The sequence below is a fragment of the Nocardioides sp. CPCC 206348 genome (genome assembly GCF_048654705.1).
Classification (GTDB): Bacteria; Actinomycetota; Actinomycetes; order Propionibacteriales; family Nocardioidaceae; genus Nocardioides.
The window spans coordinates 8,228-52,136 of record NZ_JBMCZA010000193.1; the positions used below are offsets into that span (position 1 = coordinate 8,228).

Annotated in this window: 42 protein-coding genes and 1 tRNA gene; 13 read left to right on the plus strand and 30 right to left on the minus strand. The window is 69.5% G+C overall.

Translation table 11 applies throughout. The annotated features are described in order from the left end of the window. From prcA to dop, 4 genes are all read right to left on the minus strand, one after another. Positions 1-723: proteasome subunit alpha (gene prcA, locus ACOADB_RS16870; RefSeq protein WP_378600909.1), on the minus strand; the 723-nt coding region annotated here is incomplete at its 3' end. 1 nt (position 724) lies between these two features. Continuing rightward, positions 725-1,594, minus strand: coding sequence for a proteasome subunit beta (gene prcB / locus ACOADB_RS16875; protein WP_378600912.1), 870 nt, complete (start codon positions 1,592-1,594; stop codon positions 725-727). Positions 1,595-1,601: 7 nt separating this feature from the next. Next, complete coding sequence (locus tag ACOADB_RS16880; protein ID WP_378600915.1) at positions 1,602-1,799, minus strand: ubiquitin-like protein Pup; 198 nt, start codon at positions 1,797-1,799, stop codon at positions 1,602-1,604. Positions 1,800-1,816: 17 nt separating this feature from the next. Continuing rightward, positions 1,817-3,325 carry a depupylase/deamidase Dop gene (gene dop, locus ACOADB_RS16885; RefSeq protein ID WP_378600918.1) on the minus strand — a complete coding sequence of 503 codons (1,509 nt, stop codon included), beginning with the start codon at positions 3,323-3,325 and terminating at the stop codon, positions 1,817-1,819. Between the two features lie 91 nt (positions 3,326-3,416). Here dop and ACOADB_RS16890 point away from each other — a divergent pair, with 91 nt between their 5' ends. Next, positions 3,417-4,241 (plus strand): DUF1206 domain-containing protein, encoded by an 825-nt coding sequence (locus ACOADB_RS16890; protein WP_378600920.1) that lies wholly within the window; start codon positions 3,417-3,419, stop codon positions 4,239-4,241. A 9-nt stretch (positions 4,242-4,250) separates the two neighbouring features. Here the strand turns inward: ACOADB_RS16890 and arc are convergent, their stop codons facing one another. The 4 genes from arc to ACOADB_RS16910 form a co-directional block, all read right to left on the minus strand. Further along, on the minus strand, positions 4,251-6,014 hold the full coding sequence (gene arc, locus ACOADB_RS16895) for a proteasome ATPase (RefSeq protein WP_378600923.1): 1,764 nt from the start codon (positions 6,012-6,014) through the stop codon (positions 4,251-4,253). Positions 6,015-6,115: 101 nt separating this feature from the next. Next, a complete protein-coding gene (locus tag ACOADB_RS16900; protein ID WP_378600926.1) occupies positions 6,116-7,069 on the minus strand; it encodes a tRNA (adenine-N1)-methyltransferase in 954 nt (317 codons plus the stop codon). 9 nt (positions 7,070-7,078) lie between these two features. Continuing rightward, positions 7,079-8,203: a site-2 protease family protein gene (locus tag ACOADB_RS16905; protein ID WP_378600929.1), complete on the minus strand. Its 1,125-nt coding sequence runs from the start codon at positions 8,201-8,203 to the stop codon at positions 7,079-7,081. 50 nt (positions 8,204-8,253) lie between these two features. After that, positions 8,254-8,997, minus strand: a complete 744-nt coding sequence (locus ACOADB_RS16910; protein ID WP_378600932.1) for a GTPase domain-containing protein — start codon at positions 8,995-8,997, stop codon at positions 8,254-8,256. Positions 8,998-9,039: 42 nt separating this feature from the next. Here ACOADB_RS16910 and ACOADB_RS16915 point away from each other — a divergent pair, with 42 nt between their 5' ends. After that, a complete protein-coding gene (locus ACOADB_RS16915; protein WP_378600935.1) occupies positions 9,040-9,909 on the plus strand; it encodes a RecB family exonuclease in 870 nt (289 codons plus the stop codon). 35 nt (positions 9,910-9,944) lie between these two features. On the opposite strand, the gene ACOADB_RS16920 is transcribed toward ACOADB_RS16915, so the two are convergent. The 3 genes from ACOADB_RS16920 to metH all read right to left on the minus strand — a co-directional run bounded on the left by ACOADB_RS16920 (position 9,945) and on the right by metH (position 17,929). Then, positions 9,945-13,160, minus strand: a complete 3,216-nt coding sequence (locus ACOADB_RS16920; protein ID WP_378600938.1) for a hypothetical protein — start codon at positions 13,158-13,160, stop codon at positions 9,945-9,947. 390 nt (positions 13,161-13,550) lie between these two features. Beyond that, a complete protein-coding gene (locus ACOADB_RS16925) occupies positions 13,551-14,222 on the minus strand; it encodes an HAD family hydrolase (protein ID WP_378600941.1) in 672 nt (223 codons plus the stop codon). Between the two features lie 2 nt (positions 14,223-14,224). Continuing rightward, the gene (metH, locus tag ACOADB_RS16930; RefSeq protein ID WP_420281005.1) at positions 14,225-17,929 is read right to left on the minus strand and encodes a methionine synthase; all 3,705 of its coding nucleotides are present in this window, start codon (positions 17,927-17,929) and stop codon (positions 14,225-14,227) included. A gap of 158 nt (positions 17,930-18,087) precedes the next feature. On the opposite strand from metH, the gene ACOADB_RS16935 reads away from it, so the two are divergent. Continuing rightward, positions 18,088-18,930: a PAC2 family protein gene (locus ACOADB_RS16935; protein WP_378600944.1), complete on the plus strand. Its 843-nt coding sequence runs from the start codon at positions 18,088-18,090 to the stop codon at positions 18,928-18,930. A gap of 75 nt (positions 18,931-19,005) precedes the next feature. Here the strand turns inward: ACOADB_RS16935 and mshC are convergent, their stop codons facing one another. The 4 genes from mshC to ACOADB_RS16955 are packed head-to-tail and all read right to left on the minus strand — an operon-like array spanning position 19,006 to position 22,328. Beyond that, the gene (mshC, locus tag ACOADB_RS16940) at positions 19,006-20,241 is read right to left on the minus strand and encodes a cysteine--1-D-myo-inosityl 2-amino-2-deoxy-alpha-D-glucopyranoside ligase (RefSeq protein WP_378600947.1); all 1,236 of its coding nucleotides are present in this window, start codon (positions 20,239-20,241) and stop codon (positions 19,006-19,008) included. A gap of 42 nt (positions 20,242-20,283) precedes the next feature. Next, positions 20,284-21,027, minus strand: a complete 744-nt coding sequence (locus ACOADB_RS16945) for an SCO1664 family protein (protein WP_378600950.1) — start codon at positions 21,025-21,027, stop codon at positions 20,284-20,286. 9 nt (positions 21,028-21,036) lie between these two features. Then, the gene (locus ACOADB_RS16950) at positions 21,037-21,591 is read right to left on the minus strand and encodes a DUF3090 domain-containing protein (RefSeq protein WP_378600953.1); all 555 of its coding nucleotides are present in this window, start codon (positions 21,589-21,591) and stop codon (positions 21,037-21,039) included. 23 nt (positions 21,592-21,614) lie between these two features. Further along, positions 21,615-22,328: an MSMEG_4193 family putative phosphomutase gene (locus tag ACOADB_RS16955; RefSeq protein WP_378600956.1), complete on the minus strand. Its 714-nt coding sequence runs from the start codon at positions 22,326-22,328 to the stop codon at positions 21,615-21,617. Between the two features lie 30 nt (positions 22,329-22,358). Between ACOADB_RS16955 and corA the strand changes: the two genes are divergently transcribed. Next, complete coding sequence (gene corA, locus ACOADB_RS16960; RefSeq protein WP_378600959.1) at positions 22,359-23,339, plus strand: magnesium/cobalt transporter CorA; 981 nt, start codon at positions 22,359-22,361, stop codon at positions 23,337-23,339. A 37-nt stretch (positions 23,340-23,376) separates the two neighbouring features. Here corA and ACOADB_RS16965 read toward each other — a convergent pair whose 3' ends face one another. Continuing rightward, on the minus strand, positions 23,377-24,219 hold the full coding sequence (locus ACOADB_RS16965) for an undecaprenyl-diphosphate phosphatase (RefSeq protein ID WP_378600962.1): 843 nt from the start codon (positions 24,217-24,219) through the stop codon (positions 23,377-23,379). A 72-nt stretch (positions 24,220-24,291) separates the two neighbouring features. Between ACOADB_RS16965 and ACOADB_RS16970 the strand changes: the two genes are divergently transcribed. Continuing rightward, on the plus strand, positions 24,292-25,245 hold the full coding sequence (locus ACOADB_RS16970; RefSeq protein ID WP_378600965.1) for an aldo/keto reductase: 954 nt from the start codon (positions 24,292-24,294) through the stop codon (positions 25,243-25,245). Further along, on the plus strand, positions 25,242-25,475 hold the full coding sequence (locus ACOADB_RS16975) for a DUF5703 family protein (RefSeq protein WP_378600968.1): 234 nt from the start codon (positions 25,242-25,244) through the stop codon (positions 25,473-25,475). Before ACOADB_RS16970 ends, ACOADB_RS16975 begins: the two co-directional genes overlap by 4 nt. Here ACOADB_RS16975 and ACOADB_RS16980 read toward each other — a convergent pair. Next, positions 25,472-26,797 (minus strand): M20/M25/M40 family metallo-hydrolase, encoded by a 1,326-nt coding sequence (locus ACOADB_RS16980; protein WP_378600971.1) that lies wholly within the window; start codon positions 26,795-26,797, stop codon positions 25,472-25,474. The two genes, ACOADB_RS16975 and ACOADB_RS16980, sit on opposite strands and share 4 nt — an antisense overlap. A gap of 41 nt (positions 26,798-26,838) precedes the next feature. Between ACOADB_RS16980 and ACOADB_RS16985 the strand changes: the two genes are divergently transcribed. Then, on the plus strand, positions 26,839-27,516 hold the full coding sequence (locus ACOADB_RS16985) for a hypothetical protein (RefSeq protein ID WP_378600974.1): 678 nt from the start codon (positions 26,839-26,841) through the stop codon (positions 27,514-27,516). Between the two features lies 1 nt (position 27,517). On the opposite strand, the gene ACOADB_RS16990 is transcribed toward ACOADB_RS16985, so the two are convergent. The 3 genes from ACOADB_RS16990 to ACOADB_RS17000 form a co-directional block, all read right to left on the minus strand. Continuing rightward, complete coding sequence (locus tag ACOADB_RS16990; RefSeq protein WP_378600976.1) at positions 27,518-28,849, minus strand: amidase; 1,332 nt, start codon at positions 28,847-28,849, stop codon at positions 27,518-27,520. A 59-nt stretch (positions 28,850-28,908) separates the two neighbouring features. Further along, complete coding sequence (locus tag ACOADB_RS16995) at positions 28,909-29,286, minus strand: DUF6281 family protein (RefSeq protein ID WP_378600979.1); 378 nt, start codon at positions 29,284-29,286, stop codon at positions 28,909-28,911. 358 nt (positions 29,287-29,644) lie between these two features. Continuing rightward, positions 29,645-29,733, minus strand: a tRNA-Leu gene (locus tag ACOADB_RS17000). Positions 29,734-29,869: 136 nt separating this feature from the next. Here ACOADB_RS17000 and ACOADB_RS17005 point away from each other — a divergent pair. Together ACOADB_RS17005 and ACOADB_RS17010 are read left to right on the plus strand one after the other, a co-directional pair. Further along, positions 29,870-30,145, plus strand: a complete 276-nt coding sequence (locus tag ACOADB_RS17005; RefSeq protein ID WP_378600982.1) for a Fe-S cluster assembly protein HesB — start codon at positions 29,870-29,872, stop codon at positions 30,143-30,145. A gap of 37 nt (positions 30,146-30,182) precedes the next feature. Beyond that, a complete protein-coding gene (locus ACOADB_RS17010; RefSeq protein WP_378600985.1) occupies positions 30,183-30,776 on the plus strand; it encodes a LysR substrate-binding domain-containing protein in 594 nt (197 codons plus the stop codon). Here the strand turns inward: ACOADB_RS17010 and ACOADB_RS17015 are convergent, their stop codons facing one another. Further along, a complete protein-coding gene (locus ACOADB_RS17015) occupies positions 30,777-31,325 on the minus strand; it encodes a nucleosidase (protein ID WP_378600988.1) in 549 nt (182 codons plus the stop codon). A gap of 41 nt (positions 31,326-31,366) precedes the next feature. Here ACOADB_RS17015 and galK point away from each other — a divergent pair, with 41 nt between their 5' ends. Then, on the plus strand, positions 31,367-32,518 hold the full coding sequence (galK, locus tag ACOADB_RS17020; RefSeq protein WP_378600991.1) for a galactokinase: 1,152 nt from the start codon (positions 31,367-31,369) through the stop codon (positions 32,516-32,518). Here galK and ACOADB_RS17025 read toward each other — a convergent pair. From ACOADB_RS17025 to ACOADB_RS17055, 7 genes are all read right to left on the minus strand, one after another. After that, positions 32,490-33,038 (minus strand): carboxymuconolactone decarboxylase family protein, encoded by a 549-nt coding sequence (locus ACOADB_RS17025; protein ID WP_378600994.1) that lies wholly within the window; start codon positions 33,036-33,038, stop codon positions 32,490-32,492. The two genes, galK and ACOADB_RS17025, sit on opposite strands and share 29 nt — an antisense overlap. Beyond that, on the minus strand, positions 33,026-33,466 hold the full coding sequence (locus ACOADB_RS17030; protein WP_378600997.1) for a hypothetical protein: 441 nt from the start codon (positions 33,464-33,466) through the stop codon (positions 33,026-33,028). Before ACOADB_RS17030 ends, ACOADB_RS17025 begins: the two co-directional genes overlap by 13 nt. Continuing rightward, positions 33,463-34,077 (minus strand): hypothetical protein, encoded by a 615-nt coding sequence (locus tag ACOADB_RS17035; protein ID WP_378601000.1) that lies wholly within the window; start codon positions 34,075-34,077, stop codon positions 33,463-33,465. The genes ACOADB_RS17030 and ACOADB_RS17035 overlap by 4 nt, the downstream gene beginning before the upstream one ends. Then, on the minus strand, positions 34,070-34,582 hold the full coding sequence (locus ACOADB_RS17040; RefSeq protein WP_378601002.1) for an RNA polymerase sigma factor: 513 nt from the start codon (positions 34,580-34,582) through the stop codon (positions 34,070-34,072). The genes ACOADB_RS17035 and ACOADB_RS17040 overlap by 8 nt, the downstream gene beginning before the upstream one ends. 120 nt (positions 34,583-34,702) lie before the next feature. Then, entirely contained in the window at positions 34,703-35,917 is a 1,215-nt protein-coding gene (locus tag ACOADB_RS17045; RefSeq protein ID WP_378601004.1) for an acyl-CoA dehydrogenase family protein, read from the minus strand. Then, complete coding sequence (locus tag ACOADB_RS17050; RefSeq protein ID WP_378601008.1) at positions 35,917-37,281, minus strand: acyl-CoA dehydrogenase family protein; 1,365 nt, start codon at positions 37,279-37,281, stop codon at positions 35,917-35,919. The genes ACOADB_RS17045 and ACOADB_RS17050 overlap by 1 nt, the downstream gene beginning before the upstream one ends. Positions 37,282-37,349: 68 nt before the next feature. Then, on the minus strand, positions 37,350-38,900 hold the full coding sequence (locus ACOADB_RS17055) for a hypothetical protein (RefSeq protein WP_378601013.1): 1,551 nt from the start codon (positions 38,898-38,900) through the stop codon (positions 37,350-37,352). Between the two features lie 262 nt (positions 38,901-39,162). On the opposite strand from ACOADB_RS17055, the gene ACOADB_RS17060 reads away from it, so the two are divergent. From ACOADB_RS17060 to ACOADB_RS17070, 3 genes are read left to right on the plus strand one after another with little or no spacing between them, the layout of a single operon-like run. Beyond that, positions 39,163-40,605 carry a hypothetical protein gene (locus ACOADB_RS17060; protein ID WP_378601018.1) on the plus strand — a complete coding sequence of 481 codons (1,443 nt, stop codon included), beginning with the start codon at positions 39,163-39,165 and terminating at the stop codon, positions 40,603-40,605. Between the two features lie 33 nt (positions 40,606-40,638). Then, positions 40,639-41,259 (plus strand): peptide deformylase, encoded by a 621-nt coding sequence (def, locus tag ACOADB_RS17065; RefSeq protein WP_378601021.1) that lies wholly within the window; start codon positions 40,639-40,641, stop codon positions 41,257-41,259. 37 nt (positions 41,260-41,296) lie between these two features. Beyond that, positions 41,297-42,211, plus strand: a complete 915-nt coding sequence (locus ACOADB_RS17070; RefSeq protein ID WP_378601024.1) for an alpha/beta hydrolase — start codon at positions 41,297-41,299, stop codon at positions 42,209-42,211. Between the two features lie 16 nt (positions 42,212-42,227). On the opposite strand, the gene ACOADB_RS17075 is transcribed toward ACOADB_RS17070, so the two are convergent. Both ACOADB_RS17075 and ACOADB_RS17080 read right to left on the minus strand, forming a co-directional pair. Then, positions 42,228-42,737: a carboxymuconolactone decarboxylase family protein gene (locus tag ACOADB_RS17075; RefSeq protein ID WP_378601027.1), complete on the minus strand. Its 510-nt coding sequence runs from the start codon at positions 42,735-42,737 to the stop codon at positions 42,228-42,230. Continuing rightward, on the minus strand, positions 42,721-43,830 hold the full coding sequence (locus ACOADB_RS17080; protein WP_378601030.1) for a dihydrodipicolinate reductase: 1,110 nt from the start codon (positions 43,828-43,830) through the stop codon (positions 42,721-42,723). The genes ACOADB_RS17075 and ACOADB_RS17080 overlap by 17 nt, the downstream gene beginning before the upstream one ends. Between the last annotated feature and the right edge of the window lie 79 nt (positions 43,831-43,909).

The following is a 43,909-nucleotide window of genomic DNA, read 5'->3' on the forward strand; positions in this document are numbered from 1 at the left end:
CTCGGACGGACCGCGGTCGCCCAGCAGCTCGGCGAGCTTCGCCGGAAGGATCCGGCGGAACTTGCGCGGCTGCGAGCGGGTGCGGTCCAGAACGGCGACCTCGAGGTCCTCGACCGGGATCACCCGGTCCTGCACCTCGCCGCGTTCGTCGCTGGAGTGCCCCAGGGCTGCCACGGCGACCGCGAGCGCTGCATCGAGGCTCGCGCCGTCGGTGTAATGCTCCTTGAGGTACGCCGCCACGGTGTCGGCGTCGCCGCCCATCACGGCGTAGCCGTGCTCGTCGGCGACACGACCCTCGTAGGTCAGGCGGTAGATCTGGTCGTCGTCCGCCGTCTTGCCGACCTCGGCCACGAAGATCTCGACCTCGTAGGGCTTCTCGCCGCCCGAGGAGAAGATCGTGCCCAGGGTCTGCGCGTAGGCGTTGGCCAGTCCGCGCCCGGTGACGTCGCGGCGGTCGTAGGCGAAGCCGCGCATGTCGGCGAGCCGGACGCCGGCGATGCGCAGGTTCTCGAACTCGTTGTAGCGGCCCACGGCGGCGAAGGCGAGGCGGTCGTACAGCTCGGAGACCTTGTGCAGCGCCTTGGACGGGTTCTCGGTGACGAGCAGGACGCCGTCGGCGAACTGGACGGCGGCCAGCGAGCGGCCGCGCGCGATGCCCTTGCGGGCGAAGTCGGCGCGGTCCTTCATCAACTGCTCGGGCGAGACGTAGAACGGGGTGCTCATCTCAGGCCTCCTGTCCCTGGTCGCCAGCACTGTCGCCACCGGGCAGCGGGGCGAGCGGGCCGTCGGGGCGGGTGAACCGGGCCGCGACGACCTCGTCCGCCAACGCTCCGATGTCGTCCTGCGTCAGCTCCACGCCGCCCTCGGCGGTCACGACCCACACGATCGGGAAGATCCGGCGGGCCATGTCGGGCCCGCCCGTGGCGGAGTCGTCGTCCGCGGCGTCGTACAAGGCCTGGAGGCAGACCCGGACGGTGTCGTCCTGGCTGAGGTCCTCGCGGTAGAGCTTCTTCAGCGCCCCGCGGGCGAAGAGCGATCCGGAGCCGACGGTGAAGAACGCGGCCTCTTCGTGACGGCCGCCGGTGACGTCGTACCCGAAGATCCGGCCGACCCCGCTGTCGAGGTCGAAGCCGGCGAACATGGGGACGACGGCCAGCCCCTGCATGGCCATGCCGAGGTTGGCGCGGATCAGCGCCGAGAGCCGGTTGGCCTTGCCGTCGAGGGAGAGGACGGTGCCCTCGATCTTCTCGTAGTGCTCGAGCTCGACCTGGAACAGCCGGACCATCTCGACGGCCAGGCCCGCCGTGCCGGCGATGCCGACCACGGAGTACTCGTCGGCCGGGAAGACCTTCTGGATGTCGCGCTGGGCGATGACGTTGCCCATCGTCGCGCGCCGGTCACCGGCCATGACGACGCCGCCGGGGAAGGTCGCGGCGACGATCGTCGTGCCGTGCGGGGCGAGGTCGGCCGCGGTGCCGGCCGGCAGCGAGCGGCGGGCAGGCAGCAGGTCGGGCGCGTTGACGCCGATGAAGTCGCTGAAGGAGGACGTGCCGGGGCGCAGGAACGCAGCCGGGATCCGTGCGTCACCAGTCATGTGCGGGTTACTCCCCGCCCTTCTGGATGAACGACTTCACGAAGTCCTCGGCGTTGGACTCGAGGACCTCGTCGATCTCGTCGAGGATCGCGTCGACGTCGTCGTCCATCGCGTCCTTGCGCTCGGCGACGTCGGACTCCGGAGCGACCTCAGTGGTCTCTTCGGCGTCTTCCGACTTGCGCGGTTGCTTCTGCTCCTGGGCCATGCCTCAACCCTAGCCACTCAACGGCTGAGTGCGCGGACCAATGCCTCCGCGGTTTCACAGTTGTCGATCAGTTCTCCGACGTGGGCCTTGCTGCCGCGGAGCGGATCGATGGTCGGGACCCGCTGGAGCGACTCGCGGCCGGGCAGGTCGAAGATGACCGAGTCCCACGACGCGGCTGCGATGTCGGGCGCGTACTTCTCCAGGCAGCGGCCGCGGAAGTAGGCCCTGGTCTCCTCGGGCGGGTTGGTCATCGCCGCGTCCACCTCGGCGTCGGTGAGCAGTCGCTGGATCCGACCGGCCTTCACGAGGCGGTGGTACAGCCCCTTGTCGGGACGGATGTCGGAGTACTGGAGGTCGATCAGCTGGAGCTTCGCGTCGTCCCAGTCGAGTCCGTCGCGCGACCGGTACTGCTCGATCAGCTTCAGCTTGGCGACCCAGTCGAGCTGGTCGGCCAGGGACATCGGATCCGTCTCGAGGCGGTTGAGCACGTCCTCCCAGCGGGCGAGGACGTCGACGGTCTGCGGATCGGCGTCGGATCCGTAGCGGTCCTCGACGTACTTCCTGGCCAGGTCGAGGTACTCCAGCTGGAGCTGGATGCCGGTCAGGGTGCGGCCGTCGGTCAGCGTGACCTGGTGCGCGAGCCCCGGGTCGTGGGAGACGGCACGCAGGGCAGTGACTGGTGTGCGGACAGTGAGGTCACGGGTGATGAAACGGTCCTCGATCATCGCCAGGACCAGCGAGGTCGTGCCGACCTTGAGGTACGTCGCGATCTCGGAGAGGTTCGCGTCGCCGATGATCACGTGGAGGCGGCGGTACTTCTCCGGGTCGGCGTGCGGCTCGTCGCGGGTGTTGATGATCGGCCGCTTCAGGGTGGTCTCGAGCCCGACCTCGACCTCGAAGAAGTCGGCGCGCTGGCTGATCTGGAACCCGCTGCCGCGACCGTCCTGGCCGATGCCCACGCGGCCGGCGCCACAGAACACCTGACGGCTCACGAAGAACGGTGTGAGGTGCCGGACGATGTCGGCGAACGGCGTCGAGCGCCGCATCAGGTAGTTCTCGTGGGCGCCGTACGACGCCCCCTTGTTGTCGGTGTTGTTCTTGTAGAGCGCGATGGTCGGGCTGCCGGGCAGCTGGTGGGCCAGGCGCGCCGCGTCCAGCATCACCTGCTCCCCCGCCTTGTCCCACCGGACGATGTCGAGCGGGGTGATCACCTCGGGCGTGGAGTACTCGGGGTGGGCGTGGTCGACGTACAACCGTGCACCGTTGGTCAGGATGACGTTGGCGAGCCCGAGGTCCTCGTCGGTGAGCTGCGAGGGGTCGGCGATCTGGCGTGCCATGTCGAACCCGCGGGCGTCCCGCAGCGGGGACTCCTCCTCGAAGTCCCACCGGGCGCGCCGGGCACGGACCGTCGCCGACGCATAGGCGTTGACGACCTGGGACGAGGCGACCATGGGGTTGGCCGTCGGTTGTCCCTGTACCGAGATGCCGTACTCGATCTCGGTGCCCATCACCCGGCGCACGCTCATGCTGCCAGCGTACGGCGTGACATCGCCGTACGGGTGGCGTTGCCGTCGCATGGAGCGGTCGGGTTCGGGTATCGATCGCCCAGGAGGCGACATGAGTGCGCAGCAGGATTCGGCAGAGGCTGCTGCACGCAGCGCCCGGGACCATCCCGCACTGAAGTGGCCGGCGCGGGCCGGAATGTTCGCCTACGGCGTCGTCTACGTGATCGTCGCCTGGCTCGGCGGGCAGCTGGCGCTGGGTCATCGCGCCGGATCCGCGTCGGGTTCGGGCGCGCTGCGGGAGATCGCACGCCAACCGCTCGGCGCGGTCTCGCTGTGGCTCGCGGCAGCCGGTTTCGCTGCGCTCACCGTCTGGCAGGCGTGCCAGGCGGTCGGCGGGCACCGGAGCTCAGAGGGAGCGAAGCGCTGGGCGGGTCGACTGGGGTCCGCTGTGCGGACGGTCGTCTTCGGCGTCCTCGCAGTCCTCGCCGTGCGCACCGCAACCGGCACCAGCGGCGGTGGAAGCGGTACCGGAGGTGTCACGGCGGACCTGATGGGGCGTCCCTTCGGCCCGGCCCTGGTCATGGGCGTGGGTGGCGTGGTGGCCGTGCTCGGCATCGTGTCGATCCGCACGGCGGTCACCGATCGCTGGCGCAAGGGGCTCGACGGCGGCGGACGCCGCGGCACGGCCGCCGGCGCGGTGACCGTGCTCGCCCGGGCCGGCTACCTGAGCCGTGGTGGGGCCTTCCTGCTGATCGCCGGTCTTTTCGTGTGGGCAGGCATCACCCACGACCCGGGCAAGTCCGGAGGGCTCGACCAGGCCATCGTGCGCCTGCGAGACGGATGGCTGGGACCTTGGATGATGCTTGCGATCTCCGCAGGGCTCGCTTGTTACGGCGCGTTCCACATGGTGCGCGCCTTCTACCTCCGTGGGTCCTAGGGACCTCGCCTACAGGTACTGCCCGGTGTCGTTGACGGTGTCGATGGACCGGCCGGGCTCGGTGCCGTGCTTGCCGGTGATGAGCGTGCGGATGAAGACGATCCGCTCGCCCTTCTTGCCGGAGATCCGTGCCCAGTCGTCGGGGTTGGTGGTGTTGGGCAGGTCCTCGTTCTCCTTGAACTCGTCGACGCACGCCTGGAGCAGGTGCGAGACCCGCAGGCCCTTCTGGCTGTGGTCGATGAAGTCCTTGATCGCCATCTTCTTCGCCCGGTCGACGATGTTCTGGATCATGGCGCCGGAGTTGAAGTCCTTGAAGTACAGGACCTCCTTGTCACCGTTGGCGTAGGTCACCTCGAGGAAGCGGTTCTCCTCGGTCTCGGTGTACATCCGTTCGACGGTGGCCCGGATCATGCCGCCGATGGTGGCCTGGCGGTCACCGCCGAACTCGGCGACGTCCTCGGCGTGCAGCGGCAACGTGGTGGTGAGGTACTTGCTGAAGATGTCCCGGGCCGACTCGGCGTCGGGACGCTCGATCTTGATCTTCACGTCGAGGCGACCGGGCCGCAGGATCGCCGGGTCGATCATGTCCTCGCGGTTGGAGGCACCGATGACCAGGACGTTCTCCAGCAGCTCCACCCCGTCGATCTCGCTCAGCAGCTGCGGGACGATGGTGTTCTCGACGTCGGAGGAGACGCCGGAGCCGCGGGTGCGGAACAGGGAGTCCATCTCGTCGAAGAACACGATGACCGGCGTGCCGGTGCTCGCCTTCTCCCGCGCCCGCTGGAAGACCAGACGGATGTGCCGCTCGGTCTCGCCGACGTACTTGTTGAGGAGCTCGGGGCCCTTGATGTTGAGGAAGTACGACTTCCCTTCCTGGCCCGTCTTCGCCGCGACCTTCTTGGCCAGCGAGTTCGCGACCGCCTTGGCGATCAGCGTCTTGCCACAGCCCGGAGGACCGTAGAGCAGGATGCCCTTCGGCGGCTTCAGCTCGTGCTCGGCGAAGAGCTCGGGGTAGAGGTACGGCAGCTCGACGGCGTCCTGGATCATCTCGATCTGGTTGCCGAGGCCACCGATGGACTCGTAGGAGATGTCCGGGACCTCCTCGAGGACGAGCTCCTCGACCTCGGACTTCGGGACCTTCTCGTAGACGTAGCCGGCACGGGAGTCGAGCAACAGCGAGTCGCCGGCGCGCAGGGTCTCGTTGAACAACGGGTCGGCCAGCCGTACGACGCGTTCCTCGTCGGCGTTCGCGATCACCAGGACCCGCTCGCCGTCGGCGAGCAGCTCCTTGAACATGACGACCTCGCCGACGGTTTCGTAGTCGAACGCGGCGACGACATTGAGCGCCTCGTTGAGCATCACTTCCTGGCCGCGGCGCAGCGTGTCGATCTCGACGTTCGGGCTCACGCTCACCCGTAGCTTGCGCCCACCGGTGAACACGTCGACCGAGTCGTCCTCGTTGCGCTGGAGGAAGGTGCCGAAGCCCGCCGGAGGTTGGGCGAGCCGGTCGACTTCCTCCTTGAGCTTGAGGATCTGGTCACGCGCATCACGCAGGGTGCTGGCGAGACGCTCGTTCTGCGCGGTCACCGCAGCCAGCGATCGCTGGGTGTCAGCGAGGCGCATGTCCACGGAGCGAGCTCCGCTTCCGGGCGTGTCGATCAGTCGTCGGCGCAGTTCGTTGATCTCGTCCTCGAGGAAACGGACCTGGTCTTCGAGTTGCTGGCGGCTCGGGGAGCTGTGGCTCCCCGAGGTGCCTTCTCCCATGTTCGTCATGGCACACCTCCTGAATCCGACCCTACTCGGACAGGTCCAGCGAGGAAGTGGTTCACGACACGTGGCACGCGACGTTTCTGTAACGGCTCACGTGGAGCGGCTCAGTCGTCGGTCGGAAGCTCGGGTACGCCGGGAGGGCGCGGGCCGTCGTAGTCGGGACCGTAGGCACCCGGTGCCGGGCGGCGCTTCTTGAGCGGGGCCCGCTCCCCCGGCGCCATCCGGCGCGCGGTGACCAGGAAGGCCGTGTGGCCGATCATCTTGTGGCCGGGACGGACCGCGAGACCCTCCACGTGCCAGTCGCGGACCAGCGACTCCCACGGGGACGGCTCGGTGAAGCCACCGTGCATCCGCACGGCCTCCACGAACTTCGACAGCTGGGTGGTCGTGGCGACGTACGCACACACGATCCCGCCGGGCAGCAGGGCGTCGGCCGCCGCGTCCAGGCACTCCCAGGGGGCGAGCATGTCGAGGATGATCCGGTCGCAGCGCTCTCCCGACGCCGGCAACGCCTCGGCGAGGTCGCCGAGGGTGAGGTACCAGGCGGGGTGCGTCTCGCCGTCGGGGGCCCCGAAGAACTGGGTGACGTTGCGGCGGGCGACCTCGGCGAACTCCTCGCGGCGCTCGAAGGACGACACGCGGCCGTAGGGGCCGACCGCACGCAGCAGCGAACAGGTGAGTGCGCCGGACCCGACGCCGGCCTCGACCACGTGGGCGCCCGGGAAGATGTCGGCCATCGCGATGATCTGGGCCGAGTCCTTCGGGTAGACCACGGCCGCGCCGCGGGGCATCGAGACGACGTACTCGGAGAGCAGGGGGCGGAAGACGAGGTACTCGCCGCCGACCGACGAGCCGACGGTGAAGCCTTCTTCCCGGCCGATCAGCTCGTCGTGCTCCAGGTGGCCCTTGTTGGAGAAGAACCGCTTGCCGGCCTCGAGCGCGAAGTTGTGGCGCCGGCCCTTGCCGTCCACCAGGCGTACCCATTCACCCTCGCGAAGGGGGCCGCGATGGACACCGGACCAGGCCTCCGGGGGCACGTCGGAAGTTGCGTCACTCACCGGCGCAATCTATCGCTGCACCTCGCGCGCGACGTCGGCGGCCGACAGAACGCCGTACACGCTGCCGTCCTCGGCCATCAGGACGTACTCCGACGCAGGACTGTTGCGCAGCGCAGCGATCAGCTCGGCACCGCTGACCGACGCCGGCAGGGCGCGGCCGCCGGCCAGGCTGCGGGCCACCGTCGAGACGGCAACCCAGGGCTTGCGGTCGTCCGGCATCGCGCTGACGGCCTGTTCGTCGACCACGCCGATCGGTCGCCCGTCCGACGTGACGGTCACGATGCTGCCCGCTCCGGCCTCCTCGGCGCGCCGCACGGCCTCGGCCAGCGGGAGGTCGTCAGGAACGGAGAGGGTACGACGCGCGAGATCGCGCGGCACGATCTCACCCAGGCGCCGGACCAGGCGTGCGGCCATCAGTGACTGGCTGGCGCCGGTCCACAGGAAGATGGCGACGATGGCGAGGATGACCGGGTTGATGACGCTGCCGTTCAGGGCGCTGAACACTGCCCAGGCCAGCACCAGGACGGCCGTCACGCGGCCACCCCAGGCGGCCGCGATGGTGCCCGTGTGGACGCGGCCGGTGGCGGCCCAGACGCCGGCCTTGAGGACCCGGCCGCCGTCGAGGGGCAGGCCGGGCACCAGGTTCAGCACGCCGATCATCAGGTTCGCTCCGGCGAGGCCCTCGATGACGAGACGGCCCACGCCGGGCGGTGTGACGAACCAGAGGCCGAGTGCAACGACTCCGACGAGGAGGGAGGTGATCGGCCCGACCACCGCGATCCAGAACTCCTGGCGCGGGCGGCGGGCTTCGCCGACGATGGCGGTCGCTCCCCCGAGGAAGTGGAGGGTGATGGACTCCACGCGGAACCCGAACCTCTTGGCCACCACGGCGTGGGACGCCTCGTGGAGCAGGATCGCGAGGTAGAGCGCGATCGCGAAGGCCAGCCCGACGACGTACTTCCAGCCGCCGAGGCCGGACTGCACCTCGTCGACGCGCGGGCCCATGATGTAGGCGATCAGGGCGGCGACCAGGAACCAGGAGTTCGCGACGAGGACGTCACTGCCGGCGATCCGGCCGATCCTGACCATCCCCCGAGGCGCGGCTGCCCGTTGCGGGACGTCAGGTTCAGACATGCCCCGAGGCTACCCGTGGCAGGTCTGCCCGGGGTGCGGCGAGGTGCCCGTCAGGCGTGCCCGCTCAGCTGTGCGAGACGGGTGGCCAGGGCGTCGACCAGCTGGGCGCTCCGCTTGGCAGGCATCGCCGACTTGCGGTCGCCGCCCTGGCTGCTGACCGCGAGGACGTCGATCGAGAGCTTGGCACCCCCGGCCAGGGCGCGGAGCTCGTCGACCTTGTTCCCGAACGGCGAGCCGCTGCCGGGCGAGTAGTAGCGGACGACCTCTTCGATCTCGTCGGCGAACAGGTCGGCCTTCGTGACGACGATGACCAGCCAGATGGGCCGGTCGCGGCGCACGGCCATCGACGCGATCCGGTGCGACGTGATCGCCCAGTCCTCGAGCTCCTGGACCAGCTGCTCCTCGCGGCTGGCGTCCGCGGTGCCGGACGTCCCCGCAGCGCGACGAGGGGTGGCGTAGCCGTTGGCGACCACGTGGAGGACGCCGTCGACGGGCTCGTCGTGGAACACCTCGTCGAGCGCGCCCAGCCGGGTCGCGGCGTTGTCGCCCGGCACCACGCGGAACCGGAAGCCGCGCAGCCCCGACGAGCGGCGCGTGCGGCGTTCCATGACGGCGGATCCCACATCGGCGGCCACGTCGTCCGTGCTTCCCGTCAGGCGGTCCGTCAGCTGGGTCTTGCCCACCCCGGTCATCCCGGTGACGGCAACGATCGGGAAGCGCCGACGGACGACGTGTCCGATCCGTTCCGGTGTGTTCGCCAGGCGCCGCCGGAGGCTTTCGGAGGATCGACTCATGCCCCCGACCCTATGTCGGAGGCCTGACCTAGGGTCGGACACATGACCACACAGCCAGCACCGACCGGTCTCGAGCCGGCCGACCCGTCCGAACGCGGGGGCACCCGCGTCGATGGCGTGGACGTGCTCGGTGCCCTGTCGCCGTCGCGGGTGGGTGACTTCCTGTCGTGTCCGCTGCTCTACCGGTTCCGCACGATCGATCGCCTGCCCGAGCCGCCGTCGCCGGCCGCCGTGCGCGGGACGGTGATCCACACGGTGCTGGAGCGCCTGTTCGACCTGCCGGCGGCTGACCGCACGCCTGCCGCCGCCGAGGCGATGCTCACGCCGGCCTGGGCCGACCTGCAGGAGGCCGAGCCGGCGGTCACGTCGATGTTCCCGGTCGACGGGCCCGAGATCGCCGAGTGGCTGGTGTCGTGCCGGGAGACCCTGGTGAAGTACTTCGACCTCGAGGACCCGACCGTTCTCGAGCCGGCCGAGCGGGAGCTGTACGTCGAGACGCTCACCGACACGAAGCTGCTGCTGCGCGGCGTGGTCGACCGGGTCGACATCGCTCCCGACGGGGCGATCAGGGTGGTGGACTACAAGACGGGCCCATCGCCCAACGAGATGTTCGAGGGCAAGGCCCTCTTCCAGCTCAAGTTCTACGGCCTGGTCCTCTGGCGGATGCGTGGCGTCATCCCGAAGATGCTCCAGCTGGTCTACCTCGGCAACAGCGAGGTGCTGCGCTACGAGCCGGACGAGCGGGACCTGCTCGCCACCGAGCGCAAGGTCCAGGCGGTGTGGCAGGCCATCCAGCTGGCCACCGAGAAGCGCGAGTTCGAGTCGCGACCCGGTTACGGCTGCCGCTGGTGTGCACACCAGACCCTGTGCCCGTCGTACGACGGCACGCCCCCGCCGTTCCCCAGCGCCTGAGGCAGCCTCGGACGCAGGTCTGTTGGCACCTGCGGCTACTTCGTCGCTGCGGCCTTCTTCGGCGGGAAGGCCGCAGCGAAGGACGCGGCGCGCACCTTCGCCCAGTAACCGGCGTGCTTGGCCTTGGCGCTGTCGGCGGCGATGGGATCGAGCCAGTTCGCGGCAGCCTGCACCAGCTTCACCTCTTCGCGCCGGAACTTGATGACATCGTCCAGGGCTGCGTTGGCCGCGGCGAGCGCAGCGCGCTTGTCGGTCGGCGTGGTCGCGGCGAGCCATCTGTCGCGGTGTTCGTCGACCAGGGCGACTCCAGTCTTGGCGCGGAACGAGGCAGAGTCGGCGTCGCGGATGTTTTCGAGGGCGTGCGAGGTATGCATCCTTTCAGAGGCCTCGTCGATGTCGTCGGCGACGACGACGTGGCCGCTCTTGAGCACTGCACCCAGTGCGCGCAGCCCCTCCTGGGACTCGGCGCTCAGCGCGGCGGCCGCGCGGCTCTTGTCCGCCATCTCCTGCTCCAGCTTGGCGGTGGCGGGGTCCTTGTTCGTCGACCGTGCCGTGACGGCGTCGCCGCCGTGCAGTGCGCTGACCGTCTGCGCCTCGCGCCGCACCCGTGACAGGTTCTCGATGTGCCGAGCGATCACGGCGAGCTGTTGCTTGCGCAGCCGTCCGGGTAGGTCGGTGTACTTGTTCGGGTCACCCACCTCCTTCTGGCGCTTGGCGAGCGCTGCGAGTTCCGTGTCGAGCTGGGCGGCCATCGTCGTCGCCGCGGCCGGCTCGCGCTTCAGCTTCACGAGCGCTTCCTTGGCGAGGGCATCGAGGCGCCGCCGGCCGGCCTCGCCGGGGAAGTTCGGGTCGCCCTTGAGCTCGAGGCTCCACCGCTCGCTGGACATGCCGACCTGGGCGCCGAGCATCGTGGCGCCGTTCTCCTTGACCAGCCGCGCGTAGATCCGCATCTTCTCGTCGAGGTTGGCGGCGCGACCCATCTCTCGGTGGACGGCCTCGAGCCTCTTGACTGCCTCGCGTGGCACCTCGGCGCTCAGCGTCCAGCTGCCGGAGGCCCGCGCCTTCCCTGTCATACCGGAGGTGCCGAAGATCTTCGCGAACTCCTCCCGGTTGTTCGCGCCGGAGTCGCCGGAGAGCGTGAACACCGCCTTGGCGCCGGCGTCCTTGTCGTTGGCCTGCGAGCGAACCATCTCGGCCTTCGAGTGCATCGTGTCCTCGCCGAAGATGTTCTTGAGCACCCATCCCGGGTCCTGGTCGTGCGACTGGTGGCCGCTGTAGTCCTCGCGCTTCCCGGTCTCGTCGGTCGTCACCCTTTCCGACGTCCCGCCCTTCCAGGATGCTTTGCCGCCGAGGAAGCCGACATCGTCGTGGTCCTGTGCCGAGGTCAGCTTGACCGTGCGCTTCGGCGGCCGTCCGGGAGGGGCGCCCGACTGACAGAGCGCCTCAAAGGCGCGTATGTCGACCTTCTGCCCGAGGTCGAACGTGTACGTGACCTCGAACATCTGCGAGCGTGAGCTGCCCTTTTCGTTGCTCAGCCCGAGCCCGCTGATGCCCCAGTCGCCGACGTCGCTGGAAGACACCGCGCGGGTGACCTCGACCGTCTTGTCGCCGGTACGACGTACCGAGATCTCCTGGGAGGACGACGTGCTCTCCGTCCGGCCGGCGGAAGCGCCGAGCGAGACCGAAGCGTTGACGCTCCTGCCGCTCGACGATGCGACGCCGCGTGCCTCGCCGATCGGGATGGAAAGCGCCCCGGCGACGGTCGTGGGCGACTTCTCCATCAGTGCGGCGAGGCCGTCGACGTGCTTGGCCACATTCTTCTGGAACGCCTTGGCAGAGGCCTCGGAAGTGAACTGACGCGAACCGGTGCGGGCTGTGCCCGAGCTCCTGCTGGCCCCGGCACCCGCGCCGATCATCCCCGGGCCCTTGGCCGAGACATTCACGCCCGCAGAGCGGGTGTCCTGGACGGTGTAGCGCACCTCCCAAACGCCCGACGCGACCTGCTCCGGAGCCTCCGCGGAGACCCTGTGCTGGGTCCCGCCGCTCACCGAGGCGCTGTGTCCACCCTTGCTCTCGATACCCTTCGTGATGTTCGCCGACGAGTTGCCGTCCAGGTCGAGCTTGCCGCCCCCCGATGTGCTCGACTTCGTGCCAGTGGCACGGGTGTTCGTGCGGGTCAGGCTTCCGCCGGCACCGTCCGCGCCGAGCTCCCCGGCCGCACCCGTCGTCGTGCCCGTCTTCACCTGGCGGACAGGGTTGCGCAGTGAACCAGAGTCGTCGGTGCCCTCGACACGTTCCTTGCCCCAGGTCTGCCCGACCGTCAGCTTCGGATCGACTATCGCGACGTTGGCAGAACCGTGCGACGACTTGGTCGACGAGGTCTCGGCGTCGGGGCTGACCGATTCGCTCTTGCCCCACGCCACTCCGGGCTTGCCGCCCTTGCCGATGGCCGTGTAGCGCTCCTTCTTGCGAGTGACGCCGCCAGAGGATTCCTCTTCGGTGACGGTGGCCGTCCCGAGTTCGCGCTTGCGCGTGGTCACCTTGGTCTGCCCGGTGGCGCTTTCGGTGACGGCGGTTGTGCTGTTGCGAACCGTGCCGCCCGTGTGGTGGGTGGTCCCTGGCAGCGCGACGACCTTGGTCGGGTCGACCCGTGGGACGCTGTGGTCGGGCAGCGGGGTTGCGGAGCCCACCCAGTTCGGCGCGACGTAGAAGCGGCTGCCGATGCGGTAGGAGCGCGGTACGTTCTTTCCCACGCCCTGGTCCTGCCTCCAGATGAACTGGTGGAAGGCGAGGGTGTTGCTCCGGACGACCGTGGACGGGTCCTTCTTGTAGGCCGCCTCGACCTCGCTCCGCCGCGCAGGGAACGCGGTTGCCCAGGAATCGGGGCGCTTCCACGCTCGCGGCTGGCCTGCCTTCTTGCCGGCCGGCTCCGGTGCGGAGGAGACCATCGTGCCGTTCGGACCAGGGGTGACGTCGCGCGGCGGCGCGACCTTGGCCGGCGCACTTTCGACAGCTGCTGGCTGGGCGGCGACGATGATCGGTTTCGTGTCCTTGGTCCAGTCCGGCATTTCCGATGCCATGCCCTGGTAGGTCGGATGGACCAGGATGAGGTTTCCGATCCGGTACGCAGTCGGTACCGGGCCGGCGCCCTTGTCCAGGCTGTACATCTGGGCGTGCCAATCGTCCTGCCAGCTGCGGCGGACACGCCCCGGGTCCTGGGCGTAGACCTCGCGAACCTCGGCATCGCTCACGGCAACCGCTGTCCTCGTCGATCCGCGCGGCTGCGCCGTCGCACCCGGCAGCGTGTGGGCGTGAGCGGCGGGGATGTTGAGCACGGGCGGCGCGCCTGGAGGTGTGCGCTGCAGTGTGGCCGCGACCAGCGACACGACAGCCTTGTTGCCTGCGGTGTGCTGGAGGGTGTGGAGGGCCGCATGGTCGGGCCGCTCGCTACGGTCGTCGTGCGGAACCCATTTGCGCACCGCCCCGCGCGGGCGCGGTCGGGCGGCGACCGCTCGCCCCAAAGCGGGCGCGAACTCCTTGTCGGACCTTCCTCTCATTGCAATTCAGAGTCCCAGCCGCGGTAGGTGCCGTCAATGAGGCGACGAAACTGCCGCGAAACGCTGCCGGCCCGACGATCCCGATCAGAGCAGTGAGCCCAACGCCTCCGGAGTGAGCCCCTCGAGCGATTCCTGGAACGTCCGACCGGGACCCTCGGGCACCGGCACGTGGTTCGGGACGACCAGGACGCGACAGCCGGCGGCCTCCGCCGAACGCGCTCCGGTCGGTGAGTCCTCGATGGCGATGCAGTCCGCGGGGTCGACGCCGAGCGCGGCCGCAGCCGTGAGGTAGGCCTCCGGGTGGGGCTTGCCCTGGCTGACCATGTCACCGGTGACGATCACCCGGAACGTCTCCGGTGGCAGGTGTTCGAGGATCGGCGCCACGAACCGCTGGTAGGACATCGTCACCAGCCCGCACGGGACGCCGGCGTCGCGTAGCGCCAGCAACAGCTCGCGGGCACCCGGGCACCACGGCACGGCGTGGCGGACCTGCTCGACGACGCCGTCGAGCAGCATCTCCACCACCTCCTCGGCCGTCTGCGCCAGACCGAGCTTCGCCTTGATGTACTCCCCCGACACGAGCAGGTCGTTGCCGACCAGGTGCATCGCGTCCTCGTGGGTCCACGTCCCGCCGTGGGTCTCCGCGATCTCCGACTCCGTGGCCATCCAGTACGGCTCGGTGTCGACGAGGGTGCCGTCCATGTCCCACAGGACTGCCTTGGGTTTCGAGGCTCGCTGCGCTCGCACCTCAACCACCGCTAGTCCTCGGGGTTGTAGCCGAGGTTGGGACCGAGCCAGCGCTCGGCCTCCTTCAGCGTCCAGCCCTTGCGGGTGGCGTAGTCCGCGACCTGGTCCTGGGCCAGGCGGCCCACGACGAAGTACTGCGACTGCGGGTGCGAGAAGTACCAGCCGCTGACGGCAGCACCGGGCCACATCGCCATCGACTCGGTGAGCTCGATGCCGGTGTTGGTCGTGACGTCGAGCAGCTCCCAGAGGGTCTGCTTCTCGGTGTGCTCCGGGCAGGCCGGGTAGCCGGGCGCAGGGCGGATGCCGACGTACTTCTCGCCGATGAGGGCCTCGTTGGTGAGCTCCTCGTCGGGCTGGTAGCCCCAGAACTCCTTGCGGACCCGCTCGTGCATCCGCTCCGCGAAGGCTTCCGCGAGGCGGTCGGCGAGGGACTCCAGCAGGATGGCGCTGTAGTCGTCGAGGGCTTCCTTGAACTCCATGATCTTGGCCTGGCTGCCCAGCCCGGCCGTGACCGCGAACGCGCCGACGTAGTCCGCGGCGCCGGTGGCCTTCGGTGCCACGAAGTCGCCGAGGGACCGGTTGGGGATGCCTTCGCGGTGCTCGCCCTGCTGGCGCAGGTTGCGCAGCACCTGGACGACCTCGGTGCGCTCCTCGTCGGCGTACACCTCGATGTCGTCCCCGACGGCGTTGGCCGGGAAGAAGCCGATGACGCCGTTGGCGGTCAGCCACTTCTCCTTGATCAGCCGGTCGAGCATGTCCTGGCCGTCGTCGTACAACCGGCGAGCCGCTTCGCCCGACGCCGGGTTGTTGAGGATGTCGGGGAACTTCCCCTTCATCTCCCAGGCGTTGAAGAACGGCTGCCAGTCGATGTACTCGCGCAGCTCGGAGATGTCGTAGTCGTTGAAGACCCGCACACCCTGCTGCTGCGGGACGGGCGGGACGTAGCCCTCCCAGTCGATCGGCGTCCGGTTCACCCGGGCCTTCTCCAGGGTGACGGTCGGGCGCTCGTGCTTCTGGGCGTGCCGCTCACGCAGGCTTGCGTAGTCGGCCTCGGTCGCCTCGAGCAGCGCCGGGCGCTGCTTGTCGTCGAGCAGTGCGGCGGCGACGGGGACCGAACGCGAGGCGTCCTTGACCCAGACCACCGGTCCGGTACGACGCGGCGAGACCTTGACCGCGGTGTGCGCGCGCGACGTGGTCGCGCCACCGATCAGCAGCGGGATCTCCAGGCCCTGGCGCTCCATCTCGACGGCGAAGTTGACCATCTCGTCGAGCGAGGGGGTGATCAGGCCGGAGAGGCCGATGATGTCGGCGTTGTGCTCCTTGGCGGCGTCCAGGATCTTCTGGGCAGGCACCATCACACCGAGGTCGATCACGGTGTAGTTGTTGCACTGCAGCACGACGCCGACGATGTTCTTGCCGATGTCGTGGACGTCGCCCTTCACGGTCGCCATCACGATCGTGCCGTTGGTGGTCTCGGCGTCGCCGGGCTGCTTCTCCGCCTCGATGAACGGCAGCAGGTAGGCGACGGCCTTCTTCATGACCCGGGCCGACTTCACGACCTGGGGCAGGAACATCTTGCCGGCACCGAACAGGTCACCGACGACGTTCATGCCGTCCATCAACGGGCCCTCGATGACCTCGATGGGGCGACCGCCCGCCGCGGAGATCTCCGCGCGGAGCTCCTCGGTGTCGGCCTCGACGTCGGCGTCGATGCCCTTCACCAGGGCGTGCGTGATCCGCTCGCGGACCGGCAGGCTGCGCCACTCCGCAGCCGCCGCTTCCTCCTTGGGGTCGCCGGCGTTGTTGAAGCGCTCGGCGATCTCCAGCAAGCGCTCGGCGGCGTCCTCGCGGCGGTTCAGGACGACGTCCTCGATGCGGTCCCGGAGCTCGGGGTCGATCGAGTCGTACGGCACCAGGGCGCCGGCGTTCACGATGCCCATGTCCAGGCCCGCCTTGATGGCGTGGAACAGGAACACCGCGTGGATCGCCTCGCGGACCGGGTTGTTGCCCCGGAACGAGAAGGAGACGTTCGAGATGCCGCCGGAGATGTGGACGCCGGGCAGGTTCTCCTTGATCCAGGCACACGCCTCGATGAAGTCGATCCCGTACGTCGCGTGCTCCTCGATGCCCGTCGCGAGCGCGAAGCAGTTCGGGTCGAAGATGATGTCCTCGGCCGGGAAGCCGACCTCCTCGGTCAGGATCCGGTACGCCCGGCCACAGATCTCCTTGCGGCGCTCCAGGTTGTCCGCCTGGCCCTGCTCGTCGAAGGCCATAACGACCACCGCGGCGCCGTACTTGCGGCACAACCGGGCCTCGCGGATGAACTTCTCCTCGCCCTCCTTCATGGAGATCGAGTTGACGATCGGCTTGCCCTGGACGTTCTTCAGGCCGGCCTCGATGACCTCCCACTTGGAGGAGTCGATCATCACGGGCACGCGACTGATGTCGGGCTCGGCCGCGATCAGCTTCGTGAAACGGTCCATCGCGGCGACGCCGTCGATCATGCCTTCGTCCATGTTGATGTCGATGACCTGCGCACCGACCTCGACCTGCTGCAACGCGACCGACAGGGCCGTGTCGTAGTCCTCGGCCTTGATCAGGTTGCGGAACCGGGCGGACCCGGTGATGTTGGTGCGCTCCCCGATGTTCACGAAGAGCGAGTCCTCGGTGATGTTCAGCGGTTCGAGACCGGACAGCCGGGTCGCCACGTCGATCGTCGGCAGGACGCGCGGGCTCTTGCCCTCGACGGCCTTGGCGATCTCGGCGATGTGCGCGGGCGTCGTGCCGCAGCAGCCGCCCACCAGGTTCACCAGGCCCGCGGAGGCGAACTCCTCGATGTACCCGGCCTGGCGCTCCGGCGACTCGTCGTACTCGCCGAAGGCGTTCGGCAGACCAGCGTTCGGGTAGCTCGAGACGAACGTGTCCGCGATGCGGGAGATCTCGGCCATGTAGGGCCTCATCTCCGGGGCACCCAGGGCACAGTTCAGGCCGATGGCCAGGGGCTTCGCGTGCCGCATGGCGTTCCAGAAGGCCTCGGTGACCTGCCCCGAGAGGGTGCGGCCCGAGGCATCGGTGATGGTGCCCGAGATGACGACCGGCCAGCGGCGGCCGCGCTCCTCGAACAGCGTCTCGACGGCGAAGATCGCGGCCTTGGCGTTGAGCGAGTCGAAGATCGTCTCGATGAAGATCAGGTCCGATCCACCGTCGACCAGTCCGTTGGCGGCCTCCAGGTAGGCCGCGACCAGCTGGTCGTAGGAGACGTTGCGGGCACCGGGGTCGTTGACGTCCGGGGAGATCGACGCCGTACGCGTGGTCGGGCCGAGGGCACCGGCGACGTAGCGCGGCTTCTCGGGCGTGCTCACCTTGTCGCACTCCGCCCGGGCCAGCGCGGCACCGGCGTAGTTGAGCTCGTAGGAGAGGTCGGCCATGTCGTAGTCGGCGAGCGAGACCGCGTTGGCGTTGAACGTGTTGGTCTCGAGGATGTCCGCGCCGGCCTCGAGGTATTCGCGGTGGATGCCCGCGATGATCTGCGGCTGCGTGATCGTCAGGAGGTCGTTGTTGCCCTGGACGTCGCTGGGCCAGTCCTTGAACCGTTCGCCGCGGTAGCCGGCCTCGTCGGGCCGGTCGCGCTGGATGGCCGTGCCCATGGCGCCGTCGATGACCAGGATCCGCTCGCCGAGCGCGCGCGTGAGCTCGTCGGTGCAATCGGGGCGGATGTTCGGCTCCCAGGCGTTCACGTACATTCCTTCCGTAACGGAAGGCGTCCTTGCTCTGGCCGAGCGTGGCGGACCAGACCTCGTGATCTGCATCCGTTGCAACGCCTCTCGACTTCTGCAGATGGTACCGGGAACCGGGGACTAGGCTCGGCATTGTGATGGAGATCGAGACGGTCCCCGAGCTCGTGCGTCCGGTGGTCATCGCTGCGTTCGAGGGTTGGAATGACGCCGCAGAGTCCGCAACAGCCGTGGTCGACCACCTCATGAAGGTGTGGGACGCGCGGGTGGTGGCCGTGATCGACCCGGACGAGTACTACGACTTCCAGGTCAATCGGCCGGTCGTCGGGATCGACGAGAACGGCTTCCGCAAGCTCAACTGGCCCAGTACGCACGTCGCCGTCGCCTCACCGCCGGACCTGGACCGCGACGTCATCCTGATCCGTGGCATCGAGCCGAACATGCGCTGGCGGCAGTTCACGGCCGAGCTGCTCTCGACGATCGACGACCTCGGCGGCGAGCTGCTGATCACCCTGGGTGCGCTGCTCTCCGACAGCCCGCACACCCGGCCCATCCCCGTGTCGGGGTCCTCGACCGAGCCCGACCTGATGGACCAGCTCTCCCTGGAGCAGTCCACCTACGAGGGGCCGACCGGCATCGTCGGCGTGCTGCAGGACGCCTGCGCCCGGATCGATCTCCCCGCCGTGTCGTTCTGGGCAGCCGTCCCCCACTACGTCGCGCAGCCTCCCTGCCCGAAGGCGACCCTGGCGCTGCTGGTGCGCCTGGAGGACCTGTTCGAGACACCGATCCCGCTCGGCGACCTGCCCGAGGAGGCCCGGGCGTGGGAACGCGGCGTCGACGAGCTCGCCGAGGAGGACGAGGACATCGCCGACTACGTCCGCGAGCTCGAGGAGTCGCGCGACACCGTCGACCTCCCCGAAGCCTCGGGCGAGGCGATCGCGCGGGAGTTCGAGCGCTACTTGAAGCGCCGGGACGACGACTGAGTCAACTGGCCGAGCGCGTCTCCGACGCAGGGACGGGCAGCAAGCTGCCGCCGACGCCTCCCGCCGCGCTGCCGGCTAGAGGCTGAGGCCGAGCGCTGCGTCGAGGACGGGCAGCAGGGTCATCGACGCCTCGGTGTCGCTGTTGTCCGCGAGTCCGTCGGTGCCGAGGGTCGCCTTGACCCATGCGTCGACCGCGGCGGTGGCCCGCGGGGCGTCCAGGTCGTCGGCCAGCGCGGCCAGGATCTCCTGGACGACGGGCGCCGCCGGAGCGCCGTCGCCCAGCGCGAGCGCGCGGCGCAGGTCGGCGATGTCGTCGACGGCCGTCCAGAGCTGGTCGTCGGTCCACTCCCAGTCGGTGCGGTAGTGGTGGCGCAGCAACGCGAGGCGGATCGCCATCGGGTCGATGTCGCTGTTGCGCAACGCTGACACGAAGACGAGGTTGCCCAGCGACTTCGACATCTTCTGGCCGTCGTACGCGACCATGCCGGCGTGGCTGTAGGCCTTGGCGAAGCGCTCGCCCGTGGCCACCTGGACGTGGCCGGCACACATCTCGTGGTGCGGGAAGACCAGGTCGCTGCCGCCGCCCTGGACGTCGAACCCGGACCCGAGGTGCTGGAGCGCGATGGCGGCGCACTCGATGTGCCAGCCGGGCCGGCCCTTGCCGAACGGGCTGTCCCACGACGGCTCGTCCTCGCGTTCGCCGCGCCAGACCACGCAGTCGAGCGGGTCCTTCTTGCCCGGGCGGTCCGGGTCGCCGCCACGCTCGGCGAAGAAGCGGAGCATCGTCTCGCGGTCGTAGCGGGACTCCTCGCCGAAGGCGGGGTCGGCTGCCACCGAGAAGTAGAGGTCGGACTCGACGCGGTACAGCGAGCCGCCCGCGTCCAGGCGCTGGAGCAGCTCGATCACGAGCGGGATGGACTCCACCGCGCCGACGTACTCGACCGGAGGAAGCACCCGCAGGGCCTCCATGTCGTGGCGGAAGAGCTCCGTCTCGCGCTCGGCGAGCTCGACCCAGTCGACGCCGACCTTGGTGGCCCGCTCGAGCAGCGGGTCGTCGACGTCGGTGACGTTCTGGACGTATCGGACGTCATGCCCGGCGGTGCGCCAGGCGCGGTTGAGCAGGTCGAACGCGATGTAGGTGTTGGCGTGACCGATGTGCGTGGCGTCGTACGGCGTGATGCCGCAGACGTAGAGGCGCGCGGGACCGTCGGGGCTCGTCTCCACCTTGGTGCCGGTGGAGGTGTCGTGGAGGACGACCGGAGGGCCGGTGACCGGTAGGACCGGGATGCCCGGTGCGTTCCATGCGCGCATGGGGCTGATGCTAGTTGCTGGATCCAGCGCCAACCGCACTGGTCAGAACGGCGGCCAGGGAATGGCCGGCCCGTGACGGGACGGTCCGGGCAGCTCACCGGCCGCGAGGAGCCGCTGGGTTCGTCGTTCGAGCGCCTCGATCTCGTGCTCCGCGAGGTGGAACCCCAGCTGTTCGCCGAGGTCACCGCGGATGTCGGCCAGCAAGGCGCGTACGACGGCCGCCTCGTCATCGGCCAGCGCCGAGCCCGCCCACCCCCACAGGACCGTGCGGAGTTTCGGATCATGGTGGAAGGCGACTCCGTGGTCGACACCGAGGCGGCGGCCGTCGCTCATCGCCAGCACGTGGCCGCCCTTGCGGTCGGCGTTGTTGACGATGACGTCGTAGACCGCCATCCGGCGCAACGCAGCGGTGTTCTCGTGCACGAGGGAGATCGGCCGGTCGCGGTCGTCGAGCCCGTCCATGACGGCGATCCAGCCGTCCGGGGTCTCCCCCGCGGCGACGAGGGTCACCGCGTCCTGTTCGGGGTCGACCTCCTGCCACTCCTGGAACATGCCGGGACCGTGCGGTCCCTCGTCCCACCAGGTGCGGGGAACGATGTCCCAGCCGCTGGCGGCGGAGACGAGGTGGGCGGCGATCTCGCGGTGGGCGAGCGAGCCGTCGGGGAAGTCCCAGAGCGGGCGCTCCCCCGCGACCGGCTTGTAGACGACCTCGCGGCCGTCGAGGTCCCCGAGGAACGTCGCGTTCGAGGCCGGCATGATCCGGCCCTTGATCGTCAGGTCACCCACGGTGCCGGATCAGGGGTCGCGTCGCTTGAACCCGTTGGCCCGCACACACAGGTGGCCGTCGGGGTCGATGGGGTGGCCGCAGAACGGGCACGACGGACGGCCGGCGCCGATGATCGACTCGGCTCGCTGCACGAAGGCCCGAGCCTGGCCGGGCTCGAGGCGGACCAGGAGCATCTCCGCGGGGTCATCGCCGTCGGACAGCTCCGCCGGCTCCTCCCCGATCGGGAACACCTCGATCACCACGCGCTCGTCCTCGGGGTCCCAGGAGAGGGTCATGGTCCCGGCGCGGAACTCCTCCTCGATCGGCAGGGCCATCGGCGCATCGTCGATCAGAGCCAGTGGCGCCACCGCCGGTACGACGACGCGGGCGGTGCCCTCCGCGATCACCTCGTCGAGCAGCTCGTCGACGCGCTGTGCCAGCGCTTCGACCTGCTGCTTCTCCAGTGCGACCGAGACGATCCGCTTCCCGTCGACCGCCTGGATGAAGAAGGTGCGACTGCCGGGCTCGCCCACCGTGCCGGCGACGAAGCGCTCGGGCGGGTCGAAGGAGTGAACGATCGGCATGGAAGAACCCTAGCGAGGCCTGGTCACGACGGTCCCGCGCCGCCTCCGACGACCGCTCCGGACGCGCCGCCTGCATCCTTCGCGGGGGGTGCTGCCAGCCACGAGAGGTCACCTTCGTGGGTGTTGGTCGCCAGTACGTGCGGCCGGTCGGGGCCGTAGCGGATGACGGAGATCGACGCCGGGTCGACGTTGATCCGCTGGAACAGGTCCAGGTGCATGCCGAGGGCGTCGGCGAGCAGCGACTTGATGATGTCGCCATGGCTGACCGCCACCCAGACCGCGTGTGCACCGTGCTGTTCGGTCACTTCGGCGTCCAGCCGTCGTACGGCGGAAACGGCCCGGTGCTGCATCGCGACCATCGACTCGCCGCCGGGGAAGGTCACGGCGGACGGTTGGTGCTGGACGGTGCGCCACAGCGGTTCCTTGAGGAGGACCTTGATCGCCTGGCCCTGCCAGTCGCCGTAGTCGCACTCGGCCAGCGCGCGCTCGGTCCGGGCGCGGGTCGTCGGGTGTCCGGCCGCCTTCTGGGCTGCTCCCACCGCCGCGGCGGTCTGGCGGCAGCGTTCCTGGGGGCTGGTGACCAGCCGGACGACGGGCACCGACGCGATGCGTTCTCCTGCCGCACCGACCTGCTCGATGCCCCGGTCGTCCAGGACGACCCCGGGCGTGCGCCCGGCCAGGACGCCGGACGCGTTGGCGGTGGTGCGCCCGTGGCGGACGAGCAGCAGGGTGGCCATGTCGGGGAGCCTAGCCACTACCGTTGCCTCGTGATCGTCGACAGCGCCGTCTACCGCCACGGTCAGCGGGTGCCGGTCGAGTGCACCCCGCACGACTACCAGGCGCTCCGCGAGGCCGCGCAGAACGAGCACGACTTCGTCTGGGTGGGCCTGTACGAACCCAGCCACATCGAGCTGGCGGAGATCGCCGACGCGTTCGGACTGCACCCGCTCGCCGTCGAGGACGCGGTCGTGGCCCACCAGCGGCCCAAGCTGGAGCAGTACGAGTCCAGCCTCTTCCTGGTCCTCAAGACGCTCTGGTACGTCGACGAGGACGACGCCGTCGAGACCGGCGAGATCAACATGTTCATCGGCCCCGACTTCGTGATCACGGTCCGGCACGGTCGTGGTTCCTCGCTCAGTGATGCGCGGCGAGCCCTCGAACAGAAGCAGGCCGTGCTCGACCACGGCCCGTCCGCCGTCGTGTACGCCGTCTGCGACGCCGTGGTGGACGGCTACACCGGTGTTGTCGCCGAGCTGCAGACCGACGTCGACGAGGTGGAGACCTCCGTCTTCTCCAACAACCGCACCAGCGACGCCAACCGCATCTACATCCTCAAGCGCGAGCTCTCCGAGGTACGACGGGCGGTGCTCCCGCTGCGTGAGCCGATGCGGCGCTTCACCGCCGGCGCGGTGGCGTTGATCGAGCCCGAGTCAGCGCCCTTCTTCCGCGACGTCAGCGACCACCTGCAGCAGGCCGCGGACGAGATCGACACCCTCGACGGGCTGCTGTCGACCGCCTTCGACGCGCACCTGGCCCGGGTCGCGGTCCAGCAGAACGACGACATGCGCAAGATCTCCGCGGGGATCGGGCTGGCAGCCGTGCCGACGCTGATCGCCGGCGTCTACGGCATGAACTTCGACCACATGCCGGAGCTGCACTGGTTGATGGGCTACCCGTTCGCGCTGGCGCTCATGTTCGGCGTGTCGTTCGCGCTGTTCCTGTTCTTCAAGCGCTCCGGCTGGCTCTAGGTAGACCCGGCCATCACGCCTGCCCCCAGGCCCGCTCTCAGGCGTTGACCACGCCCGCGCCGAGCAGCACGAGCACCGCGGTGCCCAGCAGCACGCGGTAGACCACGAACGGCGTGTAGGAGTTCTTGCTGACGTAGCGCAACAGCCAGGCGATGGCGGCGTACCCCACGACGAAGGACACGACCAGTGCGGTGATCGTCGGGCCCCAGCCGTAGTCGGCCTCGCCCGGGTGGGCCTTGCCCACGTCCGAGATCTCCTTGAGCTCGAACAGCCCGGCACCGACCACGGCCGGGATGGCGAGCAGGAAGGCGAACCGCGTGGCCGCCTCGCGGTCGTAGCCGAGCAGGCGACCCATCGAGAGCGTGGCGCCGGAGCGGGAGACGCCCGGGATCAGGGCCAGCGCCTGCGCGCCGCCCATCAGGCCGGCGTCGCGCAGCGTCATCTGCTTGATCTGGCGATCGGTCTTGCCGATCCGGTCCGCGAACCCGAGCACCAGGCCCATCACGATCAGCGCGCAGCCGATGATCCAGAGGTTGCGGAAGTCCTTCTCGATGATGTCCTTGAGCACGATGCCGAGAACCACGATCGGCATCGAACCGACGATGATGTACCAGCCCATCCGGGCGTCGAGCGCGCCGCGGTACTCCGGCTTGAACAGCGACAGCGTCCACGCCTTGGCGATCCGCCAGATGTCCTTGCGGAAGTAGAGCAGGACGGCCAGCTCGGTACCGATCTGGATCACGGCGGTGAAGGCTGCGCCGGGGTCGCCCCAACCGAAGAGCTCTGGGAAGAAGCGCAGGTGCGCGCTGCTCGAGATGGGCAGGAATTCGGTCAGGCCCTGGAGAACACCGAGGAACACCGCTTGCAGGAAGTCCGCCACAACGCAGCATCCTAGGTATCTCTCGGCGTGCCCGAGCACGCGACCCTCGGCTGGCCGGATACCTTGTCCGTCATGCAGCAGCGGTACGTCGGCGCCAGCGGACTCCAGGTGTCGCGGCTCGCCCTGGGCTCGATGACGTGGGGCAAGGACACGGACGAGCACGAAGCGCGGGACCAGCTGGCCGCGTACGTCGAGGCCGGTGGCACCACGATCGACACAGCGGCCGGATACACCGACGGTCGCTCCGAGGAGCTGATCGGCTCCCTGCTCGGTGACGTCGTCCGGCGCGACGAGGTCGTGCTGGCGACCAAGGCCGGCATCTCGAGGCGCGGCAACGAACGGATCACCGACACGTCGCGCGGCGCGCTGCTGCGGGCCCTCGACACGTCGCTGAAGCGCCTGCGCACCGACCACGTCGACCTGTGGCAGGTCCACATCTGGACCGACGTCGTCCCGCTCGAGGAGACCTTGGGTGCGCTCGACCACGCGGTCAGCAGCGGGCGGGCGTCGTACGTCGGGATCTCGAACTACAACGGCTGGCAGACCGCCCGGGCGGTGACGCTGCAGGAAGCTGTCCCGGGTCGTGCCCGGATCGCGTCGACCCAGGTCGAGTACTCCCTGGTGAACCGCCGCATCGAGCGCGAGGTCCTCCCCGCCGTCGAAGCCCTCGGACTCGGGGTCTTCCCGTGGTCCCCCCTCGGTCGCGGTGTGTTGACCGGCAAGTACCGCACCGGCACCCCGTCGGACTCGCGCGCTGCCTCCCCCGTGTTCGCCGGTTTCGTCGAGGCCTACCTGGACGACCGGAGCCGCGGCATCGTGGAAGCCGTGGTCCGCGCGGCCGACGGTCTCGGGTGGTCCCCTCTCGAGGTGGCCCTCGTCTGGGTTCGCGACTCCCCCGGCGTGACCGCGCCGATCGTCGGTGCCCGCACCGCGGCGCAGCTCAAGGTCGCGCTGGACGCCGAGGCGAAGACGTTGCCGCCGGAGATCCGCGCGGCCCTCGACGACGTCTCCGGATCGGCCGCATGAGCCACGCCCTGCTCCGGCCCGGCTTGATGCGCGGGCTGGGACGTGGGGTGGAGTGGGAGTTCGACCGGGTCGTCTTCGACCGGGACTTCTCCCGCAACGTGGTCGCCAAGCTGCTCGTCGAGCGCGCCGAGCACGGTGGCTGGGAGCTGGACCGTGTCCAGATCGGGCCGGACGGCAAGCGCCGGATCGTGCTGCGCCGCAAGATCATCCGGGCCGTGCGAACCGCCTAGGCTTCCGAGAGGAACCGGTCCATCACGCGCGCCCCGAACTCGAGCGCGTCGACGGGGACCCGCTCGTCCACGCCGTGGAACAGCGCGGTGAAGTCGAGGTCCTCGGGCAACCGCAGCGGCGCGAACCCGTAGGAACGCATGCCGAGCTTCGTGAAGTGCTTGGCGTCGGTGCCGCCGCTCATCAGGTACGGCGCCACGATCGCGCCCGGGTCCTCCGCGAGCAGGCTCCTGGTCATCGCGTCGACCAGCGGGCCGTCGTACGGCATCTCCCAGGGGGGCTGCTTCGAGAGGTAGTCGATCTCGATGCCCTCACCGGTCAGCTCGGCGAGGGTCGCGAAGAACTCGTCCTCGAACCCGGGCAGGAAACGCCCGTCGACATGGGCGCTGGCCTCGGTCGGGATGACGTTGACCTTGTAGCCCGCATCCAGCATGGTCGGGTTCGTCGAGTTCCGCAGGACGGCACCCAGCATCCGGGCCGCACCGCCGAACTCCTCGACCAGGGCCTGCGCGTTCTCGGGCGTGGCCTCCGTGCCGGCGATGTCGGCGACGGTGGCGAGCAAGGTCTTCATCGTCGGCGTCAGGCGCACCGGCCAGTCATGGGCGCCGATCCGCGCGACCGCGGCAGCCAGGCGGGTGACGGCGTTGTCGTGGTTGATCATCGATCCGTGGCCTGCCCGGCCGCGGGCGGTCAACCGCATCCAGGCCATGCCCTTCTCGGCGGCCTCGATCAGGTAGAGCCGCTGCCCGCGGACGGTGGTGCTGAAGCCGCCGACCTCGCCGACGGCCTCGGTGCACCCCTCGAACCACTCGCGGTGGTCACGGATCAGGAGTTCCGCGCCCTGGTGGCCGCCCGCTTCCTCGTCAGCGGTGAAGCAGAGCACCACGGGGCGGTCCGGGACTCGCCCTGACCGCTGGCGGGCGCGGACCACCGAGAGCAGCATCGCGTCGAAGTCCTTCATGTCGACGGCCCCGCGTCCCCAGACGTACCCATCGTGCACCTCGCCGCTGAACGGGTGGACCTGCCAGTCCTCGGCGGCCGCGGGTACGACGTCGAGGTGGCCGTGCAGCAGGAGGGCGTCGCTGCGGTCGCTGGTCCCGCCCCACCGCGCCACGACGTTGGCGCGGCCCGGCGCGGTCTCGATGATCTCCGCCGCGATCCCGACCTCGTCGAGCAACCCGGCGACGTACTCCGCCGCCTTGCGCTCCCCCGGACCTTCGGCAGAGCCGTAGTTCGAGGTGTCGATCCGGATCAGCTCACGACAGAGATCGACGACTTCACCAGCGACATCCAGGGCGCCATCGGCGCGGTGAAGACCGTCCATGGCCTCATCGTTGCACGGCGCCGGAGCGATACCGTGGGAGCGTGACTCCTCCCGACGAGTGGAAGACCTACAACCCGGACCCGTCCCCGGAGGGAGAGCCCGCCGGGAAGATCGAGCCGTACCGGCCGCCTGCTCCGCCGACTCCCCCGACGAAGCCGCGCACGATCAAGCAGCGCACCGTCCTGCGGCGGAGTCCGGCTCTGCCCCTGCTCCTGGTCGGCGCCGCTGTGCTCGGGGCGGTCGGGTGGGGCGTCGTCTCGATCGCCAGGTCCGCCTTCGACGGCGGCGAACCGCAGACGGTCGAGGGCTTCGCCAGCATGCTCGAGGACCTCGAGGAGGAGACCGGCTCCACGGAGGTCTTCGAGGCCGTGGTCTATCCCGAGTACGCCGTCGTCGACGTGCCCGTCGCACCCAACGACGAGCGGGAGATCAGCTACCGCTGGGGCGGCAGCCTGAGCGAGTCGACGAAGGGCACCAGCGACGACGAGGTCTTCGACCTGGCCGACATCGACGCCACGCACTTCGCAGACATGTGCGACGAGGTGGCGACGCTGATCGACGACCCGGGTGACTGCTACCTGATCATCCGCAAGCCCGACGACACGTTCCCCGACCGTGCCAACGTCTGGATCTCGGCCTACGTCTCCAACGAATTCAGCCAGAACGCGTCCATCAACTACGACCTGGAGGGCAACGAGGTCGACCGGAGCGAGGACTGACCTACGGTTCCTTGCGCCACGGTCGGATCGCTTCCAGCTGGGCAGCAAGGCCGAGCAGGAGACCCTCGCCACCGGGCCTGGCCACGACCTGGACCGCGAGCGGCGTACTCCCCGTCCCCGTGCCCGCCGGTACGACGATCGCGGGCCACCCGGCAAGGTTCCACGGCGCAGCGAACGGCGCGTGGCGTGCGTCCGAGATCACGTTGGCGAGCCATCCTCGCTCCGACCACGCGGCCGACGACTTCGGATAGCGCGCGAGCGCCGGGGTCAACAGGACGTCGTGGTCGGCGAAGAGCCGCTCGGCGCGAGCGATCCAGGCCGCTCGTCCCTTCTCCTTGGGGAGACCGGCCTTGAGGACCATCCGCCCCACTGCGGCATGGCGCCGCGTGCGCTTCGCCATCTGGCCACGATCCACGAGCCACTGCGCATCCAGCTCCGTACCGGCGGTCCAGCGCGCGATCTCGCTCGCGGCGAGGGTCTGTCCGTACCTCGGGTCGGCCTCGCTGACCGTGTGGCCGGCGGACCGCAGCAGGTCGGCGGTCGACACGGCGGCTCCCCGCCAGTCCTTGTGCAGCGGGTTCAGGGGCATCGGCACCTTGGTTGAGAGGGCGATGCGCAGGGCGCGTGGCTCCTGCAGCTCTGCGAGATCCGGTCGGTCGGCCATCACCGAGAGCACGAGGGCCGCATCGCCCACCGTCGTGGCCAGCGGTCCGTTCTCGGACATGTCGAACCAGGAGCCGTTGCCGAGCTCGGCCGGTACGACGCCGCGGCCGGGCTTGATGCCCACGAGACCGCAGCAGGCGGCGGGGATCCGGATCGATCCCATGCCGTCGTTGCCGTGCGCGACAGGGACCATCCCCGCCGCGACCGCTGCCGCCGACCCGCCGGAGGACCCGCCGGGCGTGCGGCCCAGGTCCAGCGGGTTGCGGGTCACGCCGAAGGTCGAGTCGGTCGCGCCGAAGACGCAGAGCTCGGGCACCCGGGTCAGGCCGACGACCACGGCACCCGCCGCCCGCAGGCGTCGTACGACTTCGTGGTCTGTCTCCTGTGGCGCTGGATCGCTGCCCGCCGCGCCGTCGCGCATCGGCTCTCCGGCGACCTGGACGTTGTCCTTGATCGCGATCGGGACCCCGGCGAGGGGAAGGACCGATCGATCCGACCTTCGGTCCACGGCATCGGCCTCGTCGAGGGCGCGATCGGCGCGGACGACCTGGAAGGCACCCACCGGACCGTCGAGGTCCACGATGCGATCGAGTGCCGACCGGGTGTGGTCGCGTGCTGAGGTCTCGCCGGCGCGGACGGACGCCGCGATCTGGCTGGCGGTCATCGTCATTGCGGCAGGCTAGCTGCCAGAGCGGTGCCCGCCACATGTGCGGTGGCGAGCGCTGCTGGTCACGTCAGATCCTCGATCAATCGGTCGATCTCCTTGGAGTCCATCCCGTCGCGGAAGTAGAGATCGAGGCGCCCCTCGATCTCCACCCCGACGACCTGGGCGGAGTCCTGGTCGTCGATGCTGTGAACGCGCACCGACTCGACCCTGTCGCCCTCCTGGCTGGCGCCGCCGTCGTCGGCACACGCAACCAGGTCGCCTGGTCCGAGATCACGATCGGCGACACCCAGGTCCGACGAGGCGTAGCTGAGATACGTCTCGTCTCGGAACCTCAGAGCCTGCGTGCAGTCGCCTTCCCCAGCAGATTCACCACAGCCCGTGGCGGCCAACAGGGTGCAGACGAACAGCGCCGCCATCGCGACCGTCGGCGGGGCGCTCATCCCTTCGATTCCGGGTCCCTTTCGAAGTGCGCGCTGACAGGCACGAATCGTGCCTTCGATGGCAACGTCTTGTTCGGCCATCGGAACGCGGGGCGTTCGAGCCAGTTCGCAATCCGCGTGCGGCCCGAGCACGTCAACGAGCTCAGCAAGTGACCCCGAACCTAGGTTCGCCGCCTGATCTCGTCAACCGTCGGTGCAAGCCACCTGTGGGAATCTGGTCCGGGCACCAGCGGACCACCTGGACTCGCGAAACTGGCGAATCGGCACTGTGCGGCGACCTGGGCTCCGCTGGTGCTCCGTGCACCAGAACGCACTGTGGCCCCTGCTGCGTTTCCGCAGGTCAGAGGCCACATCACGTTGGTGTCCGAGGGGGGACTTGAACCCCCACGCCCTAATACGGGCACTAGCACCTCAAGCTAGCGCGTCTGCCAATTCCGCCACCCGGACGAGTGCGTGGAAACGTTAGCAAAGGGTGGCCGCGGACACCGCATCGGGGACCCCCTTGTCGGTCGTCGTCCTTGAACGGTGACCACGCGCGTGCAACCTTGGGAGGGGTCTCTGACCTCGAACCGGGAAGGCAACCATGCTCACCCTGACTGAGAACGCCTGCACGATCGTCAAGCAGATGACCGATGTGTCCACCGTGCCGGACACCGCTGGACTCCGCATCACCGCCGCCGAAGCGGGATTCACCGTGGTGGCGAGTGAGGAACCAGCGGCCGGGGACCGCGTCGTGGAACAGGACGGAGCGACGGTCTTTCTCGACCCGAAGGCAGCCGAGCAGCTCGATGCGATGGTGCTCGACGCCGGCGTGGACGACACGGGCGCCGTGCAGTTCGGGCTGATGGCCCAGGCCTGATCCTCCCCCAGGGGGTCACGTCTGGGATCGTGGGCACATGCAGCAGCTGCGTGTCGCCTTCGTCTCCGGCGTGACCCCCGACAAGTGGGCCCGTGCCTGGCGCGAGCGCAACCCCCGGATCCGGCTCGAGCTGCAGCCCATCGAGCAGGACCAGCAGCGCGCCGTACTCGATGACGGCACCGCCGACATGGTGATCGCCCGACTGCCCGTCGACCTCGAGTCGCCCACCCCCCTCCACTGTGTGAAGTTGTACGACGAGGTGCCGGTCGTGGTCGCGGGCCTGGAGCACTTCGTGGCGGCTGCCGACGCCGACTCGCCGATCCCGCTGGAGGACCTGGGCGAGGAGCAACTGGTCCTGCCGCACCCGTCCGGCTGGACGCCGAGCGTCGACCAGCTCGCGTTCCCGCCGATGTCCGTGAAGGACGCCATCGAGGTGGCTGCCTCCGGTACCGGGATCGTCATCGTGCCGATGTCCGTGGCGCGCCTCCACCACCGCAAGGACGTGGTCCAGCGTCCCGTCGACCTGGAGCCGACGAGCGTGGCCCTGCTGTGGCTGCGCTCCGCCGACAGCGACGTGCACCAGGACTTCGTGGGGGTGTCGCGCGGGCGACGGCCCAGCAGCAGCCGCTGATCAGCCGAATTCGGCCGCGACCCACTCCCCCAGCACCCGCGCGCTCCGGTCCACCATCGCGACCCATTCGAGCGCGGTCTCGTCCGCGTTGTCGGACACGTGCTTGACCAGCCGGACCGGGACGCCGAACTCCTGCGCCACGTAGGCGAACGCGTAGCCCTCCATGTCGACCAGGTGCGCCTGATCCGCGAGCCGTGCCCGCACGACCGGATCGGTCACGAAGACATCGCCGGTCGCGAGCACGGTCGGACTCGCGCCGACGACCAGACGCTCGCGCGGGTCGTAGCCGAGCGCGCGGATGGCGTCGGCGTTGATGTCGTGGTTGAGGACCGTCCCGACCTCGAACAGCCCGTCGGTGCCGTCGCGCAGGGCGCCGGCGGTGCCGATGTTGACGACCACCAGGTCGGCCAGGTCGCCGCGAGCCGCGAGATGGCGGGCGAGTGACGTGGCGGCAGCGGTCTTGCCGAGGCCGGTCACCAGGATCTCGAACCCGGCAGGGACATGGACGGCTTCGGCCGCGGTCGCGGCAACGATCAGGGGGCGCGGCACGGCAGACAATCTAGCGACACCGCAACGGGCAGGATGGACCCGTGACCACCTCGTCCTCCCTGCCCCCGACAACCGTGACCTCGGTCGCTCCCGGACGGGTGAACCTGATCGGCGAGCACACGGACTACAACCACGGACTCTGCCTCCCCTATGCGATCCCGCTCGCGTGCACCGCGACGCTGACGGTCCGTGAGGACCGCGGGCTCACGATCGCCAGCGACAAGGGCGAGCCGTGGTCAGGGTCGCTGGACGACGTGTCGGCGCGTGCCGTGACCGGCTGGACGTCGTACGTCGCCGGGGTGATCTGGGCGCTGGGCCAGGACGGGTGGCAGGTGCCCGGCCTCGACATCACGATCTCCTCGACCATCCCGCTCGGGGGTGGGCTGTCCAGCTCCGCCGCGCTGGAGTGCGCGGTCGCGGTCGGACTCGCCGGCCTCCTCGGGCACGAGCTGGACACCGCCGCACGCCTGCACCTCGCCGAGGCCTGTCGCCGTGCCGAGACGGAGTACGTCGGTGCGCCCACCGGTGGCATGGACCAGCTCGCGAGCCTGCTGGGTGCCGTCGACCAGGCCGTGCTGATCGACTTCGCCGACCCGACCAACCCGTCGGCCGTGCCGGTCACGTTGCCGTTCAGTGAAGCCGGCCTCACGGTCATCGTGACCGACACCGGAGTGCGCCACTCCCTGGCCGACGGCGACGGCGGGTACGCCCAGCGACGTGCCGAGTGCGAAGCGGCGGCCACGACACTGGGGGTCGCATCACTGCGAGAAGCGACAACAGCCGATCTCGACGTCCTGACTGACCCGGTCGAGCGCGCCCGCACCCGGCACGTGGTCACGGAGAACGCTCGAGTCCGCGGCGTCGTGGCTGCCGTCGACACACAGGACTGGGTCGCGCTCGGGCGCCTCCTGGAGGAGTCCCATGCCTCGTTGCGGGACGACTTCGCCGTGTCCTGCCCTGAACTGGATGCCGCAGTCGACGCCGCACTTCGTTCCGGTGCTCTGGGGGCACGGATGACGGGCGGTGGGTTCGGCGGTTGCTCGATCGCACTGGTCCCCGTCGCCGAGGCCGAGCAGGTGAAGCTGAGCATCGACCACGTCTACGGGTTGCGCGGGTGGCAGCCGCCCCTGCACCACGAGCTGGCCCCTTCGGCCGGCGCCGGGCTCAGCCCTGGCGGCTCGGCTCCGGGATGAGGCAGAACGACCCGTCCGAGAACCCCGAGGGACGCACGCCGAGCGCCTGATTTAGCCGTGCCCGCTGGTTCTCCCAGGCGATCTCGGCCGCGAGCTCGGTCAGCTGCGCCCGGGTGAAGCGTTCGTTGAGACGCGCCCGCAGTTCGTCGGGAACCTCCGCCGGCGACGCCGAGATCGCCGCGGAGAACGCGACCACGAGCTGTTCGTCGGCGCTGAGCGCCGGGTTGCCGTCGGGCTCCAGCAGCGCAGCGAGCTTCTCGTCGGAGATGCCTTCCGTGCGCGCGATCTCGGCGCCGATGTCCAGGCAGTACTCGCAGTTCACGATCATCGCCGCCTTGGCGATCGCGAGCGTCTTGAGCGCAGCAGGGAGCCGTCCCATCAACATCAGGGACGACTCGTAGGTTCCCTGTGCGACGAGAAGCTGCGGGCGTCGTACCAACCAGCCGTAGAGGTCGCCGCGGTTGCGCTTCGCCTTGCGCATCACCTTCAGGTAGACCCAGATTCGCTTCAGGATGCCCATGCCATGGCCTTTCGGTGAGTGGTGAGGACGATCAGGACCAGTCCGGCCGCCACTTCGGCGCCGAGCAGGACCACGTTGAGGACGTCGTTGACGGCCGGGAGCAGCGGCGAGGGATGCGCGGCGTGATACATCAGGTGCGGGACGCTGAAGATCAGGTGGGCGATCGCCGCCATCCGGATCTCGGGGGCTCCTCCGAACACGCAGGCGCCCAGCAGGAGAAGGCCGATCGCCAGGAACCCGGCGCCCGCGTCGGTCACCAGGTGCTGGTTGTACGGCGGTTCGGCTGCCACGAGCGCCGGACCCAGGCCCGGGAAGTTGTCGAACCAGCCGCGCGGGCTCAGTGACGCCCAGACGCCGATCACGGTCTGGGGAACGGCGAGCACGATGCCGAACGCCCGCACGGGCGTCCCTGGGGAGGGTGTCGTCATGCCCGTTCTTCGCGGGAACGGCGCGAGGTGTCACGTCGGTCCCACCACCAGGCCGCGATCAGCAGCAGTCCGAGCGTGCCTTCGGTGACATGCAGGATGGCGCCGGCGGCGAACTCCCCGATCTCGCCGAGACCGTGCACGCCGAGGCTCAACGCGAGCGGGGAACAGGTCAGGACCGACACGCCCGCCCACGACCGGCGCACGGCCGCGGCCAGCGCGCAGACCCCTGCCGCCGTCATGGCCAGGGCACCCTCGAAGTAGGCGTGGGGGCCGTGGGGCTCGCCGAGGTTCTCCGCGATCCAGTCCCCCGCGATGATGTTGCCCAGCGCCTGGAACACGAACGCGAAGGCAAGGGCGGCGGCGACGGCGCTCAGGACCAGGCTGGGCCGGTCCTCCAGGAAGGGCCGTTCACGCGCCGGGACCTTCGCTGGCGCTGGAGCAGCGGCTGGCCGCATCGATGCATCGATGCGCGCAACGAGGGAGGCAGGGGGCGTCGGTCGTGCCGCGGCAGCAAGCCAGAGCACTCCCGGGTCAGCGTCCGAGCCGGCACGGCCGGACAGGACGTCATCGATCGACGTGTCCAGGATCTCGGCATCGAAGTCGTCAGACATCGCCCATCACCTCCCGCAACCGGCCGATTCCGCGGTGCAACAACATCCGAGCCGCACTCGGAGTGACGCCGAGGATCTCCGCGATCTCGGTCGAGTTGAGCTCGCTGCCGAACCGGAGGGCCACGGCTTCCCGCTCCCGCGGCGTCAACACACCCAGCCGGCGTCGTACCTCGTCGGCACCGAGGCGCCTCAGCACCTCGCCCTCGGGATCGTCGTCAGCCACCCCCTCGCCGAGGCCGGATGCCGCGAGGTCGGTCGGGAACTCCCGGCCGGTTCGGCGCCACCAGTCGGCGATCGTGTGGCGGGCAATGCCGATCAGCCAGCCGCCGACGCGGCCGCGGCTGGCGTCGTACCCCGACCAGGACCGCATCGCTCGTTCGAAGACCTGGCTCGTCACGTCCTCCGCATCGGTGTCGCTGGGCAGCCGCAGGCGCACGTAGCGCCAGACGGGCGTCACGTGTTCTGCGTACACCTCGGCGAACCCGCCGTCTGAGGTCTGCTGCATTCCGCTCCTACTTCGCGCGACGGCACCACGGTGTCACGTCCCATCCCGAAAAATGTGGAGGGCCCGCCCCGCAGAGCGCGGGACGGGCCGACCAGCAATGCTCAGCTGCTGATGCTCAGCTCACTTGAGCTCGGCGCTCGAGAGGTTGAGCACCCGGCGAGCCACGATCAGCTGCTGGATCTGCTGGGTGCCCTCGAAGATGTCGAGGATCTTCGAGTCGCGGGCCCACTTCTCGAGCAGCTCGGTCTCGCTGTAGCCGATGGACGCACACAGCTCGACGCAGGACAAGGTGACGTCGGAGCCGACACGGCCGGCCTTCGCCTTCGACATCGAGGCCTCGAGCGAGTTGGGCTTGCGGTTGTCCGCCATCCACGCGGCCTGGAGGGTGAGCAGGCGCGCACCTTCCCAGTCGGCCTCGAGCTGGAGGAACTTCGCGGCCGCAGCGTGCTGGAGGTACGCCGGGCGGTCGTAGTCGATCTCGACGCCGGCCTGCTTGAGCAGGTCGCGGGTCAGGTCGAGCGACGCGCGCGCCGTACCGACGGCCATCGCGGCCACCAGCGGACGGGTGTTGTCGAAGGTCGCCATGGCGCCGGCGAAGCCCTGCTCCACGTTGACCTCCGGGGAACCCATCAGGTTCTCCTTCGGCACGCGGGCGTCGGTGAAGGTGATCACCGCGGTGTCGGAGGCGCGGATGCCGAGCTTCTCCTCGAGCCGCTCGACCTTGACGCCGGGGGTGCCCTTCTCCACGACGAACGACTTGATCGCCGCCCGGCCGAGGGACTTGTCCAGCGTTGCCCACACGACGATGCAGTCGGAACGCTCGCCGGAGGTGACGAAGATCTTCTCGCCGTTGATGACGTACTCGTCGCCGTCGAGGACCGCGGTGGTCGACACCTGCGCCGAGTCGGACCCGAAGGCCGGCTCGGTGATCGCCATCGACGCCCACTTGCCGTGGAACCGCTTCATCTGCTCGTCGTTGGCGACCGAGGCGATGGCGGAGTTGCCGAGGCCCTGGCGCGGGAACGACAGCATCAGGCCGACGTCGCCCCAGCACATCTCGGCGACCGAGGTCACGGATGCCATGTTGGCGCCGTTCTTGACCGTCTTGTCGTCGGCGATGTCGTCGCGGCGGACACCGGTCGCGCCGGCGCCTTCGCTGGCACCCGACTCGGAGAGGCCGTCGATCATCGCGGCGAGGACGTCGAGTTCCTTGGGGTACTCGTGCTCGGCGAGGTCGTACTTGCGGGAGATCGGCCGCAGCATGTTCATCGCGACCTGGTGGGCCTGGTCGATGAGCGCCCGGTGCTTCCGGGGAACTTCGAGGTTGATGGCCATCAGACCAGCACCGTTCCTTCCATGATGCCGATGGCACGCAGGTCGCGGTACCAACGCTCGACCGGGTGCTCCTTGACGAATCCGTGACCACCGAGCAGCTGCACGCCGTCGTTGCCGATCTGCATGCCCTTCTCGGCGCACAGGCGACGGGCCAGCGCGACCTGCTTGGAGAAGTCCTTGCCGGCAGCGGCGCGGGAAGCGGCGCGGTAGGTCAGCAGGCGCATGGCCTGCAGCTCGATCGCGATGTTGGCGACCATGAACGCCACCGACTGGCGGTGGGCGATCGGCTCGCCGAACGCTTCGCGTCCCTTGACGTAGGGACCGACGTAGTCGAGCACGGCCTGGCCGGTACCGACGGCCAGGGCACACCAGGCGAGGCGCGAGAGGCGCACACACTCGGTGTACGTCGTACCGTCGGTCTCACCGAGCACGGCGTCGGCGGGGACCTTGACGTTCTCGAGGTTCAGCGTCGTCATCGATGCGGCCCGGACGCCCATGGCGGGGTCGCCACCGACGCTGAGGCCCTCGGTCGAGGACTCGACCAGGAACAGGACCGGCTTGCCGTCGAGCGCGGCGCCGACGATGAAGAGCTCGGCGCTCTCACCGCGGACGACCAGGCTCTTGGTGCCGTTGAGGACGTAGCCGTCGCCGCTCTTGGTGGCGGTGGTCGACGGGCTCAGGACGTCGAACAGGACGGTGGGCTCGTTGAGCGCGAGCGCAGCAGCCGGGACCTCGTCGCCCGTGAAGGCCGGGAGGTACGTCTGCTGCTGGGCGTCGGTGCCCCACAGGCCGAGGGCCGTGGCGACCGAGCCGGGCGCGAGGGTCGCGACCGCGAGGCCCATGTCGCCCTTGGCGAGGGCCTCCGCGACGAGAGTGCCGGCCATGGCCGAACGCTCCTCAGAGACGCCGCCAAGCTCTTCGGGCAGGCCGAGGATCGGCAGGCCGATCTCGAGGCTCGACTTGAGCAGGTCGTCGGGGGCCGCGCACGCAGCGTCGGCGGCCGATGCGGCAGGGCGCACGACCTCCTCGGCGAACTCGGTCACCAGGTCGACGAGCATCTGCTCGTCCTCGGTGGGCGTCAGGTCGAAGACACCGGTCGACGGGGCCGAGGCCGGCCGGGTGCCCGGCTGACCCTTCTTGCCGGCCTTCGAGAAGGTCCGGCTGGCGCTCGTCGCGGCCTTGAACCCGGTGCGGGTGACGTTGAAGACGACCTGCTCGGTCTGCTTGCGCAGGCCGACCTTGTCGAGGAGATCGCTCTGGGCGAGCCGGTTGAGGCCGGCGACGAGGTAACCGATGGGGTCTCGGTTCTCGTTGCTCGGAACCCCGTGCTTGCCGCCCGGCTTGAGGTTGCTGATCAGGGACATGACGTAAATGTAACTGTGAGTTACACATTGCGCTACATCTTCCGGCGATTCGGCGTGTGATCCGCGCATCAATCAGGGAGCGTCACCTTGAACGGAGTTCTCGGGATGCCGACCGTGCAGGTCGTCCTGACTCCGTCCACCGCGCAGCCGGTGGACCTCGTCCCCCGCACCTCCAGCGTTCCGGTGGTGAATTCCGCAGGAACCACGAACAGGACGTTCGGCTCGTCCTTGGTGCCGAGGTTGCGCCGCTCCAGCTCCTTGCGGTCCGGTCCCAGCAGATGCAGCTCCGGCGCGAAGAAGCCATGATCCTTGCCCCGCGGGTCCCGATAGGTCACCCCGATCCTCAGGTAGGCGAGATCAGGTGCGCCCACGGCTTCTTCCTCCTCGAAGAAGAACAGCTCCGCCCTGCCGACCGTCACGTCCCACGCGATGCTCGTGCGGGAGCCGCCCGCCTGCACGGTGACCTGCACGGGCTTGGTCCTGTTCACCCTTGCTGTCCGCTTCCCTCGGGCCAGGACCTCGATGTTGTTGCCCGTGGCACGGCCGTCGATCAGGGACACCCGCTGGTCGAAGCCGTCGCCGGCGTCGTACTGCAGCTCGACGGTGGCGTCCTCGGGTGCCGATGCGAGGAAGGTCGGGCCGCCAGCGGGCACCTCCCTCTCCGTCCCGGCCACCACGACCTTCAGGCCGAGGTCCTGCCACGCCACGCACTTTCCAGCGTTCTGGCACGGTCCCTTGGCCAGCGTGAAGGCAAGGAGCCGCTCCCCCGGCGCGGCCACCTGTGCCTCGTCACCGAGGCCGACCCGGTCCACCGGGCCGAGCGCGGTCACCTGGACGCCACCGAGGCGACCGGCAAGGACGACCCGGCCGGGTGCCTTCGCCGGAACCACGTCGCTGCTCGCGACCAGGGTTCCGGGACTCACCATGCGGACGTCGGGTTCCTTCGGTCCGTCGGTCGGCGGACCCGCCTCGCTCCGTGGTTCGTCGCCGAGGTTCAGGAGCGCGACGGCCCCAGCGCCACCGACAGCCAGGACGACGACCACGGCGGCCGCGACGAATCGGCTCCGTGACCGCTTCGTGCGGTGCGTGCTCGGGGGGAGAGGTGCGTCGGCGCGGGCTGTGGACCGCTGGGTGCGCGGTGCCGTGGGTGGCGGCACCGTGGGTGCGACGAGTACCGGCGGCGGATTGACGGTGGGGGGCAGGCTCACCGGTGGGGGCGGCACCGTCGGTGGTGTCTCCAGGAAGGCCGGGCGTGCGATCGAGTCCGACGGTGCGCGGTACCGCGCCAGGAGCGCCTGCTCGTCCAGGTCGCCACGGGCATGGGCGAGCACGGCGAGCGCCCACTCGGCGCCGGCTGCTTCCTGCGTTCCGCGTTGCTGGGCCAACCGGGCACCTTGCGCTTCGATGGCCAGCCCGGGATCGGCACCCTGGCTGATCTGTTCGATGACGCGGCCGAGGGCACCCAACCGGATCGCGTCGGTCAGCAGGTTCGCGTCGCCTTCGGTGGCCGACCCCTCCAGCACGAAGTCGTCGAATGCGGCCCGGAACTCGCTCGCGTCCGAGAGCACGGCAACGCCCGCCTGGCGGACCAACGCCAGGAGTTCGCGGTGGATCGACACGTCTTCACCGTCTCAGATCCGGGTGGGCTCGTCCGCGAATCCGAGGGACCGGGCGGCGCATGGCGGTCCTCGATTCCGATGGTCCTGGACGAAGCCGGTCACGGGGCCGCAACGGCGTGGCTACTGTGCAAGAGGCCCCTCGGGTGGCGCCGTCAATGCCGAGTCCCGTGGGGGGATCATGCAGCGGACCGTTCGCCGGACACTGGCAGCCGTCACTGCCAGCTCACTTCTCGCCCTTGCTCCCGTGGCGGCGACTCGAGCCGTGGTCGGGCCCGAAGTCGTGACGATTCACGGCTTCGAGGACCACGACGACATCTTCTACGAGGCCTTCGTCTGCCCCGGTCAGGCTGAGTCGCCCTATTACTACGACTACCGCCTCGGGGGCGCCCGCGGCCATCAGGCCACCGGGTTCCAGTTCGACGACACGGGCGTGATGGCCGGGCTCACTGCTGAGGTCAAGGATCCGACAACACTCTCCTCGGTGACGTGGTCGACGCTGCATCCCGATCTGCCCGTCAACGCGAACCCGGACGGCTACGCCCTCGCCCAGTACTACCCCAACAACTTCGGCGATGACGACGGCTACTGGTTCGCCATCAGCCCTCTGTTCGCCGGTGGTTCGGGATGGCAAGGAAGCGGAGACCTCGCCGACATCGTCTTCCAGTGGGCATTCCTCGACATCGAAACGGACGAGGTCGATCCCACCCGGGGTTTCCAAGGGACCGTCGCGGAGCTGGCAAACGACTACCTTTCCAACGGCAAGGCCGCCTACGTCGGGTTCGCCTACGGCTGCACCGGGCGCACCTACTACATGGACAACCTGCGGGTCACGAGCGCGGGCAGCGACCGGATCTACGATTTCGAGGGCGCCCGGTCCGGGGCGTACATCTCCGCCACGCTGGAGCACCGGACCGATGCACCGGTGATTCGCGATGTCACGCGCATCAACCTGATCCACGGGCAGGACCACTACCTGCTCGGTGACGGATACGGCTTCTCGGACGGCGTCGTCCCTTCCGGCTGGACCGCGGGGACCGCTCAGCTCCACCGGCGGTTGTACGGTTCGCCGAGCTTCACGTATGCGGGGGCAAGGCCGTACACCGAAACGACCTACGGCCAGTTCCACATCACGCCGCAGAGGCTGACGCTCTACCAGCTCCGCACTCCACCCGGAGCGGTGTTCGCCGGCAGCGTCTCGAAGACCCTCGTCGTCACCGTCAAGCGCAGGATCAGTGCCACCCTCGCGAGGGACAGGGTGCGGCGTGGTCGGCAGATCGTGGTCTCGGGTCGGATCGCTCCCGGCGATCGGGACGTGACGGTGACCTTGCAGAGGCGGGTCGACGGCAGGTGGTACAACCTCTCCTCTTCCCGAACCACCACTGGTGGGTACTACCAGCTGAGCACGCTGGCCAGGACGGCCGGCAAGAAGGTGCTCCGGGTCAGCGTCGTCACCGCGAAGGGCAACCTGGGCAACGTGTCACCGAGCCTGGTGGTGACCGTTCTCCGGTACCGGCCCCCGGCCACTCGATCGGTCTTCGTCATCAACGCCATTCCGCCGACACACCCGCCGGTGATCACGATCGACGACGGCACGCCGCCCCACGACGGCCATCGCCTCGCCTTCTCGTCGGCCCAGGGTGATCCCGGAGGTCCCCTCCCCGTCCGCAGCTGGCCACAGAACCTGCTCGAGGCGCACGGCGACTGACGCACCCGATGCACGCGCTCCTAGGATTCACCCATGGCGTGGGGCAAGGGCGACGAGAGCAGCGACGAGCACGTGGTCGAGACGGTGGTGGCGCCGTACGGACCGCTGCCCCGAGGCGGTTCGGTCCGGCCGATGACCCGGTGGGGCACGCCGGTCATGCACCGCCCCCAGCAGCTGGTCACCGTGTTCGACGACCAGCTCCGGGCGCTCGCCGCCGACATGGTCGCGACGATGTACGCCGCCGACGGGGTGGGCCTGGCGGCCTGCCAGATCGGCGAGGACGTCGCGATGTTCGTCTTCGACTGCCCCAACGACGAGGACGAGCGCGTCATCGGCGTGGTCTGCAACCCGACGCTGGTCCTGCCCGAGGGCAACGACCGGTACCTCGACGACAGCCCCGAGGGATGCCTGTCCTTCCCAGGCGCGTTCGTCCCCTGCGCGCGTCCCGACTTCGCGGCGGTGGAGGGCCAGGGGCTGGACGGGCAGCCGGTGCGCTTCGAGGGCGACGGACTGCTGGCCAAGTGCCTGCAGCACGAGACGGACCACACGCTGGGGACCGTCTTCGGTGACCGGGTCTCTGCGAAGGCGATGAAGAAGTTGCGCAAGCAACAGGAGGCGGCGGCCGACGACTTCCCGGCCAATTGGCCGACCTGAGGTCGTTTCCGGCGGCGACTGGGTTACCTTTCCCGACATGCCTGTCGACCGCCAGCTCGTCCCGCTCCTGTCCCTCATTGCAGCGGGGACCCCGGTCCACGCCCAGTCCGCCGTGGACGCACGCGCGGCGTACCGCAAGCTGACCGTCGACTTCCGGCCGCCGGGCACGATGGCGGAGGTCGCCTCTGTCACCGATGACAAGGTCGCCGGTGGTGACGGTCCGCTGGCCGCGCGGGTCTACCGCCCCGAGACGGAGGGACCCGTCCCGACGGTCGTCCTGTTCCACGGTGGTGGGTTCGTCTTCGGCGACCTCGACACCCACGAGGCAATGGCTCGCTCCATCTGCCACGGCACGCAGTCCGTCGTGGTGGCGGTCGACTACCGCCTGGCCCCCGAGGCGCGGTTCCCGAGTGCGCCGAGGGACGCGATCGCTTCGGTGCTCGACATCCAGTCCCGCCTCGGCGAGTACGGCGGCAGCGAGGTCCTTGCGGTCGCCGGCGACTCCGCGGGCGGCAACCTGTCAGCCGTCGCCGCCCAGCACGTGCCCGGCATCGCCGCCCAGTTCCTCGTCTACCCGACGACCGCGATCGTCGGCGACTTCCCGTCGCGGGAGGAGAACGCGACGGGCTACTTCCTGGAGTCCGGCACGCTGCTGTGGTTCCTGACCCACTTCTCCGCGGAGGGGATGGACTTCGAGGACCCCTTGGCTGCCCCGCTGCGCGGCGACCTCGCTGACCAGCCGCCGGCCGTCGTGGTCACCGCCGGGTTCGACCCGCTCCGCGACGAGGGCATCGCCTACGCCGAGGCCCTGGCGGCGGCCGGCGGCCAGGTCCACCACCAGGCCTACCCCGACCTGATCCACGGCTTCTTCGACATGGGCACGTGGTCGACCCACTGCCAGCAGGCGATCGACGAGTCGATCGCGTTGTTCGCGACGTTGCTGCGTTCCTAGTCGCAGCGGGCCACGCTCAGGCCTTGCCGGCGTGGCTCGGCAGGACGCAGGCGGCGTCGAGGCCGAGCACCCGGTTGAGCCGGCCGAAGCCGATCCACGAACCGAGGCACATCGAGAGCTCCGCGATCTCGCGGTCGCTGTACTGCGCCCGCATCCGCTGCCAGAAGCCCTCGTCGAGCCCGTGGTGGTCCAGGGCGAACCGCTCGGCGTACTCGGCGGCGATCCGGGTCCGGTCGTCGAAGTCGCGGGTGGTGCGCCACTCCGCGACGGCTTCGTCGAAGGACTCCTCGACCTTGGCGCCGTCGCGCTCGGTGCGCCAGTCCTGGCAGAACAGGCAGCCGTTGATCTGGGCGATCCGCAGGCGTGCGGCCTCGAACTCCCGCAGGCCGAGCGTGCTGTGTTCGTAGATGCTCATGGCGAAGGCCGATGCGGCGGGACCGATGCCGGGCACCAGCTCGCCCCAGACGTAGAGGATCGGGTCCTTGCCCTCGGGGATGTCGATGAACACGTCACTTGCCCTTTCCACGGAGGTAGACGCTCGGCTGCAGCGGCACGTCGAGGCCGTCGTACAGGCCGGGCGCGGCGGAGCGCAGCCACGGGATCGAGTTCACCAGGCGGTTGGCGGCGGTGGCGTTGCCGCCCGCGGCGCGGTTGCCGCCCTCGTCGGTCGCTTCCACGTTGATCTCGATGCGCGGGCGTCCTTCGATGATCACCCGGTGCGCGCCGTCCCCACCGTCCGGCGGCATAGGCCAGTCGTAGGCGCACGCAGGGGTGATCCGGGTGACGTGCTCGATCACGATCAGGGGCTCGCCGTCGACGATGCCCTGGACCTCGAAGCGCAACCCGCCCTGGGTTCCCGCGTCGAAGTCACCGAGTGCGGTGGTGACGGTCGCGTCGAGCGCTCGCCGCTCCACGGTCTCGCGCAGCTCGTCGACCTCGACACCGAGGGCGCGGGCAATCATCCGGATCTGGCCACCCCAGACCATGGACGGGATCCCGGCCGCGACCATCATCGGCTCGTAGTCCATCGGCTGGCCCATGCCGACGATGTAGCGGACCGAGTCCTCGGCGTCGTAGGTCGAGTAGTCGAAGATCTCCTGGCACCGGACCTGCTCGATCTCCGAGGACAGTCCGCTGACGAGAGCGGGCAGGAGGTCGTTGCCCCAGCCCGGGTCGATGCCGCTCACGAAGAGCGCGGAACCGCCCTCGGCACACGCTTTCTCGAGCGGCTCGCGGAGCTCGTCGGGGGCGCTGCGGTGGTCGTAGAGGGCATAGATGGACGGCGTCACCACGACGGCGCCACCGCTGAGAGCACGAGCGATGTCGACGGCTGCCTCGTCCGGGCGCAGCTCGCCGGAGGCCGCATAGGCGACCGCTCCCCCGCCACCGAGGGTGGCGAGCGCCGCGTCGACGTCGCTGGTCGCCGCGACGTCGAGGGTGCGGCCGAGCTCGGCGAGGTCGCCGGCGTCGCGGCCGACCTTGGCCTCGTCGGCCACGATGACCGCCGCGAGCGTCAGGTCGGGATGGGCCGCAACGGCGCGGATCGATGCGCGTCCCATGTTGCCGGTACCCCAGACGACGACCGGGACCGGCGAGTAGAACGTGTTCTCATTTGCCATGGGTGGAGGTTAGGCCCCCGGAGCGACGGAAGAAAGTGGTACACGGTGTCAGCCTCGGGTCAGCCTCGGGTCAGCCTCG

Bases quoted from the DNA above. Each gene is read 5' to 3' on its own strand.
- ACOADB_RS17010 (WP_378600985.1), top strand. From the start codon at position 30,183: ATGCAGCAGCTGCGTGTCGCCTTCGTCTCCGGCGTGACCCCCGACAAG.
- ACOADB_RS17030 (WP_378600997.1), bottom strand. From the start codon at position 33,466: ATGACGACACCCTCCCCAGGGACGCCCGTGCGGGCGTTCGGCATCGTG.
- ACOADB_RS16995 (WP_378600979.1), bottom strand. From the start codon at position 29,286: ATGAGCGCCCCGCCGACGGTCGCGATGGCGGCGCTGTTCGTCTGCACC.
- ACOADB_RS17040 (WP_378601002.1), bottom strand. From the start codon at position 34,582: ATGCAGCAGACCTCAGACGGCGGGTTCGCCGAGGTGTACGCAGAACAC.
- ACOADB_RS16980 (WP_378600971.1), bottom strand. From the start codon at position 26,797: ATGGACGGTCTTCACCGCGCCGATGGCGCCCTGGATGTCGCTGGTGAA.
- ACOADB_RS16880 (WP_378600915.1), bottom strand. From the start codon at position 1,799: ATGGCCCAGGAGCAGAAGCAACCGCGCAAGTCGGAAGACGCCGAAGAG.
- ACOADB_RS17070 (WP_378601024.1), top strand. From the start codon at position 41,297: ATGCCTGTCGACCGCCAGCTCGTCCCGCTCCTGTCCCTCATTGCAGCG.
- ACOADB_RS16915 (WP_378600935.1), top strand. From the start codon at position 9,040: ATGACCACACAGCCAGCACCGACCGGTCTCGAGCCGGCCGACCCGTCC.
- ACOADB_RS17035 (WP_378601000.1), bottom strand. From the start codon at position 34,077: ATGTCTGACGACTTCGATGCCGAGATCCTGGACACGTCGATCGATGAC.
- ACOADB_RS17050 (WP_378601008.1), bottom strand. From the start codon at position 37,281: ATGTCCCTGATCAGCAACCTCAAGCCGGGCGGCAAGCACGGGGTTCCG.
- ACOADB_RS16990 (WP_378600976.1), bottom strand. From the start codon at position 28,849: ATGACGATGACCGCCAGCCAGATCGCGGCGTCCGTCCGCGCCGGCGAG.
- def (WP_378601021.1), top strand. From the start codon at position 40,639: ATGGCGTGGGGCAAGGGCGACGAGAGCAGCGACGAGCACGTGGTCGAG.
- mshC (WP_378600947.1), bottom strand. From the start codon at position 20,241: ATGCGCGCATGGAACGCACCGGGCATCCCGGTCCTACCGGTCACCGGC.
- ACOADB_RS17045 (WP_378601004.1), bottom strand. From the start codon at position 35,917: ATGGCCATCAACCTCGAAGTTCCCCGGAAGCACCGGGCGCTCATCGAC.
- prcB (WP_378600912.1), bottom strand. From the start codon at position 1,594: ATGACTGGTGACGCACGGATCCCGGCTGCGTTCCTGCGCCCCGGCACG.
- dop (WP_378600918.1), bottom strand. From the start codon at position 3,325: ATGAGCGTGCGCCGGGTGATGGGCACCGAGATCGAGTACGGCATCTCG.
- ACOADB_RS17080 (WP_378601030.1), bottom strand. From the start codon at position 43,830: ATGGCAAATGAGAACACGTTCTACTCGCCGGTCCCGGTCGTCGTCTGG.
- ACOADB_RS16950 (WP_378600953.1), bottom strand. From the start codon at position 21,591: ATGCCGATCGTTCACTCCTTCGACCCGCCCGAGCGCTTCGTCGCCGGC.
- ACOADB_RS17005 (WP_378600982.1), top strand. From the start codon at position 29,870: ATGCTCACCCTGACTGAGAACGCCTGCACGATCGTCAAGCAGATGACC.
- ACOADB_RS16910 (WP_378600932.1), bottom strand. From the start codon at position 8,997: ATGAGTCGATCCTCCGAAAGCCTCCGGCGGCGCCTGGCGAACACACCG.
- ACOADB_RS16975 (WP_378600968.1), top strand. From the start codon at position 25,242: ATGAGCCACGCCCTGCTCCGGCCCGGCTTGATGCGCGGGCTGGGACGT.
- ACOADB_RS17025 (WP_378600994.1), bottom strand. From the start codon at position 33,038: ATGGGCATCCTGAAGCGAATCTGGGTCTACCTGAAGGTGATGCGCAAG.
- ACOADB_RS16970 (WP_378600965.1), top strand. From the start codon at position 24,292: ATGCAGCAGCGGTACGTCGGCGCCAGCGGACTCCAGGTGTCGCGGCTC.
- ACOADB_RS16905 (WP_378600929.1), bottom strand. From the start codon at position 8,203: ATGTCTGAACCTGACGTCCCGCAACGGGCAGCCGCGCCTCGGGGGATG.
- arc (WP_378600923.1), bottom strand. From the start codon at position 6,014: ATGACGAACATGGGAGAAGGCACCTCGGGGAGCCACAGCTCCCCGAGC.
- ACOADB_RS16890 (WP_378600920.1), top strand. From the start codon at position 3,417: ATGAGTGCGCAGCAGGATTCGGCAGAGGCTGCTGCACGCAGCGCCCGG.
- ACOADB_RS16955 (WP_378600956.1), bottom strand. From the start codon at position 22,328: ATGGCCACCCTGCTGCTCGTCCGCCACGGGCGCACCACCGCCAACGCG.
- ACOADB_RS16935 (WP_378600944.1), top strand. From the start codon at position 18,088: ATGGAGATCGAGACGGTCCCCGAGCTCGTGCGTCCGGTGGTCATCGCT.